This is a genomic window from Streptomyces sp. 5-10 (assembly GCF_014712245.1).
In the GTDB taxonomy this organism is placed as follows: domain Bacteria; phylum Actinomycetota; class Actinomycetes; order Streptomycetales; family Streptomycetaceae; genus Streptomyces; species Streptomyces violaceusniger.
The window spans coordinates 1-55,923 of the sequence record NZ_JACVYG010000033.1 but is presented as its reverse complement, the minus strand read 5'-3'; the positions used below and the strand labels follow the sequence as shown (position 1 = coordinate 55,923).

Below are 55,923 nucleotides of genomic sequence, written 5' to 3'. Positions count from 1 at the left end.
TGGGTTCCGCCTTCTCTTTTGCCGGACAGGACTGTTGTCATGGGTTCACAGAAGAAGCGACCGGTCAGGTTGACACCGCAGGATCGCGAGGAGCTGGTCCGGGTGACCACGACGGGCGTTCGTGGGGCCTCGATGATCATGCGGGCCCGGGTGCTGCTTGCACTGGACACCTCGGTGGGTGAGGTGGATTCCAAGGAGGTAATCGCGGCCCGGCTCGGCGTTTCCGGTGAGACGTTACGGCTGGTCGCCAAGCGTTTCGCCGAGACCGGTGGCGATGTGCACGCCACGATCGCGCGGAAGAAGCGCGACCTGCCACCGGTGCCCTCGCCGGTGACCGGCGAGGTCGAAGCCAGGCTGATCGCGATGGCGTGCTCACAGCCGCCCCAGGGCCGTACCCGGTGGTCGCTGCGGCTGCTGGAGAAGCACGTCGCGCCGGCCGAGGACATCCCCGATCTGGACCACTCCACCATCGGGCGGGTCTTAAAAAAACGGAACTGCGCCCTCACCTGAGAAAGTGCTGGACCATCCCGCCACGAGCGAACGCGGAGTTCGCGGCCCGGATGGAAGACGTGCCGGCCGTCTATGCCCGGCCCTACGACCCGGCACGTCCGGTGGTGTGCATGGACGAGAAGCCCTACCAGCTCCTCGATCATGTCCGCGACCCGCCCCCGGCCCGCCCCGGTCACGACGCCCGCCAGGACAGCGAGTACATCCGCCGCGGCACGTGCTCGATCTTCGTGTGGACCGAACCCCTGCGCGGGTGGCGCCGTGTTCAGGCACTGTCCCAGCGGACCCGGACCGACTGGGCCGGCCAGGTCAAGCAAGTGGACGACCACTCCGGCCATGGTCTTCAGCGAGACCCTGGACGTCCTGGCGGGCAACCGCCTCGCTGTGGCGATGCACGCGGGATTCGAAGATCCCACGAACATCGCCCTCATGACGTTCGCCGACCCTGCGGGGGCCACCTTCTACACGGACTGGCACGAAGCAGCCCTGGCCGTGGTCGCGCGGCTGCGCTTCGCCCAGGGACGCCGTCCCCACGACCCGCGGCTGCTGGGACTCGTGAAGCGCTTGTCCGCTGAGAGTGCATATTTTCGACAGCTCTGGGACACCTACGAGGTGCGGGGGCGGACCTACGAGGCGAAGCGTTTCCAACACCCCGTCGTCGGAGCTCTGGAACTGACCTACCAGGCCTTTGACGTCCGGGGCTCCGACGGTCAGCAGCTCGTGGTCTACCGCGCTGAGCGCGGCAGTCCTACCGAGGGCTCGCTCAGCCTGCTGGCCAGCCTCTCGGCGCCGTACGCCGCGGCGGGCGAATAGCGCACATTGTCCGTTTCGTGACCGATGCTTCGCGCAGGGTCACCACCTACCGCGGGAGGCCTCGACGTCGCCGCCGCGGACGCCCTCCATCAAAACGCCACACTCAACTCCTCCCGCCTCTCCGACGCCCTCGTCGACCTCCGCAGCCTGGCTCACCTCGCATCACGGGCGACGAGCAGTCCGCGACTTCCTCCAGCTGAGCCTAGGAAACCCAGCGCGGGCCGCCCCTGCTCAGCGCGGCGGACGGTGGGCGGGCAGGGGCTCGCGAGGCAAGAAGTGGTCACCGCGCTCGTGGCCCGGACCGTCGAGCACCTGTGGGGACGGTCCTGGGCCACTGCGCAGACCGACGAACCACGCCAGGCCTGGGCTGTGTCTCCTGTGCTCGGGCTGCTGCGTGGGTTGGCTCTCAGGTATCGAGGGTGGTGCGGGTCGCGCCTTCGAGCCGGGCCCGGCGCAGGGCGAGGAGGTCGTCGCGCAGCGCCGCGTCGAGGGCCACGTCGACGACGGTGAGTGCGAGGCTTTGGCGCCGTCGAGTACGGCGGCGTCGGCCTCCGGGGGGCCGCGGCGGCAGTGAAGTCGGCGTGGTGCGGCACGGCCTCGTCGCCGAGGACGGACACCAGCGTGTGGATGGCGGGAAGCACCTGCGAGACGTTGCCCATGTCCGTGGAGGCACCGCCCAGCACCCGGTCGGGGTCGAGCGTACGGCCCAGCCCGCAGAGGTTGCGGTTCCAGATCTCGGCGATGCCGGTGTGCGATGCCAGGGGGGCGTACGGGTGCTCGGTACGCCGGTGCGACCAGGGGCAGCCTGTGGCGACGGCACCGGCCTCGAAACAGGCGAGGACCCGGCGGCGCAGTTCACGCCACTCGTGAAGGTCGTAGGCGCGGACCTCGACCTGGACGACGGCCCGCTCCGGGATGATGTTGGTGGCCCGGCAGGTGTTGGAGGCGCGGAAGGTCGCTACAGCCTCATTGCCAGCGTCCCGGCCGCCGGCGCCCTGCGCCCGCTTCGCGACCCCGACGGGCCAGAGCTGGACGAGGACGACGGCAGCGAGGAATGACCGCCCGAGGCCCTGCGGTGGCGGAGCGGACCCACACACGCGTCCTCACGGGCGGACCGTGAGGCCGTCCAGGGTGAGGTCGAGCAGGCGCTCCGCTTGCTGTCGGTGTTCAGCACCCGCCGAGGTGAGGGCGATGCCTTCCAGGGCAGCGCCGATGTCGGTGGGCTGGATATCAGTGCGGATCGCCCCGGCGGCCGTGCAAGCATCCATGAGTGAGGTAATGGCGGCCTGGATCATTTCCCGGCTGTGACCATAAGGATTGCCTCCCGTCGCGGCGATGGCGCGCAGGGCGTCAATCATGCCGTACTTGGCGGTGACGTAGTCCAGGAACAGGCGTGTCCACGCGCGCAGGGCCTCTGCTGGCGGCTTCTGCGCAAGGAGAGCGGGAGCGGCATCGCACAGGCGGGCCACCTCGTTGCGGTAGACCGCCTCGATCAGGGCCTCGCGGGTGGGGAAGTTGCGGTACAGGGTCGCACTGCCCACGCCTGCTTCCTTGGCGATGCGTTCCAGGTGCGCATCCAGCCCCTCCGTCGTGAAGATGCGTGCAGCGGCCGTGAGGATCTTCTCCCTATTCCGCCGTGCGTCAGCCCGCAGCGGCCGAAGCGTTCCGTCAGTCATCAGTGCTCACCATCCCCTCCTCGAAGCCCTCCGAACTTGCTAACCGGATGCGCCCCCAGTTACGGTGGAGCCAACTGGGGGCACCTCCGGTTTCACTGTAGGTCACCGCACTGACCTGTGCACACCCCAAGAAAGGAAGCTGATCATGTCGGGCATCCAGGGCAAAGTGATCGCGATCACAGGTGCCAGCAGCGGCATCGGAGAGGCGACCGCGGCCTACCTCGCCGAAAAGGGCGCCCAGCTCGTGCTCGGAGCCCGGCGCGAGGACCGACTGAACGCCGTCGTGGACGGCATCACGGCGAAGGGCGGCACCGCCACCGGCGTCATCGTCGACGTCACCCGCCGCGAAGACCTCCAACGCCTGACGGACACGGCCCTCAACCAGTACGGCCGGCTCGACGTCCTCGTCTCCAACGCAGGCACGATGGCCGTCTCGCCGTTTGACGACCTGCGCCAGGATGACTGGGACGCCATGGTCGCCACCCACATCACCGGCCTGCTCAACGGCATCGGGGCGGCTCTGCCCATCTTCCGCCAGCAGCGCATCGGCCACTTCGTCAACCTCGCCTCCACTGCGGCCTACGTCGTCATCCCTCCCCAGGCGGTCTACGCGGCCACCAAAACGGCGGTGAAGGTGCTCACCGAGGGCCTACGCCAGGAATCGGGACCCGACCTGCGCGTCACACTCGTCTCCCCCGGCTTCACCAACACCGAAGGCGTCGGCAAAGGAGCCAGCCCTGAAGCCGCGGCCGCGATGATCCAGCAGCGGGACGAGATCGCCATGCCGCCCTCGGCCGTCGCCTCCGCCATCGGCTACGCCATCGAACAACCCGACGGCGTCGATATCAGCGAGATTGTCGTCCGCCCCACCGTGCAAGCCTGATAGCGGCGAGTCGGGCTACTCGAAACCGCCCCCTGTCGGCAAACGAATGGCACCCTCAAGTGATCAACGCACCACCCACGGATGATCATGTGGTCGTGGAGGCACAGGTGCGTGACTACGGGTTTTCGCCAGCTCAGCAGGATGAGATCTGGAGACGCTGGCGTGAGGGGCAGTCGTTCAGCTTGATCGGGCGGGCGCTCGGGGCGCCGATGCAGCACGCCCGTCGCTTCCTGTACCAGAGCGGTGGCGTCCGCCTCACCCCGCAGCAGCGACCACCACGGCACGTGACCGGTGGCGAGCGCGAGGAGATATCCCGCGGTATCGCCGCCGGAGAATCTGCCCGGCAGTTGGCCAGGCGGCTGGGCCGATCACCTTCGACCGTCTCCCGCGAGATCGCCCGCAACGGCGGCCGGGACCGGTACCGTGCCGCGTCCGCCGATGCGACCGCCTACGCGCGTGGGCGTCGGCCCAAGCCGGCCAAGCTCGCCCAACGGCCCGCTCTGCGTGCGCTGGTGGAGGCCAAGCTGGCTCTGTGCCGGCCTCCGGAGCAGATCGCGGGCTGGCTGCGGCGCCAGTTCCCCGGCGATGCCTCCCTGCAGGTCTCACAGGAGGCGATCCATCTCTCGCTCTTCGACCCGCGCCGGCGTCAGGCGATCGACCGCAGCCTCGCCCAGCGGCTGCGGACCGCGCGGCCCGTGCGCCGCCCGAAGCTCGCCCGTCGGCCCACCGGGCGGGGCGTCATCCGCGGCATGGTGTCCATCACCGCCCGCCCCGCCGAGGTCGAGGACCGCAAGATCCCCGGCCCTTGGGAGGGAGGAGGCACACCCCATGATGGGCACCCGGCCTTCGGCCGTCGCCACACTCGTCGAGCGCACCAGCCGCTACACGGCCATCGTTGCGCTGCCGGACGGCATCAAGGCCGAGCAGGTCACTCCGCACCTCGCCAGGAGCCTCCTCGGCATCCCGCCCCAGCTACGACGAACGCTCACCTGGGACCGGGGCCGGGAGGGCCGAGCACCAGGCCATCACCGCCGAGACCGGGATGCCGGTCTACCTCTGCAAGCCGCGCAGCCCGTGGCAGCGCGGCACCAACGAGAACACCAACCGACTGCTGCGGCAGTACCTCCCGACTTGTATTGGGGGTAGCGGTGTTCGTGATCGGGTTGGCCGCCCGTAACGTGCCGCAGGACGCCGGGCAGGCTGACTCGAGTACCTCCTGCCGCCCGCAAGGGCTGGCTCTCTTTGGGTGTGTCGACCTGCCCGGTATCCGTTCGCGGCTTGACTCAACAGAGGCATGAGCATCGGCCACCCCACGTTTCTCGAAGTCGGGATGTCAGCTGCGGATTCCACCGACCCGACGTCCGAGAAGAGGACCGCCGATGATGCTGATCGGCATCGATCCGCACAAGTCGACCCACACTGCCACGGCCGTCGATCCCGGAACCAACCGTGATCAGGCATCGATCCGCATCGACGGGTCTTTGCAGGAGTACCAGCGCATGCTGGACTGGGTCCGCCAGTGGCCCCAGCGGCGATGGGCCGTCGAGAACGCCAGGGGCCTGGGACACCACCTGACGTCATGGCTGCTCGCTCGGGGAGAACAGGTCGTCGACGTCCCGCCCAGCGCCACGGCCCGTGTCCGTCAGCTCTCCCGCGCCCCCAGCACGCGACAGCCATGCTCCAACTCACAGCCTGAGAACACATCGCAGCTGGTCAACGTAGCGAGTAGGCTATCCTCTTACGCATTCAAACCTTGCGCATCCAGTGAAGGGCCATCAGGTGATTCTGATAATTGGCGCAACTGGGACGATTGGTAGCCTTCTGGCCCGCCGTCTCGCCGAAGGCGAAGTACCCTTTCGTGCTCTGGTGCGCCGAAAGGATGTGCCGATTGAAGGCGCTGAGACAGTCGTCGCCGATCTGGACGAGCCCAATAGCTTGCGGGGCGTTTTCGCCGGCATCGACCAGGTCTTCCTGAACACTGCCGGCACCAGCACCGACGAGGGACCTGTCATCGCTCAGCAGAAAGCCGCCATTGACGCGGCGGTGGCGGCCGGTGCGGAACACATCATCAAGGTGTCGGCACAGGGCACGGCCCCCGACTTGCCGATTCCGTTCGGAATGCACGCCAGCATCGAGAGGTATCTTACAGCCTCGGGACTCGCCGCTACAGTTTTGCGGCCAAGTAGTTTCATGCAGAACCTCGTCGGAGGAATTACAACCTTCACCGAAGAAGGTGAAATCTACGACACCTATTGCGGAGGGGCAGCCGCCTACGTTGATGCACGCGACATCGCCGATTGCGCCTACGCGGTGCTCACCGGCCGCGTGCCCCGGGGCGGCGTGCACACCCTCACCGGCCCTCAGGCGTTGACCGCAGCAGAGGTTGCGGCAGCCCTCTCCACAGCCCTGGACCGGCAGGTCGGAACGGTGCAGCCTACGTACAAGGAACTGGAGGAAATGTATCAGCAACTCGGGCTTGCGCAGCGATTCGCCCAACAGCTCACTGCCATGGCGAAGATCATCGCCGCAGGCGGTATTGCTGACGTCACCACCGCGGTCCGTGACCTCACCGGGAAGGCGCCTCGATCGCTAGAGACCTTCATCACCGATCATCGCGAAGCTCTGGAGAAAATCATACCCATCCGGCATCCCTGAGCCTGGATCCATCGCGCGATAGTCGGCTTGTGGAGGATGACATGTGAAGAGGTGCCTGCTGGCCCGGGGTTGATGGGAACTCCTACGCCCTCATCAGGGATCGCGTCTCTCGTTGTTGAAGCGGGCGAACCACACGCAGCGCCGCACACGCAGTAATGGCTCTGGTCCACTTCTTGGATGCCGTTGGTGATCTTCGCTCGGTGGTCAGTTCCAGGCGGCGGCGAGGGGTCGTTGGAAGTGGCTGTCGGGGCGGTTGCGGGTAGGCGTGGTTGTGCCCGGTGGGAAGCAGCTGCTGAGCCGGACAAGATTTGTGCCAGCAGCGGTGAGGACGTGCTGGACGTGTGTCTTCGCGGCGCCGCGGTAGCGGCAGTTGCGTAGGCCATGGGCGTGGACGGTCTCGGAGACGGTGGCCTCACATCCCGCGCGCATCGCGTAGCGGCGTTGCCATGCCTGGGTCTTCTGCTCGGCCCGGGCACGGGTCTGGATCTCCTGAACAGGCTGTGGCAGCAGGGTGATGTGACGGCCCTTGCCCTCCACGTTCCCGGTGCATTTGAGCCGGTCGGCGCACTCGCGGCAGGCTTTGCGGGGGAAGAGCACGGAGAAGCGGGCGTTGCCATCGGTGTGCGTGGGTTTCCAAGGCGGGCTGGTCACCCCATGCGGACAGGTCAGGGTCCGGTTCTCCCAGTCGACGCGGAAGTCGTGCTTGGTGAAGCCGGGATGCCCGCGATCGCCCCCGGGGATCGAGACGGACCGGGCCGACCAAGGTGATGCCCCAGTGCTGCGCGGCGTGATGGATGACGTCCGGGGTGACATAGCCGGAGTCGACCAGGTGCTCGTGGGGATGGAACCCGTCGTGCACCAGGGCGGCGTGGATGGTGTCGAGGGCGTCGATGTCCTGCTCTGGAGCGGGCTGGGTGGTCACCTGCACGATGACGCGCGGCATGTCTGCGTCGCAGGTCTCAGTCTGGTGGTCGCGGTAACCGATCCAGGACCGCTCGCCGGAAGTGGTGACCTTGCGGGAGTAGCGGGCCTCGACGTCATGCGGGGTGACGATCTCCATGCCGGCCCAGGGCACCCGGGCGGTCGCCGGGTCTGGGCGCCCGACTGCCTTGGCCGTGCCGGTGTTGCGGCGCGGGGTGTTCCGCCGGGACTGGCGGTCGCTGGTGTTCTTCGGCCCGCGCCAGCCGAGCCGGCCGTTCTCGTCCACCCAGTACTGCTGGACCCAGACCTGGCGGAGCGCCTGCACGCTTTTCAAGTGCCGTGCCCCGGGCGGCGCGTCGTCGCGGTAGACGGACCGGAGGATGTGCATGCCGTCCTCGCCGACCTCGAGTCACGTAGGCGACCCGTTCGTCCCCGCCCCGCGGAATCCGGTCGTAGCGCAACGGCCGCCCGTAGCGGTCACCCCACTCCGGCGTGATGATCTGGGACAACCACTCCTCCGCGTGCACAGCGAGGTCTTCCAGCGCCAACCGCAGGGTCTCGCCGACGAGTTCACCCCGATTGAGCTGCCTCACGGCCGCCAGGACATGTGTGGAGTCCGTCCGCAGCCGTCCCCAGCGCCGAACCAGTCCCGCTGCCGCAAGCCGCTCCACCATCACGGCCAGCAGACGGTCCGCCCGGTCCCCGACGGCCATCCGGTCACGGAACTCGCTCAGCACCGAGTAGTCGAAACCCGGATCATCAAGATCCATTCCGAGGCAATACTTCCAGTCCAGGCGGCACCGGACCGCTTCGGCTGCCCGCCGGTCACTGAGGTTCTCCGCATACTGCAGCACCGACACCAGCGCCAGCCGGGCCGGCGACAAGCCCTTACGGCCATCGGCCGGAAGCCAGTCCGCGAAGTCCTCGTCCACGAACAACTCGTCCAGCCGGTCCCGCACCCACATCGCCACTGTGCCCCGCGGATTGCTCGCCCGGGCCATCCGGACGGTCAACGGCGGAATCGCCTGCCCCGACACAGAACCCATCGCCACCGCGGCCACCTCCCGACCGCCGAACCGCCCCGCTCCCGCCAGCCGAGCACGCCCACACCCGAACCCGCCAGAAAACACGACGAGTTCACCCCACCGAGCGAAGATCACCAACGGCATCCTTCTTGTGGTCGCGTACGCAGTGTGACTGTTGATCTCGGTGTGATGAGGCGTGAGGTCGCCCGAAAATCGCCCTGCGGGAATGGGACGTGGCCTCACCATCGACACCGCCGAACGCTCAGCCCTGGAAGCCATGCTCGACACCTGCACCTGAGGAACCTCCCCGGCGCGCTGAGCCCTCGGCGCGCCGGTAGCACACCACCAAGTGGACCAGGCCGACGCTTCGGCGGGATCCATGCCCCTGGGCGGGCGGTGCGAAGTAGGTTCATCGTTCCGGGCTCGGGCTGGGAGGGGACAAAGTGGAGTTGACGCGTTTTCCTGATCTTGGGGATCTTGGGCCGTTGAGCGAGGTGGAGTGGCAGACGCTGCGGTCGTTGAACCGAGCGTGTGGGGATCTGCAGCAGGAGTGGGCGGCGGTCCGGGTCCAGTACGGCCGTGCCATGACGCGGGTGGAGGTGGCCGAGGGCTACACGGAGGACAGCGAGTTTCGGTACCACGCGGAGGCCATGGACGCAGTATGCGAACCCGCTGCCCATTACGAGCGGCGGATCAGCGAGATCACCTGGCGGTACGCAAGCGCGAGCGTGGTGCTCGGTATCACCGTCCTGGACCGGCTCGTCTCTGGTCGGCCGCCACTGAACCCGAGTGTGGTGAAGCGGCTCGCGTCCATCGAGCCCACCCTCGGCCAGATGCAGGAGGCGTTCTCCATTCCCTCGAGCTGGCTGCGTGCGGCCCGCGACACCAAGGAGCAGCAGTACGCCGAAGAGCAGCGTGAACTGCTGCTGGCGACCTTGAAGGGGGCCCACTACAACGTCACTCTGACCGTGGTCTCCGAGGAGGACATGGACCCGCTCTGGGAAAGCCTGTTGGAGCCCGTCCTGCGCCTGGCCGAGTCGTTACCATACGACATCTCCTGCTCGCTTTCACACCTGGGTACCCGTCAGCACGCCGGTTTGTGGTCCGACGTGCCGGTGGGCCATCGGCCAGGCGCAGGACGACAGGTCACCGGACTCCGGACCGTCCTGGACTGCCCTGCATCCGCCACTGCGGTGCGTCAGGGCCCGGACACTGGCGACGGTCTGGCTTGGCTCCTCCATCTGTGCCCCACTCACACCGAGGCGCTTACCTCGTGGCCCGGTGCATGCACAGACACCGCTGGGCTCAGACTGGAATGCGGAAGAGTCATCGAATACCGCACCACCGAACAGCTGCTGCAATCCCACGCCGACCTGTGGCTTACCGGATTGACGGGCCTGCGGCCGGAAATCCCCGAGAGGACCTGGGCTGACCTCCTCGAGCAGGCCCACCAGGTATTGAGCAGCCGGCTCGATGACCATGACACCGATGTGGACAGTCCACTGGCGAGCGTGGAGATGATGGTAGACATCGCACACCGGTATGCCGCCGAAGGCGATCTCCAGCAGGCCACCGTCGCCCTCGGCTACGCCGAAAGCCTCGCCCTCCGGTTTGACGCCTGAGCCGGGGGGCTTCGGCGCTTCCAGCGCCGTTGGCGTTCATCGCTCGTGTGCCGAGCGCGAGCCGGAGGCCAGGCCGGTGGATACGGTGCGACCACTGCAGGTGTCGATGGCTCGTTTGGGGCCATTCACGCGGCGGCCGGGCCGGCCTCCTTGCCGGGGTCCGCGTCCTGCTCCGTGGAGGCCGGTGGGGTGCCGGTGTTCTCCGGGTCGCCCCCGGTCGCGGTGCCGCTCTCGGCTGCCAGGGTGTTCGGGGCGGGGGCGGAGCGGTCGTCGAGGCGGCGCTCTGCCTTCCGCTATCCGCGATCGCGGCAGTTCGGTGCGGAACAGCTCCGGTCGCACCGCACGCGTCTACGAGAAGCGCAACTACTCCGGCCGGTGGGTGTGCGTCACCAAGAGCGGCGGATCGACCACGATCTACGCGGCTACAATCTCAACGATCAGACTTGCTATTTGCGTATCAACCGCAACGACTGCGGCTGACGGTGCTCGAGCCCCATGGGGCCTCGCCCAGGACCTAGCCCCGGCGGGTACGGCTCGGGCTGTCGGCGGCGGGTGAATCGTGTCCCACTTTGGTCGGGTGAAAAGTGACCCAGTTTGGGATGGTTCAGTCGTTGTCGGTTCGGTCGGTGGGGACGCGTCCGAGTTCGCGTCCGCGCATGCGGTAGGAGTTTCCTTTGAGGGAGTGGACCTCGGCGTGGTGGACGAGGCGGTCGATCATGGCGGCGGCCACGGTCTCGTCTCCGAAGACCTTTCCCCAGCGATCTGGGGCTGGCACTTGTTCCCTCACAAGAGTTGTTGCTGCCACCTGGCCGTATCCCGTTCCTGGGGTCCTCGTTGGTTCTCGCGGCGGCCCTGTTTTCCAGGTGCTGCCTTGAGGGTTGAGGTGCGAGGAAGGGTGCCGGTGGCCGAGGCGAGATTCCAGGTCATCGCGGGCGGGGCTGTTCCGGAAGAGCCTCTGGCGATGGACCCGTGGCAGTTCCAGGCCGTGTGTGTTGAGGCGTTCGTCGCCTCGTGGCGAGCCCGCGGGTTCAGTCCGGTGACCATCGACAACGACGTCGGCCTGTTGGAGCGGACTCTGGTGGCGTTGGGGCGGCCCGCGTGGGAGGTGACGCCGGGGGACATCGACCGTGTGGTCGGCGACCTGGCGGTGAAGGGCCGGGCGACCTCGACACGGTGCGAGTATGTGCAGATCTTCAAGGGGTTCCACCGGTTTCTGCAGGCCCGTAAGTCGGCTGAGATCGAGGCGGCGTTCGGCGTCCGGCTGGTCTGCCCGGTCGATGAGTTCAATGCCTCCCGGCATGACGGCGACGACTCTCCCGCCCTGGTGCCGCCGCCGACACCGGAGCGGGTGGCTGAGTTCTTCGACTTCATGAAGCAGCGGATCGCGACCGCGAGGAAGTACGGGCCCGCCGCCCGGGACTATGCGATGTTCCGGACCCTGTATCACGCCGGGCTTCGCTCGGAGGAGGCATCGCTGCTGGAGAGGGCGGATGTGCACTTCAGCCGCGGCCCGTTCGGCAAGCTCCACGTCCGTTTCGGCAAAGGGGCTCACACCTCTGGGCCGCGGCCGCGCTGGGTGCCCATGCTCGACGGCCTGGACCTGGTGCTGCGGCAGCGAAGGTGACAGGCCCGTCCTGCGGCAAAGGCCGTGTGCTCCAGCCGGACACCGGCCGGTGCATCACCTGCTCGCGCGTCTGCGGACAGTGCGGCCATCCCGTCCGCTCGCCCCAGAACCGCCTGTGCCGGGAATGCCGCCGCCGCGGCGACCGGCTCGCAGTCAGTCCCCAATGCGGCAAGTTGGGCTATCTCCGTGAGACGACCGGGTGGTGCGGCCATTGCTCCCGGCCCCGGCCGGGCAAGCAGCCGCCGCGAGTCTGCCGAGAATGCGGGGCCCTTCGCCGGCATGCCGGTCTGGGGCTCTGCTCGGCCTGTTGGCAGAAGCACCCCGACCGCCCCTTCGTCCGCGGCGAACGTCTCCGCGAGCGACTCACCGACCCGCCCGCGTGGCTCGACGACTTCGTCACGCATGTTGCCGCCCGCAACTGCGTCGCCCGGGCTTGCGGGTTCATCGCCCGCCTGGACCGGCTTCTGCATGACGGCCAGCCTCATTCGCCCCAGGCTCTTCTGGAGCGGTCGCGCAGGGCCGGGCGGTCGATGGGCTCCTTCGCCCGCGCGCTTGAGGACTTCTTCACCCAGCGCGGCCTGGCCCTGCCCACCGACCAGGCCGAACGGCTCGCAGCCGGGCGGCGCAAGCGCCGCGTCGACGCTGTCCCCGAGCCTCTCAGGCCGGCCGTCATCGCCTTCGATGCCGCCCGGATGCGATCCCAGGACCGGGCCCGACGCGCCGGCACCCGGCCCCGCAGCGACCACACCCTGGAGACGGCTCTGGCCATCATGCGCGACCTGGCCGACTTCCTTGTGAACCAGCGCGGCAAGGACGACTGGGCGCTGGTGGACGTGCACGACGTCGAGGCATTCCTGGCCACCTTGCCCAAGGGCCGCAAGCGGCGGCTGACCGTGCTGCGGCAGTTCTTCCGCTTCGCCCGCGCGCAGCACATCGTGCTGGTCGACCCGACTCGCACCCTGACCGCGAAGGAGCCCAGCGGCTTCCGCGGCCGGACTCTCACCCTGGGTCAGCAGCGGGCCATTTTCCGGCGCTGGACCACCGACCAGCGCGTTCACCCGCACGAAGCCCTGACGGGCATGCTCGCCTTGCTGCACGGCGCCTGCAGTTCGGAAGTCCGCATGCTCCGGATCGAGGACATCGACGAAGCGGCACAGACCGTCGGGCTCGGCAGACGACCCCATCCCGTCCCACTGGACCCCGCCTCCTGGACCGTGCTGGAACGGTGCCTGGCCCATCGCGAGGCATGGCCGACGACCAACCCTCACGTGATAGTCACCAAAGGAACAAAGACCGGGCGAAGCCCGGCCTCCGCTGCCTATCTTTCCCACGTCCTCGACGATTGCGGATACCCGCCCCGGATGATCCGCAGCACCCGTCTCGTGGACCTCGTGAACACCATGGATCCCAAGCTCGTCGCGGCGGCCTTCGGCATGAACGCCCAGGGCGTGCTGGCCTATCTCGCCGACCGTATCGATCCCGGGCGCCTGCCGAACCCGTGAAGTTTCGGCAGCACCTTGCACGAGTTCGCCGGAACATGTGCGCCTTGCCGAAGGATTCGTTGGAGGCGATGGCGACGCTGTTCTTCTCCTCGCGCTCGGTCAGTACCTGGAAGAGCAGTTCGGCGGTTCGTGCCGGTCGAGTTCCATGGGGCTACACGTCGGTATCCGACCTCGGCTGGTTGGAGACACTCCCGAGTCTGCGATCTGTACTCCTCACTGACGATCAGCCCATCGCCCCTGAGGACTTACGACCGCTCGTGCCCGCGCATGTGGAAGTCGCGTATGCCCCCTGAATAGCGACTGCTGCCGAACCCTCGACCTGAGGCCGACGACAGCAGGACCGACCCGCGGTACTGTCCAGTGCGGCCACGGCCGGTCCGGCACACAAGCGAGCCCTGATCCTGATCGTCATACCGGGCTGGGGGAGCCGGGGCGTCGGATGTCGGCGTACAGGCGGGGCCCGTACTCCCGGCTCCGCGACCCGCCGTACTGGCCGGACGCCGGAGGTCGCCCACAGCTCATCCAGCCGGGACATCACCGCTGCCGCGGTTTCTTCATCCCGGGCCGTGATGTCCAGGACCACCAAGCCGGGCTCGGACACGTGCGCCTCGTCGATACTGTCCATGCCTGATGCGACACCGCTGGAGTCGGCCCGGTTCGCCAGCGGCATGCACGCCACTCGTATGAGCGACCTGTGCCGGGGCGAGAGCCTACGAGCCGGACGGCTCGGCCGCGAGGTCCCTCGCGGCCGCAGTGTGGCAGGAGACCGAGCTGCTGCTGTGGAAGCCGCCGACGGCGTGGTTCAGCGTCAACGCCTTCTTCATCCCCGACGGGGCGGGGGCGCCGGCTGAGGAACTGGTACGTGAACTTCGAGCGCCCCACCGTCCGGACCGGCGACGGGTTCGACACCTTCGACCTCACCGTGGACGTGGTCGTCGCCCCCGACCTGACCAGCTGGCAGTGGAAGGACGAAGACGAGTACGCGCACGTGCGGCGGCTCGGCATCGTCACCGACACCGAGCACCAGGCCGTGGACGCCGCTCGCGACCAGGCTCTCGCGATGCTCGAGGAACGCTCCGGCCCGTTCGCCGACGCCGCCGCTTGGTCGGCCTGGCGGTGGAACCCAACCTGGCCCGCCCCGCAACTTCCGCGCCCCACGACGGCTCCGCAGAGGGTCGCACCGACAGACGGCTGAACCGTCGGCTGGACGATTGCCTCCAGCGTAGGGCCGAAGGTGTGACCGGAGGTGGGAGCCCCCGCTGTTCCGTGGCGAGCGAAGCGCTGCTGCTTGGCCAGTGCGGATCGAGGAAACTCTGGTCGTCCGGTGACCGGGATGGCAGGCTCTGCCTCCACGAGGGGAGTGCCGCGATGACCGAGATGCCGGAGACGGAACGCGAGGAATGCGCCGACTGCTTCGCCCAGCCGGACCCCGACAACACCCGCGTCACGTACGCGATGAAAGACGGTGGGATTCACGAAATCTGGCACACGCCGGACTGTCCAGAGCTTACGATCATGCGGATCAACTTTGAGGAAGGGCACAAGCAAGTCCTAGAACAGGACGCCTGGGCCAAGGGCGTCTTCCCCGCCGCGCACGAGCGGCTCAAGCAGACCGCCGCTGCCATGTCCGGTGACACCGCTGCTCAGCCGTTTGTCGCCGCTTTGACCGAGCTGGTCCAGGCGCAGGCGGACAACCTCGTCGGCTTCGTCGCTCTGCACCGCTGGGCAGAGATCCTCGAACGACACTTCCCGCCGGACCTCCCCGACCCCGGCCGCACCTCCGAATAGCTGCACGATGGGGCACACAGCACCGGCTCCGGAGCTTCTGCGGAAGTCCGCGCCCGCGTGAGCTCGGGCGCAGGGCCAGGTCCTGGGGTTTCCCTGGACAAGTCCGCGTGTCGGTGGCGGCTGGAACGCTGGAGGGATGAACGGCGATGAGCACTTGCTGCGTGGCCGGGGCTACGGCTGTGACCACGACGACCCCGACCCGGGGCCGCTCCCGCACCAGACCTACGCCGCGCTCATAGGCGGGCCGCTGGATGGGTTGCTGCTGGACATCACCGGTTGGCGGCCCGGGGAAGTCGATGGTGGCGCCGCCCTGCCCACCGAGCTCGGTCAATTTCCCGGCGGGCGGTCGCTGTATGACCCGCGCCCTGGCGAGCCTCGCACACCGGGCCCAGGTGTGATCTGCCGCTTCTACTACTCTGGCGACACGCCCTGACCGACGCCCCGACTACGGCAGGTCAGCGGTCGGTTGGTCTGCCTGAACCTCCGGCTACGGCCTGCCATCCTTGGGTGGTGCTACTCGCTGATCACGAACATCGCATCACATTGCGTCCGCTGCGCTATCAGTTCCCGGTGGTCAGCGGAGACCAGTATGACGACAATTGGCTGGTCACCGGGGGTGAGGTGACCACGCCCGAGGGCAGTTGGTCCTTCGCTGACCCCTGCCTCCTGACCGATGAGGCACGCCAGATCTCGCCGTGGCTGCGCGCCGTCGGTGGAGCAACGTTGGCGTGCACACAGCCGGACCTGCACTTCCTGGAGCCCATTCTGTCCTTCAGCCACACTGGCTCGGGCCTCATGCGGGTCCATCTCTCTCAGGAGGCGGCGCCCCCGTGGCTGGATGGCGATGAGCGCTTGGACGAGTACGTCATCGAGATCAAGGCCACCGTTGCGGGCCTGCGCCAGGCGGCGGACGAATGGGATCGTTGCCTGGCCCCGTTCCCACCGCGCTGAGGATGCTCTATGCCCTATCACCTGCGCTTCTTCTTCGAGGCCGGCGTTCCGCACACCCCTTTGTGGCCAGACGACATCGACAGTCTTCACGGTTCCCCCTGCGAGCTGGAACGACTGCCTATCAGCACGGCCACGCGGGAGGAGCTGGCAAGACTGTGCGAGTGGTACCAGTCGTCCATCGACTGGGAGTACCCATCGGGCCCGTCGCCGTTCACCGAGGAGCAATGGGCCCTGTTCAGGCAGCAGGCGGACGCAGCACTGGAGGCGCTACGCCGCGAACTGGGTAGCGGCTGGATAGTGGAGGACCGTCGCGACGCTGGTGACATTGAGTGGTGTGCATCGTGAAGTCGCAGGCCACGGGTCTGGTGTGAATGGCGAGTTGGGTGCTCGCGCCGGTCGGCGGCCGATGACCATGGCGTAGATCATTGGGCGCATCCGGTTCCGCCCGGGTCAAGCTGGCCGATTCCTGGTCGCCGAGGGGGTGGTCGACGACATCAGCCACGAGGGCCTTCGGGCTCTGCTCCGTGAGGAGGGCGTGTCGTTTCGACGTATAAGACGGTGTCCTATGTGGTGAGGTCGTGGTTGGGCTCACCTGGGTGCGGGATTGCGAAGTTTGGCTCTGTTCCTACGCCCGAGACCGCGGAGCTGTCGCCCCCTCCATCAACGGTGCGTCCACAGGGCGCTCTGAGAGGAAGACACACCTGGTTGAGGGGCCAACGCTCAGCCGTCGCGCCGCGAGAAGCGATGGCTGGCCAGACATCGCGGAAGCCCGAAGAGCGTGGGGGCGGGTCGTTCTCGAATCTGGTGACAGTCCGCAGGACGGGTGGCGGGACGGGTCACGGCAGTAACTGCGCGGCGGATCGTTCGGTCCCCTTCCCAGCGCGGTGGGAGAGATCTGTTTCGGAGGGTGCTGGTTCGTTTTATGCTGTCGCTCGCTCGAAGGTGAGCGGGCCCCGACGCGGGTGGCCGGGGGCGGGAAAGGGTTGTGACCGCCCGGAGACACCGCTGCGTGGAGGCAGTTGACGATGCGTCGTGGGTGGCAGACCCAACAAGGGGGAAAGTCGGCATGTCCCAACCGGGCTCTGGTCGACCCGAAGTCCGGCCGATGAGTGGCCGACAGGAAGCAAAGTGGCTGGCAACTCCGCCGACGCAGCGGGCACTTGGGCCCGGTGATCCTGCCGAGATCGGGCCGTATCGGCTGGAGGGCGTTCTTGGCGCGGGTGGGATGGGCCGGGTCTTTCTGGGACGTACCCCTGCGGGGAGCGCGGTGGCGGTCAAGGTCGTGCACCGCGAGTACGCGGGCGATGTGTCCTTCCGTAAGCGGTTCGAGCAGGAAGTGGCCGCGGCCCGGCGGGTTCAGGGCCTGTATACGGTGCCGGTGGTCGATGCGGATCTGTCGGCTGATGAGCCGTGGCTGGCCACGGCGTACCTTCCCGGGCCGTCCTTGCAGCATGCGGTGGCCGAGGAGGGGCCGTTGCCGGTCGAGGCGGTGCTGGGGCTGGTTGCCAGGGTGGCGGAGGCTTTGCAGTCCATCCACGCGGCCGATGTGATTCACCGCGATCTGAAGCCGTCGAACATCATCCTCACCGCGGACGGGCCGAAGGTCATCGATTTCGGTATCGCCCGTGCCGCGGATGTCACGTCGGTGACCGGCACCGGGATGCGTACCGGAACACCAGCGTATATGGCACCGGAATACATCAGGGGGCAGGACGTCACCGAAGCGGGCGACGTGTTCGCGCTCGGGGTCGTCGCCCACTTCGCCGCCACCGGGCAACTGGCCTTCGGCGGCGCCGGTCATCACAGCGTTACCTACCGCATCCTGGAGCAGGCTCCCGACCTGGACGGCTGCCCCGAGCCCGTACGGACCATCGCCGCCGGCTGCCTGGAGAAGGACCCCGACCAGCGGCCGACCCCGGCCGAAGTCATCGCGCAGTGCCGCCGGACCTCCACCAGTGGCATCGCCGCCGCCGACACACTCACCGCCGCCTCCTCCTCGGCGCCTGAACCCGCGTCAGTGCCCGGCCCGCCCGCCGCACCTGGTCCACTGGTCGCACCGGGCTCGCCCGACGCCGCCACATCGCCGGCCCCGTCGCCGGCAGCGGCGCTGCCGACCATGCGCGACGCGGCATGGGCCGCCGCCCCCACAACTCCCGCGGCCCCACCCGGCCCAGGCACGCCGCCAGACTCTCCGAGCCCGAATCCCGATACCGCACCCGCCTCGCGAGGACCCCTGCTGATGGCCGGACTCGGGGTCGGCGCTCTTATCGTCGTCAGCGTCCTGCTGGCCCTCTACCTGCCGTCCGCCCCCAACCGCGGCGGTCCCTATCCCTCGGTCAAGCCCGAGGCTTCCCTCGTCGGCGGGTCATCCAGCTCGTTCACCGATGTGGCGTTCAGCCCGGACGGTAAGACACTCGCCACCAGCGCCAACGACGGCACGGTGCGGCTGTGGAACGTCGCCAGCCGCAAGCCGAGTGCCACCCTCACCCCACGCGAGAAGTCCCCCGACGAGGTGGTCACCATCGACAGCGTGGCGTTCAGCCCCGACGGCAAGCTCCTGGCCACAGGGCGCGACGGCGAGGTGGGGCTGTGGGACGTCGCCAAGCGCCGTCAGGTCCACGTCTTCAACGAATCCGGTGTCATCAACAGCGTGGCGTTCAGCCCCGACGGCAAGCTCCTCGCCACAGGGGGTGAGCTCGGCGATGTGAAGCTGTGGGACGCCGACAGCCGCAAGGACAAGGAAGTCGCTGTCCTCGACCACAAGACGGACAACATTGACGCGGTGGCGTTCAGCCCGGATGGCAAGACACTCGCCTCGGCGGGCCACAACACCAACGACAGCCCCGATGGCACGGCGGTGCTATGGGACGTGCACAGCCGCAAACCACGCGCCACCCTCAAGCCCGGCGGATCACTCTCCACCGTGGCGTTCAGCCCGGACAGCAAGACACTCGCCACCTCCGGCGTTGCGGAAAAGGTGAGGCTGTGGAGTGTGGCAAACGGCCGCCAGAGAGCTTCTTTTGACAACTCCTCCGCCGGATCGTCGGGTGGTGAGGACATGGCGTTCAGCCCGGACGGCAAGACACTCGCCACCCCTTCCTACGACGGGGTGTGGCTGTGGGACGTGGCCGGTCGCGAACCGCGCGCCCGTCTGTCGAGCAAGACGGACACGGACAAGACGAACGGCGCGGAAGACGTGGCCTTCAGCCCACGCGGAGGGCTCATTGCAGGTACCGGCGCCGAGCGCCCGGTGCAGCTGTGGAAAACCCCCTGAGAGGACGTTAAGTCCGATCTTCCTCGGTTCGTGATCGCTCGATCGGGGGACTGATCGCCGCCGAGAACGCCTGTTGGACATGTCCATGATGAGATGCGGGACATGGAGAGAGTGCCGTACCCAAGCGACTTATCGGACGAGCAGTGGGCGTTGATCGAGCCGATGATCACGGCCTGGAAGCAGGAGAGGGTGGCACGGTCGGCGACCGGGGATCCCGGGGCCCTGTGATCTGCGGGAGGTCGTGAACGCGATCTTCTATCAGAACCGGACGGGATGCCAGTGGCGCTACCTCCCTCATGATCTGCCGTCCTGGTCGGCGGTGTTCTACTACTTCGGCCTGTGGCGCGAGGACGGGCTCGACCAGCGGATCTCCGAACTCCTGCGCTGCCAGCTACGGGAGAGAGCGCGGCGATTAGAGGACCCGTCCGTCGTGATCATCGACACCCAGTCCGTCCGCGCGGCCGCGGGTGTCCCGAAGACCACGACGGGACTGGACGCCAACAAGAAGGTCTCGGGCCGCAAGCGGGGACTGGCCGTCGACGTTCTGGGGCTGGTCATCGGCGTGGTGGTGCTGGCCGCCTCCGCCCACGACAACGCCGCCGGCACCGCCATGCTCGACCAGGCCGCCGAGAAATGCGGGATGCGTCTGGAGAAGGGCCCTGGTGGACCAGGGCTTCAAGGATGAGGTCCTCATCCACGGCGCCCTGCTGGACATCGATGTTGAGGTCGTGCGCCGCAACCCCGAAGACCGGGGCAAAGGCTTCGTCCCGCAACCGAAGCGGTGGATCGTGGAGCAGGTCAACGGCACGTTGATGCTGCACCGCCGCCTGGCCCGTGAGTACGACCACCGGCCGGACACCTCCGCTTCGCGCGTTTACTGGGCCTCCATCGCGAACATGGCCCGCCGCCTCACCACACCGAGTCCGGCCTGGCGCGACACTCTCAGGCTGGCCGCGTGAACATCACCGAGCTCCTGGCAGACCTTCAGGTCCAGCACGACGAGACCGCAGCACGGGCCGGTGAACTACGCGACCAGATTGAGCAGTTGACCGCCGCCCTGGCTGAGACCGAAACGCGACTCGCGGACCTGGCCACCACCCGGAAGGTCATCACCGAACGCGTCCCGCCCGGGACCGAGCCCGATCAGCCCGAGACGAACACCGCCTACCAGGCCATCGTGAACGCCTTCAACCAGCACCCCGACCAGGAGTTCCGAGCCCGCGAGCTGCACGAACTCCTCGGCATGCCCACCGACGAGGCATCCGTCAACGTCACCCGCGCCCGCCTCGGACGCCTCACCCGCCAAGGCTTCCTCACCCAGCCCGGACGAGGCCGCTACCAGAAACGGACTTAACGTCCTCTCAGTCCGCCCCCAGGATCAGGACACCATGCTGGAACGCGTACGCATCGAGCAGGCCACGGACGAGTGGAAAGACCGCTACGCAGCCCGCGCAGGCGTGGAAGGCACCATCCACCAGGCCGTCTCGACCACGGGAGCCCGCCGGACACGCTATGTGTGCCTGGCCAAAACACACCTCGCGCACGTTCTCACCGCAGCAGCAATCAACCTGATCCTTCTGGATGCCTGGTGGAACGACACCCCACTCGCCCGCACACGCACGTCACGACTGACTGCCCTCGCCCTTGCCGCATGAGCGAATTAGGCAACGGGGTCCTCGACGGCTTCTACAACCCCCGCCGCATTCAGAAACGGCTCGGCTACCTCAGCCCGATCGAGTTCGAGGAGAAGCACTACGCCGACCAGGCAGCGGCCGAACCAGTGAACCTGAAAGCACGTCAACACGCCCTGACCAGCTAATCAGCCACACCCGCACAGCGGGGGAACCTCACCTCGACACTGCCCTGCTCGGGTGGTCGGCACCTGAAGACGGCGAGTCGGCGAGGTCCGCGGCGGGTGACGACCGACGGTGTCCTCCGAGGTCGCAGGCGCTGGGTCAGCCGGAGGATGCGAAATGGGCTCGGTACGGTTCAGGCGTATCGCCGCATATGGCCTGGCCTGACGCCGCGGTGACGTGGTTTATTCCGGTTCAGCGGTAGGGCCGCTTTTTGGTGTGGAAGACGTCCTGGGATGTCACTGCGATCCAGAGTTCGGCGATGTCGCGTGAGCTTTTCAGGTTCCGGCCGGTGGCTGCCTCGATCTGGCGCAGCCGGTAGCCGAGGGTCTGTCGGTGGATGTTGAGCTCGTCCGCGGTCTTCTGCCAGCTTCTGTCATTGGCCAGGTAGGCGACCAGTGTGTGGAGAAGTGTGCTGTTGCCTTCCTTGGTGAGGGTCCCCAAGACAGCGTTCACGATCTCGGAGGCGCTGTCGCTGTCCCTGGGCAGGACGGAACCCCGGACCTGCTCGTAATGGGTGTGGGTGCCAGGCTTTCGAGGGGCGGCGGTCAGGGCCCAGACGGCTTGGTGGACGGCCTCGTCGATCTGACTCATGGTGGTGAAGGGGCGGGAGATGCCGATGAACACGCCCAGGGGTGCCGCGGCGGCAACCGCGGTGTCCACGGCGCCGCGGTTGATACAGCACACCACATGATCGGACATCCGGTGGGGGAGGTGGTTGACACCGGCCGCGTGAAGGAGGATGAGCAGGTCGTTCGGCGTGTCGGTGGCTGTCGCCAGCACGACCATCTCGTCTTCGACCAGGCCCAGCTGCCTGGCCTGCTCCGAGAGGACGGCGATGGGCATCTGGCCGCTTAGTGCCTGCGAGACCACGTGTTCGCCCCGTGCGACCGTCAGCATGAACGTCGACAGCTCGTTGTTCACGGCTGCGGTGACGGCCTGTTTGAGGTGGGCGAGGGAGAAAGCTTCCAGCATACGTGTGCCGTGCTCCTCGACCATGAGTATGGCCTGGCGGGCGGCGTTCAGCTCCCACGTCCTGAGGTGTCCGGACACCTGGTCCGGCGGCCGCTGGGTGGCTGCGGCCGTGCCCTGCACCGAGACTCAGGTACGTCAGACTCTGGAGAATCTGGCGACCGTGCTTTCCTCGTTCGGCTGCGGTCTGGACAACATCGTGAGCATGAACGTGTTCGTCTCCGACCCGGAGACGTACAAGGTGTTCCAGTCGGTGAGGCCGCAGGTCCTGACCGCGCCGTATCCCGCATCTACCGCGATCGGAGCCGGCCGTCTCCTGGCGGACGGCATGCGGATCGAGATCAACGCGATCGCCTGCACAGGCGCGCGCCGCGTGCCCGTACAGCCGACGAATGCGGTCTCGGCCGCGGCCGTGGCAGCAGGAATATCCGGACGGTAGCTGTGACGTCGATCGGCGTCATCGACGACGCCCCACAGGGCAGCTTTCACCGCAAACTGCTGATCGCATGTTGCGGCGGTCCCTTCCTTGACGGCTACATCCTGAGCCTCATCGGTGTCGCGCTCATCGGTTTCGCCGAGGACATCCCGGTCAGCCCGGTCGAGCAGGGACTGATCGGCGCAGCCGCCCTGGTCGGCATCTTCTTCGGCGCTACGGTCTTCGGCTCCCTTACGGACAAGATCGGCCGCGAGAAGATGTACGCACTCGATCTCACGGTGCTGGTCGTCGCCTGCGCGCTGTCAGCGTTCGTCACGGCTCCCTGGCAGCTGATCGTTCTGCGGGTGATTCTCGGGCTGGCCGTCGGAGCCGACTACCCCATCGCGACATCCCTGCTGACCGAGTTCACGCCCAGTAAGACTCGCGGCTGGATGATCGGCCTGTCGGGGTTTGCCTGGTCCGTGGGCGCGATGGGCGCCTTCGCCGTCGGCTACGCCGTGGTGAGCATCTCGGGCGGCTACCACCTGTGGCGGTGGCTGCTGTTCAGCGGAGCCGTCGCCGGTGTCCTGGTCGTCCTCATGCGCAGGGGCATCCCGGAGTCACCGCGCTGGCTGCTCAGCAAGGGGCGCGTGAAGGAAGCCGAAGACGTGATCCAGGCCGTCTACGGCAAGACTGTCGACCTCAGCAGCCTGGAGGACGACTCCGCCCGGGCGACTGCCGCCGTGTCGTCGCCCTGGACGAACTTGCGGGCGATCGCCCGTGGCGGCTACCTCAAGCGCACGGTGATGTGTGGCGTGCTGTATTTCGCTCAGATCACCCCTCAGTACGCCCTCTACACCTTCGGCGGCACCATCCTCGTGGCGGCCGGCATCAGCGGCGCACAGGCCGCGACGCTGGGAGAGCTGCTGATGGCGGCGCTGTTCGCGGCCGGAGTCATACCCGCACTGAAGTTGGTGGACATCTGGGGACGACGCCCGATGTCTGTCGTCCCCTTCGCCCTGATGGCGCTTCCCCTGGCAGCGCTCGGGCTGTGGGCCGGCGCCCCGGCATGGTTCGTCGTCTCGGCGTTCGCGTTCTACGCGCTGGTCTCCGGCGGCCCAAGCATCCTCGAGTGGATCTATCCCAACGAGCTGTTCCCGACCGAAATCCGGGCAACCGCAGTTGGCGCGGCCGTGGGCATCAGCCGAATCGGAGCCGCCACCGGCACCTAGAGCCGGATGCTCGGAAATCGGGCCCGTCCGGTTCGGAGGGAGGCCGAGCGGAAAAGGCCCTGTCCGGCAGGGACCTCGCCGCTCGGCCGACCCTACCCGCACCCTGCTCGACGAATGGGCCTACCACCGGCCCCACACCTCAGACAGCGAACGGCAGGCAGCATTACCCGGCTGGCTGGACTGGTACAACTACCACCGACCCCACGCCGGCATCGGCGGCCACACCCCAGCCAGCCGCGTCACCAACCTGTCCGGTCGGCACACCTAGCGCGACACGAACCGAGCTAGTAACGCCTGGACCTCGTAGACGTCGACGCCCTCGGCGAAGGTACTCTTGGTCGGTTCGGTGAAGCTGGCGGTCCAGATATGGAGGGTCGCGTCGGAGTCGAAGGGGTTCCTCGCCATGACACAGAAGTGCGAGACGCTGCGATACGGAATCGAGTGGTACTCCGACTTCCTCCCGGTGACGCCCGTCGCGTAGATGAGAATTAGCCGCAGGTCGGTGAAGAGGATGGTGTCGTGAAGCAGCCGGTGCGCGGCGTGGAGTTGCTCGCCGTCACCGAGTAGGCGCGTGTACTCCTGCCGGGCTTGAGCCGGGTCGATGGTGTGCATGGTGTCGGGCGGTGTCATCTCGTACTTCCTCAACTGTATTGATCTCGTGTCCGGGTGGGGCGTTCGCTATGGACTGACGCCCCACCCGGCTACATCGGTCCCTGGTTGATCTCGGGTACGAGAGAGTCGGAGATGGACTCCGACACCTGGTCAAGAAGCCCGCTGGCGGCGAGCTGATCGAGGCCCAGCAGACCTACAACAGGTCATCCGAGGCGTCCATGCCGTGTGCGAACGGGCCAACTTGCTGCTCGAGATCACTTTCAAGGCGCTATTCTGGGTCAAGGCCTCGATTCCACGTGACCCATCGGCTTGGACTGGGTGGCGAGTGCGGCGACGGCGTCGGGCCAGGCGGTGTCGCCCGGGTCAAGCTGAGTGCGCAGGTATGCCCACACCATGGCACGCAGGGTCGCGACGCGTTCGGGGTTTTCGTCCGGGGTCTCGATTTCGTTGGCGTCGTAGGAGGACACGCCGCCGAAGCCGTGGCTGGCGCCATACAGCCACAGCAGGTCCTTGGAGCCGGGGCTGAGGTGATAGGCGTCCGTCCTCCAGTCCTGGCGGGCGGAGAACAAGGGGGTCCAGTCGTCATCGCCGCTGATGATGAGAGCGGGCGTGGTCATCTTGTCAAACTCAGTACTGTTCAGGATCGGCCAGCGTTCGTTTGCGTACTCGGCGAGGTCCGCCCCGCGTCCGGGCGTTCCCATCATGACGCCGACCTTGATCCGCCCATCGGGTAGGTATGCCTGGGAGCTGTCGCGGGGGTCGGTGACGGTCTCGCCGCAAAGCATGCCCACGGTGTGGCCACCCATGGAGTGCCCCACCGCGGCGATGCGGTTGCGGTCGATGCGCCCGCTGAGCCCGGGGACGGCCGCTTCGATCTCGTCGAGGTGGTCAAGGATAAAGTGCATGTCGGTGACGCGGGAGCGCCAGTACAGCGGGGTCTCGAAGCTGTCTGCTTCGCGCAGGCCCAGGGTCATGGAGTCCAGGTGGGTGGGCTGGATGACGACGAAGCCGTGTGCAGCCCAGAAGTTGACCACAGGGCCGTAGCCGTGAAGCGAGGACACGAAGTTCGACGGTCCGTTGCCGTGCGACATCAGGATGACGGGCAAGGTGTCCCCAGTCGCGGGCGCGGAGACCTTCAGCTGTAGGTCGACAACCCGCTCGGGAATGTTCAGGACGAGCGGGTGATAGGTGCTGACCGGCACAGGGTCGTTGACCGGGATGCCGGCGGACTCGGTGAAGGGGCTACTCATGGGGTTCCACACCTTTCGTGGGTTGGTTCAGGAGGCCCTGCAGATCATCAAGTTGCCCTGCAGGAGTTGTTGCTGCGCGAGGTTTGTACTGGGGAGGTACGTGTGAGCCTGAAGCACGCAGAAGCATTCAATCAGCGGTTATGTACCTCTTTGACACGACATCGGCTGTGCCGCGCACGACGTGGAGCCGCATACAGGGCATGGCGCGTTCACGCGAGGGCGATCGCGTGGAGGGGCCTGGCGGCGGTTTGGTTCCCCGGAGCTCGGGGAGGTCGGGGCCGCCCTGCAAAAGCCGGCGAAGGGACTTGGGGCTTCAGGCCGCCGGGTTGTCTCGGGCTGTGATCAAAAGGTGATCGGCCGTCTCGCCACCGACGCCGCTCAAGTCGCCGGTCCAGGGGCCGTCCGGGCGCGGACAGTGTCCGGACTGTAGGACGTGACGGGAGTGGGCGGGCCTAAGGCGCCAGCGGCGTCCACGGATGCACTCATGGTGAGGGGCTCCTTCTGTGACTTAGTCCGTCGCTGGCCCCAATCGAGCGACAGCAGGCGAGCGGTCCGACGCCTCCGACCTCAGCTACCCTGAAGCGGAACGCCGCTCCTCATTATTCGGATCGGCGTTCCGCTTTGTCAAGCACCGTCGGAGGGAGGCCCGGTGTCCAACGAGAACCCGGCGGGGAAGACCCCGGCCCAAAACAAGCGGGCCGACGCGGTACGCAACCAGCAGACACTGCTTGCCGCTGCCGCCGAAGTCTTCGTCACCTCGGGCGTCGACGCGCCGATTCGCCAGATCGCGGCTGCGGCGGGTGTCGGGATGGGGACGGTCTACCGGCACTTCCCAAACCCGAGCGGACCTCGTCACTGCTGTCTACCGTCACCAGATCGAAACATGCGCCGAGGCGGGTCCGAGCCTGCTGGCCAGTGTCGTCTCTCCGTTCGATGCGCTTCGTCAGTGGACCGACCTCTTCGCCGACTTCCTGGTCACTACCGGTAGTTCGTTAAATCTGGCGGTAGAGGTCAATGCCGTGTCCGGTGGTGACCGCGTCGATCAAGGCCTGGAGCTCGGAGGGTGGGTCCCTGTCCGTCCAGGCTCGCCACCATCGGGTGAGGGTGGTGGCGGGGGTGAGCCAGGAGCGGATGGCTCGTAAGGCCTTGGGCCAACAAGGTTGTTGGGGCTGGTGGGACGGGGCCGGTCCCCCTCTCTGGCCCTTCGTCGGGGCGCGGGTCCGGCGCGGTGGTATCTAGGGGTCCTGGTGGGGTGAACCACTGGTCCCATCAGAAGGAGAAGGCGCAGTTGACCAGAATCTGGTGGCGGCGGATGGCACGGTCGGAGCGGACTTGGAAGTCGGCCCGGCCGAGTTCGTCCTTGACCTGCTTGTAGCTCTGCTCGATCCAGGGCCGCAGGCTGTAGAGGCGGACGATCTCGGCGAGGCCGGCCGGCGGGTGCGGGCCGGTGGCGGCGTGGGTGCGTCGGGGTGAGGCAGGTTGGTGGCCAGGTACCAGGTGGCCTTCTCCGGCAGGCTGGCTGGGTCGGTGGTGGCCACGACCAGTCGGCAGGGTGAGTCGGGTCCGTAGCCGCCCAGGCGGGCGTCGGCGGCCCACCAGGTCTCGGTGTTCCCGTCAAGGAAGTGACGCTCCACGGGCGTCCAGTCGCCTGGACGCCTGGCATCGCGCCAGGTCAGGGCGTGGGCTGCTTCGATGGGAGTGTGCGGCTGGTCGGCCGGAACCCAGGTGCCGCGGTGCGGCTTGAGGGCCACCACGTAGGCCAGGCCGGCCTGGCGCAGTGCGAGGTACCAGGTGTCGCTGACTTATGCAGGCGCAGTCGGCGACCACCGCGCGGCAGCCGAAGCCCGCCTCCTTCCCGCGGGCGGCGAGGGCGGCGGCCAGCTGCGGTTTGGTGCGGAAGGCCGGGTCGGAGCGGCAGCGGGCGAAGTGGTGGGCGGGGGTGTAGGGAGTGGTGTGCAGCGGGTAGTACACGCGGCCGTCGGTCCACACCGTGGTCACCGTGACGATGCCGTTGTCCGTCTTGCCCAGCCGGCCCAGTCACTGCCTGCCCACGTGTGCGGTGGCTGGGCCGTCCTTGCGGTCCCCGGAGTCGTCGATCACGATGACCCCGCCGTCGTGCGGAGCTGTCGCCGGCTGCTCGCGCAGCAGTTCAAGCCGCCGGTCGTTGACCTGCTCGGCCTCCCAGGGCGATTCGGACAGGAAGAACAGCAGCCGCTGCACCTCCGGCATCCCCGCACGGGCCACCGGTTCCGCCCCGGCCAGACAGGTGATCGTCTTGTTCCGTTCCCGTGGCGCCAGCAGTCCGGTCAGGTACTCGCGAAACCCTCGCCGCTGGGCGAGACTGAAGAAGAGGCCGTCGAACCGGGCCGCGTAGTCCTCCAACGGCCCCGGCGCAGGCGGACACGGACGGCGAGCGGTCATCTTCAGCCGCCCCCAGCAAGGCAGTTGACTCCTACCACCGGCGTACGACCAACCCGACCGGCCGTCAACCCACACCACCGCCGGATTTAACGAACTACCGCTACTGAGGTGTTCGTTAGTTCTGTGGGTGTAGGGCGCTTTGCGGTGTGAGTATCTTGGCGTGCTTTCCGAGTCTCAGTCCGTTGTTTCCGAAGTCTGCGTTCCGCCGCTGACGCGACCGCAGTTGGCCGAGGCCCGACGTATGCGGGCGGTGGAGTTGTTCGAGCAGGGACGCTCTCATGCACAGATCGCGGGAATGCTGGGGGTCAGTCCCGAGAGCGTGCGGCGATGGAAGCGTCAGTGGGAACAGGGCGGGGGCCGCGGCGCTGCGGCGGTCTCCGGCCACGGGGCGGCCGCCCAAGCTTGATGACGCCCAGGTCGAGCAGGTGCGGGCCGCGTTGGAGCAGGGTACCCAGGCGCACGGGTTCGAGGCCGATTTATGGACCTTGGAGCGGGTCGGGCTGGTGGTTGAGCGAGTAACCGGGGTGAAGCTGGCACGGGCATCGGTGTGGCGGCTGCTGACCGGGCGACTGGGGTGGAGTCTGCAGCGCCCCCAGCGCCGGGCGGTCGAGCGGGACGAGTCCGAGATCGCCCGATGGGTCACCTATGAGTGGCCACGCATCAAAAGGGGGCAGTGAAGAAACGTGCCTGGATCGTGTTCTTCGACGAGTCGGGCGTGTCGCTGCTCCCACAAGTGCGTCGCACCTACGCGCCCCGCGGCCGAACTCCCACGCTCCGGCACCGGCTGAACTGGAAACGCGCCTCGATGGCCGCCGCTCTGGGATGCCACGCCGCCGACGCCGAACGTGGTCCGCGATTGTGCTTCCATCTCAAGCCGGGCAGCTACGACACCGCCACGCTGATCGAGGTTCTGGAGCAGGTTGGAGCGTTCTATGCCGGGGAGTCGGTGGTGCTGGTGTGGGACGGGCTGTCCGCGCACTGGAGCCGGGACATGCGCGCCTGGGTAGCCGGGCAGGACTGGCTGACACTGGAGCGGCTGCCGACCTACGCGCCTGAGCTCAACCCGGTGGAACTGCTGTGGTCGGCGATCAAAACACGCGAGCTGGCCAACCTCGCCGGCGACCATCTCGCCGATGTCGCCGACACCGCCGAACGCGGCATCCACCGGGTCTCCTCCGATGAACAACTCCCGTGGTCCTTCCTCACCCACACAGGACTGACGATCCATACTCAACCACCACACAACTAACGAAAACCTCAGTAAGATGTCGGGCTCAGCCATGCCCCGACCCTATGCGTTACGCGAAGAACCGTACCCGGCGTACCCCACATGAGACTCAGGGACGGGGGCTCGGCCACCGCTGCTCTTGAACTACGGGACGAGGACAAGACGGCCGCGCAACCCGCCTTCTGCGAGGGCCCGGTGGGCCTGGGCGATTTCCTCCAGCGGGAAGGTCTGAGACACCCGCGGAGTGAGCAGGCCGGTGCCGGCGAACGCCGCTAGCTTGGCCAGGCGCTCACCATCGGTGTGCCAGGCCAGATTGGTCATCCGCACCTGACGGCGGGCCATGGGCGCGGAGTTGAGCAGCGACACAAACGCGCCGCCGTGCCGGACCGCGTCCGCCGCCCCAGCGGCCATATTGGCCGCATCGATCACACCGTCCACACCACCCGGCACGAGCGCGAGGACCATGGGTACGAGGTCCTCCTCGCGTGAGACGAACAGCTCCGCGCCTGCCTTGCGCACCAGTTCCTCGTCCCCAGCGCCCGCCTGGGCGACGACGCGCAGACTCCGCAGGCGCGCAAGCTCCAGCGTGTAGAGGCCGACACCGCCGGCCGCGCCGGTGACCAGCAGCCACTGGCCCGGCTCCAGGGCCAGTGCATCCAGCGCCTGGTCCGCGGTGGTCGCGTTCAGGCCAAGCGCGGCCAGCTGCACGAGATCAGTTCCGGCCGGGGCGGGAGCGAGTTCCCAGTCCTTGAGGAGGACGTACTCAGCCTGGGTCCCCAGTTCCCGGTCCAAACGCTCCTGGGTACCAACGACCCGGTCACCGACGGCGTACTGCGTGACGCCCTCGCCGATGGCGGCGACGGTGCCCGCCACGTCCGCACCCAAGCCATACTGATCACGCTGAGCGACAGCTCCGTACTTCACGTTCAGGCCCTCGCGCACCATGACGTCGGCGAAGTTGACCGATGCCCCGGCCACCTTGACCAGCACCTCTCCGCGGCCCGCCTCGGGGGTCGTCACCTCGACAACCTCAAGGGCCTCGGGCCCGCCGAACTTCCGCACCACTGCTGCACGCATCCGCTGCTGCCTTCCTGGTCTTGTCGGTGTCCAACTGCGCTCGTGCAGCTGGACACGGAATCACCCCTCCGACGGTGCGCGAGTGGTCGACGGTGAGCCAGGCCCGGCTTTACCTGGTCCCAGCAGGACCAGGTAAAGCACGAAGCGGAGGGCGTAGCGTGGACGGTGTGGAGACGACGATCGGCGAGTTCCTACGCCTCCGGCGCGGGCGCATCTCGCCCGAGCAGGCAGGGCTGCCGCCGAGCCACACACGTCGGCGGGTGCCGGGGCTGCGGCGGGAGGAAGTGGCGCTGCTCGCCGGGGTCAGCCCCGACTACTACGTCCGCCTGGAACAGGGCCGCACACCCCACGTGTCCGACCAAGTGCTTACTGCTGTCGCCCAGGCTCTGTCACTCTCCGACACCGAGACGGAGCACCTGCGCAACCTCGCCCGCTCTGTACGGGGCGCCACCCCGGCACGGAAGACCAGCAACGGATCCGGCGGGTCGCCGGACGAGCCGCTCGTGCGGCTGCTGCACACCATGACCGGCACCCCCGCCCTGCTCCTCGATGACCGCCTCAACATCGTCGCGGCCAACACAACCGCCGAGGCCGTCTTCGACGTGGCCGGCATGCCCGAGCCCCGCAACGCCGCCCGCCACCTCTTCCTGCATCCCGAAGCGCCGTCGCGCTACGCGAACTGGGACGCGATCGCCGCCGAGACCGTAGCTCAACTGCGGCTGCTGACCGGCCGCCGCCCCGACGACACCCGGCTCGCAGCGCTCGTCGGTGAACTCGCCATACGCAGCGAGCCCTTCCGGGTCCTGTGGGCTACTGGCGACGTACGGGAAAAGCGCCTGGGCGTCGCCCGCATCGTGCACCCCACCGTCGGCACACTCAGCTTCGACTACCACGCACTCGCCGTACCAGCCCGACCGGACCGCACCCTGCTCGCCTACCTGTCCCAGCCCGAATCCGTTGAGGCTCTGGCCATCCTGCTGAGCTGGACAGCCGAAGAGACCGCTGAAACGCACTCCCAGCTCAGCCAGCCCGGCCACTGATCATTGACGCGTCCGGATTGAGAAGTTTTCATCCTGACTTCGCAGGTCACGGGGCTGGTGTGTGCCTGCGGTGATGTACTCGCGCCGGTCGGGGGCGTGATCTTCCGTGGGAGATCGTCTGTCACCGGTGGATTTCGGTGTTCGCGAGGACGAGCAGGGCCCGCAGGAGGGTGGTTGCGTGCCGGGCGTTCATGCGGATCTTGGTGAGGAAGCGCCAGGACTTCAGGTTCGCGAAGCCGTGCTCGACGGCGGCGTGTTCGCGGTTGAGCAGGCGGTTCGCTTCCTTCTCGGCGTCGGTGAGGCGGTGGTTGCGGGTGGCCTTGCGGCCGGTGATGACCACCGGGCCGTCGGGGTCCTCGTCCAGGCCGACGAAACCGAGGTCGGCCAGGGCTCCGAGTCCTGCCGCACGCAGATGGCCGGTGATCTTGTTGTGGCGAGCGGCGGTGATCTCGCTGGACCGGCCGGGCTTGGCCGCGGAGATCCAGATCAGGTTGCCCCTCTCGTCGGTCAGCGCGAGAAACAGCAGGCCATGAACCTTGTGCTTGCCGGAGCAGTTCTTCCGGTTGTCCGCCCCGGTGCGACGGCGGCGACGGCGCCGGACCCTCCAAACAGCAGCTGCGCAAAGAGCTCGGCGACGTCCTGTGGTACACCGCCACCCTCGCCCGCCTCCTCGGCCTGGACCTCGAAGACATCGCCGCCGCCAGCCTGGAGAAGACCAAGGACCGCTCACGCGCCACCCCCGACGACGAACGCCCTCACTTCGACACCGGTTACCCGCCCCACGAGCAGCTGCCCCGGCGCACCACCGTCACCTTCACCCCCACCCCGAGGGCGGATGGCCGCACCGTCATCGTCCTCACCCGCGAAGACGGCACCCCGGCGGGCGACCCACTCACCAGCGCCAGCCACATCGAAGACGGCTACCGCTTCCACGACGCCTTCCACCTCGCCCACGCCGCCGTGCTGGGCTGGTCACCCGTCAGCCGCTTCCTGCTGGGCTGCAGACGCCGCAGCCGCCCCGGCATTGACGAAGCCGAAGACGGCGGCCGAGCCATCGCCATCGAAGAAGGCATCAGCGCCCTGGTCTTCTCCTACGCCAGCCGCCACCACTACTTCGAAGACGTCAGCCGCGTCGACCAGGAACTGCTCACCACCATCGACCACATGACCGCTCACCTGGGGGTCAGCGTGCTGCGCGCTGCCGACTGGGAGAAAGCCATCATGACGGGCTACGCGGCCTGGCGGCAGCTGCGCAAGCACGGCGGCGGCCGCCTCGAACTCGACCTGGACACACAGAGGCTGGTCTTCCTCGAGCCCTGATCCGCTACCGCCTGGAGGCTGATGGCAGATGAGACACGGCATACCAGGACGTGAGGGTGTCAGCGGGCACAGCTCGCCAGGTCCACCGTGCCGACCGCGGCCAGTTGCGCGGACCGGGCCGCGCAGAGAACTTCGTCTTCTGCCGCCACATCCCTCCCAGCGGGCGCACCGCCCGCAGGAGCCCGGGCCGCCCCGTGGCGGGGAGGTGGTCGGCGACTCGGAAGCAGATCTGCGGCGGTCCAGGAAACGGATGCACTCGGCAGCTGCCGGTTATAGGCGGTCAGGTCGCGGCGAGCCAGCAACGCGTGCAGCTCACATCGCTGACCGTCGGTCAGCTCGTCACGCAGGCTCCTCGGCATGACGTCCGTCCCAAGGGGCACCTACCCAACGCAACCGACTTCACCGGATCCGCTTAGGTCTGTTTGCGGGTGTGTGACCAGGGGGGGGTGGCGTCGCATGGTGCTGGTAGGCAGGGTCCGGCGGGTGGCCCCAGTCCAGGACGTGGAGGCCTGTGCTGTGGATGAGGCCAGCGTCGGGTTGGAGGAGCTGGATGGGGGAGTGTCCGTGTCTGCGCAGCCACCTGAGGCGGCGTTGCTGTTCGGCTTGGCTCAGTGTGTGCCAGTGGTCGTAGTGGATGCCGGGGGCAGCGTCGGGGTTCTCGCGGGCCCAGGCGCGCACGAGGGTGGTTTCGTCTGGTGCGCTGTGCAGGGTGATCAGGGCCCAGGCGGTGTCGTACGCCAGCGTCGGCCCGTGCCGGGCCATGAGCCGGCGGGTGCGCAGCTGGCGCACAGGGGCCAGGAACCAGCGTGCGGTATGGAGTTTCATGCCGGTGTGCTCCCGGGATCGTGAGGGCGGTGCCGGAGGGCGGTGGCGGTGGCCAGGCGCTGGTGGCCGAGGGCCGTGAGGGTCTGGACGAGGGCCTGGACGAAGACCTCGCGCTGCTGCGGGGTGTGCAGGGTGGTGACGAGGTCGTCGGTGAAACGCCGGATGTCACCGCGCAGGTCGTCGTCCTGCGCCTCCTGTGGAGCAGGCAGGCCCTTCAGTGCCTGGGCCAGGTTGTCGAGGTCGTTGAAGCGGTCGGGGAACTGGGCCATCCACCACACGCGGCGTAGGTCCGGGTCGGCGAGCACCCGCTGCAGCTGGGCCAGGCGATGCAGCTCCTCGCAGTGTTCGAGGTCTGCCGCCTGCTGCCGGCGGGCATGTTCCTCGGCCAGGGCGCGGTCCGCTGCCGCGACGCTCAGCTCGGCCATGCCGCTGACCTCCAGCCCGGGCATGGGCCGACCTCGTTGTGACAGACAGGAGTTGATGTCGTCGTGGGCCGCTGCGAGATCCAGAACGGAGTGTCGGCACAGGATTCCCGCGGCCTGCCGGCGCAGGTGCGCACGCGCCGGCATCGCCAGGTCGCCCTGGCCCGTGTCACCGTGCGTCCACTGCCAGCTCCCTGTGATTCGGACGGTGAAGTACACACTGCTGATGTGGCTGGCCATCCGCTCGTCGCTCAGTACGAGCGGATGAGCCGTGCTCGCGCCTGCCGCATCTGCTGCGAGCTGGGCCGGTCTGCTGCGCCGGCGCAGCAGACTCACGCCGTCACGGCGGCGCCGTCACCGCCGGACCGCGCCATGGCGCTGGGGCTCGCAGGGGAGGCCACCTCGGAGATCAGCTGGGCGAACAGCTGTGCGCGCCGGGCCCGTCCCAGCTCGGAGCTGTCGGGCGAGCCCACCAGCAGGCCGGAGGGGCCTTCCTGGCCCAGATAACCGCGCAGCACCTGCGCCGCCAGGGGCAGGACCTGGTCGTCCTGGAGCTTGGGCGAGTCCAGCCAGGCCGCCAGATGCCGATACGCCGCCTGCGCTGCCGTGGGCTCCTGCAGGGCCGCGCGCCAGCCGCGGACGAACAGCTGACCGGCCAGCACATCGGGAGCGCCGACGGCCTCGCCGGTGCACTCCTGGTTCGCGGGCAGCGGCAGGAGGATGTCGCTGGTGATGTCGGTCAGGGCCAGGAACGTGCCCGCTCCGGCCTTACGAATGGTGCTGTCGCTGGATTCGGCCCATTCCACGATCTCCGACAGCACCAGGACGCGTTGCTCGGGAGTGCTCACCAGGGTGCGCACCGCGTCGGCGACGGTGTCCCGGGCCTGGTCGTCATCGCGGGAGGCCAGCAGCCGCAGCCGGGTCAGGGCGACCCGGGGATACCGCTGGCCCAGCTCGCCCGCGCAGACCGCGGCGACCGCGGCGATCAGCTGTTCGCTGGTTGTCTTCTGCTGGGCCCAGTCGTACAGCTGCTTACGTACGGCGACGCCGGCGACCGGATGGAGCGCCATTGTCTCCAGGATGTGGATGGCAAGCTGACGGTGCGCCACGCGGTCGGTCTCGATCCAACGCCTGGCCACGGACAGCACGGTCGATCCGCCGGGCAGCAACGCCAGCGGCACCAGACAGTCGGCGATGCGCTGCAGATGACGAACGGCGATCTTGTTGGGTGCGCTGATCTGGGAGGCCCACTCCAGCAGTACGGGCCGTAGCTGAGGCCGCTGCCGCCACACATACTTCAGTGCAGCCTCGGACAGCCCACGCTGCTTCTCCTCCAGGGAGATGCCCTCGTCATCCCTGTACGAGGCGCCGATGGCGGCCAGCCGCTTGTCCAGGTCACGGCCGGACAGCGCACCGCCACACGGCAGCTCACCACCGACTTGCGTGAACAACTGGTCCGCAGCCCCCAGTACGACGGCGGCCGGAGCTCCATCCAGCAGGGCGGCCGCAATCAGCAGCGCGCGCTCCTGCAGGTCTCCCGGCGCGGAGTGCTCCTCGAACCAGGTTTCCAGGTGCTTCTGCCAGTCGGTGAACTGCTTGCCGACTGCGGACTGGTCGTCGTCCTTGGCCTCGGCGATGAGGCGTGCCAGCCGGGCGCCGTCGGATGCCGGCGCCTCGGGGGCCAGCAGGTCGTTGAGCGGATCGTGCGTCAGCCAGTCCACCCGGCCAACAGCGAGGTGGCGCAGATGAGCCTCGGCGACCAGTGCGGCCGAGGGGCGTGCGAGGTGCACGGTCGGCACGGTCGCGAGGGTCCTGGGGTTCCAGCCGTTCGGATCGGCCAGGATGACCAGAACGGCGTCGGCGGCCTGTGCCTGCTTCTGGTAGTCGGCAAGTCCGGTGTAGAAGTCCTCCGACAGATCGCGGTAGTCCGTCAGATCCAGAACGAATGCGCGCCCCTCGGTGTGTGGGATTTGCTCGGTGCGCGGCTGGTCCCAGTCCAGGACCAGCCAGCTGATCTGCTTCCTGGGCACCCCCGCCTTCCGCAGCGCATGCAGCGCGGCGGTGCGCCGTCCCGTCCCGGCCTCCCCGCACAGCACCAGGACGTTGCTCTTGCCGTAGGGGCGGCTGAGCATACTGACGGCCTGCGCCACTTGGCCGGATCCCTGCGGCCCGGGGGGATCGACGAACGCGTGTTCCGCGAGGTCCAGTTCGCCGTCGTCGACACTGGCGCTGCGCAGGTACTGCCAGCCCCGGACGTACTGGTGGTGGTGCTCTTCGTAGTCGCCGGCGACCTGCGTCACCTGTGCCTGGCCGGACGCTTCGATCTGCTGCTGCACCGCTGCGGTGCCCTCGGCGTCGGTCATGACTGCTCCTGGCTGGGGATGTAGTCGCGGCCGACCTGGATCAGCCGGGCCTTGCCGCTGGCCTTGCCCTTCTGGCGTACGGCGCCGCTGCTCTCGTTCGCGGTGGTGTCCTTTGTGCTGTGCTGAGCGGCCTGACTGGGGCGGCCGTCGGGTACGGCGCCGTTGTCCTGTGCGAGGTAGGGGGTGAGTACCGAGGGGAGCAGCCCGGGGACGAAGAGCCAGCAGATCTGCTCAAAGCCCGGCTTGCCCTCGACGCGGGCGGTGGCTCGGTGGAAGTGATGCTCCTTGAGAGTCGGCGTGCGGCCCGCGGCGACCGTGCGGCCAAAGACGGTGTCCGACACCACGGCAGCCAGCAGCTCTCCGTGGTCCACCGCGGCGGTCATGGCTCGGCGGGCCGCGTCGCTGTCGACCAGCCGGCAGGCGTCGTTGACCGCGTCCCCCCGGTGCTCCGGCGGTGCCAGGGGCCCGACATGCACGCTGGCCCGCAGCCGGATCGTCGGCGCGCTGGCCAGCCGGGTCTGTTCGCGCCGCTCGAGTGCCTGACCGAGGTGGACGAGGAGAGGGTCGATCAACCGTGCCGCGTGCCGGGCCGGCAGCACGAAGATGGCACCGTCGCCACGGTCCTTGACGGCGCCGAGCAGCGTCGCGTCGCCGATCCCGCACTGAGCGAACACCGTCGACAGCATGCTGTCCAGATCGGCCCGCGCGGGCGCCATCTTCGCCTCGGGGAGCTTGCTGTACTCCTTCATATCGACGGTCAACAGAGCATGCTCCGGCGGCACATCGGTGACGTCGGACGGGACGAGAGAGGGCATGGGCAGCAGCCTTTCCATCGTGTCGGGGAGATCCCGAGCGGGTGTGCTGCCTCATGCTGGATGCGCCCGAACCACGGCGGTGCCCAGAGCTGGGCACCGCACCGGTGCGGTCGGTCACGTCTGCGCGTGAGCGTGTGACTGGATCGATGTGATGTCGCGGATGATGAGTCCGCCAGCGGCCTCCGTGGCGAGCCATCCCTGCTCGCGCCACGGTTTCAAGGCCGTTCCCACGGCGTTGCGGGATGCGCCGATGAGCTGTGACAGCTCCAGCTGCGTCAGCCGCACGAGGCATTCGGCGCCGCCCGCCGACGCGGCCTGGAGCAGCCGTCCGAGCGCCGAGGCCAAGCGCGCGGGCACGGCCGAAGTGGCCATCTCAAGACGTACGGTCTCCGCTTCGCGTACCCGCGCGATGGCGTGACGCAGCAGCGCGGTCTGCAGATCGTGGCGGTCCACGAAGGCCAGGAAGTCAGGGGCAGGGACGATGTGCACCCGGCAGTCCTCCGCGGCGATGACCGACGCGGTGCGTGGCTGGTTGTCCAACACCGCCAGTTCGCCCAGCAGTTCACCCGAGCCGCGTACCGCCAGCAGCGTCCGTTCGCCATGCGATCCGGTGAGCGTGATCAAGGTTGATCCGGAGACCAGCAGGATGACGTGGGTGCCTGGGTCCCCCTGCCGTAACAGCACGCTCCTGGCCGGGCGCACACGGACCGGAGCCAGCTGACACAACTGCGACCAAAGATCATCACCGATGACCGAGACATGCGGCTGATACATACACCCCCCGAGTGTGGTACCCGTCACGCCACGATGTTCTCAAGCAGTGATGTATCCGCTCAACAATCCAATTCCGGCCATGCCTACGGCAGTTGCCGTTAAATCGACTGCCCACTTCACCGCACGGAACTTCCGCTGCGCCAAGCCGGCGAACAACACCAGCCGCTCCGCCTCCGCCCGCGCAGGCTGGCCAGAGTCCATCGCCGAGAACGTCGACACGAGTTCCTCGGCTCCGCTCTGTCCTGGGAGAGGACCTACGAACACCCTGAATCCACCGTGCCGTGGCAGCACAGGGCGGATCGCGGACAGGGCAACGACGAGTGCCGCACCAAGAAGAGCTGCAGCACACGCCAGCGCAGCCACCGACAGCCAACTGGACCCCGGCACAGTCGACAGCGTCGCAGCGTCCACGGCCAACAGGCCGCCAGTCACGCCGCACAGCGTCGTCGCCTTTGTGTCCGCCCGCTGCATCTCAACGAACATCTCCGCTGCCGCATCCCCAAGCCGCCGGCAACCCGTGCAGTCAGCTGGAGTGAACCCCCCACCCATGTCAGCCACGTCGTTCCTCCATTCGGGGCTTCGGTTCTGCATTTGCTCCACACCATGCAGGAATCACGTCGGGGCCTGGGCACACTGCAGTGCATCGCGCATGCCGAACCCGTCACAGTCCGGCTGCGCCGATGCGTCAGGGGCACCGAGCCGGGCCCCTCGGCGTGGGCGCCTGCCCGGCCCTTGCAGATGATCTCCACGCGGGGATGCGCGGTGAGCCACGCGGCGAGCGGTCCCCGCTTCATGTCCGGACAGGACATCGGTCGGGCGATGGCGTTTACCGTCTGTGATCGCAGTGGCGTACGACTGTCCGTGCTGGGTGGCGAAATCATCCGCAGCCCAGCACCCGTGGCGTGCTGGGCTGCGGATCTGGCAGCGACATGACCCGGCGCAGCATGGTCAGCGTCCGCCCCGTCAGTCCCCGTCGCCCTCCGGCCGTGGGCGGCGGGGACTGACGCGAATGGTGGCCTTAGCTGTGCCGTGTCTGTGGCGAGCAGCGGGCGGCACCCCAGCTCAAGGGGCCAGGGCGTCGGCGGGCAGGGACAGGCCGAGCCGGGGCCGACGTCTGGTGCCCGGCGCCGCTGGGCGCCTCGCACACGCCCTCCTCGCCGCGTCCACGGCGCTGGGGCAATCCGGCCGCATTCTGGGCGGGGCTGACGGCCGACGGCGGGGCGGATGCGGGTTGGCCGTCAGCTGGATGACAAGGGCGTTAATGCACTTGCGGTCTCCGACCCCGAGTGTGATGGCTTCATGCAGAAGGCAGTGCGATCCGCGCCCATACGGCCTTCCCGTAGCTGTCGGTCTCGCAGTAGCCCCACTGGCTGGTGAGGGCGTCCACGATGTGTAGGCCCCACCCATTTTCCGCGAGGGGGCCTGGAGCTTGGGGCAGCGGTGGGGAAGGGTCTGGGTCGGCAACGGTGCAGATCAGAGCCCCGCCGGTGCGCAATGGCGACCAGGCCAGCGGAGCCGGCGTGAGCGTGGCCACCAACACAGTCGCTGTCCCCGACCCGCCCCGGCGCGCCTTCCACACCGCGCACCAGCATCTGGACCACCTTAAGCATCCCGGGCAGCTCGAAGGACTCGTCATCGCCATCGACGACTTCGAAGACTTCGCCCGCCACGTACAGGAGCTGGTGTGGAGCGCACTGTAGACCCACAGATCCTGGCCCAGGCACTGGGCATCCACGACAACAGCATCCTGCCCACCCCCGAGGAACTGGCCACACTCATCGCCGAGGCCGAAGTCGCCGCCATCCGCGGCCGCGTCGACATAGGCGACCAGATGCTGGCCACCGCCTGGTTCCTGCACGGGATCGCCGCAGCACGCGTCGGACCGCAATACGGTCCCGTACGCCGCCGCCATGCCTTCGCTGTCAGCGCGCACCTTCTCGAGCTCGGCCTCAGTGATCCCCGCCACCAGACCAACGACACCCCTGACGCCGAAGACGGCACCGCCGGACCGGCAGAGCCGGGCTCGGTCGTACGGGCCCGCCGCCTTGCCATGGCCTTCGGCGCGCAGATCGGCTACCGCCGCTGCGAACAGGACCCCAATGCGACAGCCGTCTTCCGGCAGGTCGATGACCTGCTGGTCACCGAGACGGACCTGGCCGATCACCTGGACACGCTCGCCGTCGAAGCGGGCGTCGCCTTCCTGGGCATGCAGCGCCGCCGCGCCTCTCGGGTGCTGCGCCGATGGCGCACGCAGTTGCAAGGTATCGCGGCCCTGACCAGCGCGGAGAGCCTGCACGGGACCCTGTTCGGGCCGACTGAGGCGGTCGTCGACGCCTGCTCTGGCCTCCTGGTGTATCTCACCCGCGCCGACACGGTTGCTCTGGAACGAGCACGGGGCCGTCTGCGGAGTGTCGTCACCGGGGAGGCCGGCCGCTCGGACCGCTCCGCCCGCTGGGTCGCGGCCCATCTGCTCGAACTCGTCGAGGATCTTCAGGCGGGAAGTCTGCAAAGTCTCCTGCCGGACGGCAGCCCGCCCGCGTTGGCCCGCGCTTTCGCCCTCTCCGACCCGCCGGTGATGACACTGTGGCCGCCCCAGCGGGACCTGCTCACTACGCTCAACCCGCTCGACCCCACCACCCGGAGACTGCTGATCAGTGTCCCCACCAGCGCGGGCAAGACCCTCATGGCCCAGCTGATCATCTGCGGCCACCTGGCCGCCCACCCCGACGAACGCGTGCTGTACCTGTCCCCGCTGCGAAGCCTGGGCCGTGAGATGCGGCAGTCTCTGCGTGCCCGTCTCAGGCTGCTGGGACGCACCCTGGCTGCCGAAGAACCCGACTTTTCCGCCCCTGGCGTCTTCCTCGGGCCCACGGCCGGAGACGTGGACATCATGACGCCTGAACGCCTGATGCACGCCCTGCGACAGGACCCCACGGAGGCACTCGAAGACGTCGGGCTGATCGTGGTGGACGAAGCTCACCACATCCAGCAAGGCCGGCGCGGCTTCCTCCTCGAAGGCCTCCTCGCCTTCTGCCAGTCCCACCCCGCTCCGCCCCGCCTGGTCCTGCTGTCCGCCGCGGTCGGCAACCACGGACACCTCGCCGCCTGGCTGGACGACACTCAGCCACCGGAGAAAGTGGCGTTCACCCAGCAGTGGCGAGGCCCGCGCCGCCTCCACGGCGTCCTGGCCCCGCACGCCTTCGAAGACCGGGCCACCCGCATCGTGCTGCCTCCGCGCGCCAACCGGACCCGCAACACCGAACGCCGTGTCCCCATGGGCCTGCGTATCAGCGTGCGCCCCACCGCAGACGGCACGCTCCACCACATGACGACGGATGCCGGCGAACCGCTGGGGGAGCGCATCTGCCGGGAGAAGACACCCGGTGACATCAGCGGCAAAATGCCTGATTCCGTGACCAACCGGGCCCTGTTCGCCTACGGCGCGGCCCACTTGGCCGACGCCGGCAGCGTCCTGGTGGTCTGCGGCACCCGCAACGACGCGAAAGCCATGGCCGAGGATGTCGCCCGGCACCTCGACCCGCATCCGCCCGCCGCGCCGCTGGCAGGCTTCCTGGCACAGACCCTCGGCGAAGACCATCCCCTCGTCGCCTGCGCTCGCCACGGTGTGGCCTACCACCACGCCCGGCTTCCCACCAAGGTCCTGCACCCCGTCGAAGAAGCCCTGCGCTCAGGCCAGCTGCAAGTGATCTGCTGCACCAGCACCCTGACCGACGGCGTCAACCTCCCCGTGCGGTCGGTGGTCATCCATACGGACGTCGATGACGGCTTCACCACCCCCCCCCGCCCCGGCAAGCACCCCATGTCGCCCGCTCAACTCCTCAACGCCATAGGCCGTGCAGGCCGGGCAGGGCGCGAAAGCGAAGGCTGGGTCCTCCTCGCCCGCAACAACAACCCCAAGGCGGCGGACTTCCGCCTCCTCGCCCCCAAGGCCGACAGCCTGACCGTTCTGTCGGCCCTCGGCACCACGGAGGCCCTCGCCTCACTCGCCCAGGCCGAGGACCTCATCGCCCGCAGCGCCGACGCAATCCTGACGGTGGCAGCGAGCCAGGCCGCCGACTTCATCTCCTACGTATGGTTCATCCTCGCGAGCTACGAGAACATCCCCACTCTCACCCATCACCATCCGCTCGACGCCCTCGACCGACTCCTGGCCATGCGCCAGCTGAAACCCGAGCTCGCGGCCCGGTGGAAACAACTGAGCCACCACGTCACGAACCAGTACCTTGCGACGGACACCGAGGCGCGGCGTCGCTGGACGACGCCCGGGACCAGCATCGCCACCGCCCGCAACCTTGACATTTTCGCCGCCGTCCTTGCCCGGAGACTGCTGGAGGAGGACAGCCCACCCGCGGCCGGCCCCTCATCCCCGCAGGACACCCCGGACCCCTGGGCGCCGGAAACGGACCCATGGGACGACATCGTCGACGACGACGCCTGGGGGCCCGTCTTTGGCACCGACCAAGCCGACGAATGGCCCCTCGAATACGCCTTGGACGCCTTGGCCAGCCACGGAGTCTTCCCCTTCCTGCTCACCCAGACCGAAGGCAAAGACGCCTGGAGGTTCACGCAGAAGCCCGGAAGCAGAAGCGAGCCCGTCACCGTTGACGTCAACCAGGCCGTACGCGACTGGATCGGCGGACACTCCATCCCCAGCCTGGCCGCCGACTGGCTGCCCGGGCTGGAGCCGGAATGGGCTTTGGAACAGACCGTCAGCAACATCAGCGTGACCTTCGAGCACTACCTGGCCTGGACGCTGGGCGCGCTCATCAACCTCGTCAACGCCCGCCTGGAGGAGACCGGGGCCGGCTTCCGCCTGCCCACCGCGCTCGGCTGGCACATACGCCACGGAGTCGACACTCCCCACGCCCTGCATCTGCTCAACCGCGGCATCACCTCACGCCGCCTGGCCCACCGTATCGGCCAGGCCAGCGGCTTCTACCGCCTCAAGGATCTGCGCGACCACCTGCGCGATCTCCACATCGAACGCTGGAGAGACGACTTCGGTGCCAGCCCCTATGAGATCGGCGAACTCCTGGAGTACGTGCGCCACCGCCGGTCACTGATCAATGACCTCCTCGACCATGGCTCCTGCACGTTGCGGGTCACCCTCACCGGCCCCTCACGGTGGGCGGACGAAGTCCGCATCACCGGCGCCGACACATCCCGGCCCGTCCCCTTGATGGTCACCGACAACGGGGAGAACGCTGCCCGGATCCCGGCCGAAGCCCACAACGATGTCCTGACCATCCTCGAGAGCGGGATCGATTTCACTCTCACCCTCACGCACGACGACCTCACCTTCCACCTCACCCGCCAGACATAGAAAAAGGGGGCCGACGCGTGACCGGCGCGATCACCCTCACCCAGCCGGGAGCGCTACGCCGATCAGTCGCGCTCCAGCCGCTGGTGTCGCTGAGGTGGGGGGTAGTTGGTGTGTGGGGTGGTGTGTGAGCTGGTATGTTGGTGATGGGTTGATAACTGGGTTTGGTGGGCTGTGGCTGCTGTGGCCTGGGGCTGTGTGGGCTTCAGTGGGAATGGCCGGGGTGTTGTGGGTGGCTTCTGCGTCTAATAGCCCGGTTGTGTTTTGCCTGGTCAGGGTTGTTTTGACTGGTCAGTGGGGGTGTTGCCCTGTAGCGGTTTTCTTGACCGGTTGTGCATTGTCGTGGGGTTGGGTGCACGGGGTCAGGGGAGGGCGACGGTGCGGTTAGAGGTACGGGTCGGGTCGGCTGCGGTGGAGCTGCGGTCGTTGCAGGGCTGGTTGCGTGCGGATCCTGAGGTGCGCCGGTCGGCCACGGTTGAGGTTCAGGGGGGTGTGCCTGGGCCGGGGGAGACGGGCACGGGGCTTGATGTGCTGCAGTTGGTGACGGGGAATGGGTGGAGTGCGGCGTCGTTCGTGCTGGCGGTGGTGGCGTGGCGGCAGTCCCGGCCGCAGCGGCCGCGGGTGGAGATCCGCCGCGGGGACACGGTCGTTGTCCTCATGGACTGTTCGCAGGAGGAGATCGAGCGGGCGTTCCGGGCGCTTGACGCCGCCGACCCTGATGAGGGTGGCGGTCGGTGAGCGTGCTGCCTGATCCGGGGGCCTCGCGGGCGGTCCTGGTGGGCACGAGCCGCTATGAGCATCTCGAGCAGTTGCCGGCCGTCTCGAACAATCTGCGAGCTTTCGCTGACCTGCTGTGCGGTCCGCTGTCCCTTCAGCTTCCCGCCCGGCATGTGACCGTCGTCGAGGATCCGGTGGCCGCGCGCACCGTGGTGGGTGCGGTGAGGCAGGCGGCGGCCGAGGCCACCGATACGCTGGTGGTCTACTTCGCCGGGCACGGTCTGGTGGATGCTCAGGATCAGCTCAGTTTGGCCCTGCCGCACACCGAGTTCGGCCGTGTGGAGACCGGTCTGCCGTATGACTGGCTGCGTCAGGTTCTCCTTCTGGACTCCCAGGCGGAGCGTCATGTCGTGATCCTGGACTGCTGCTACAGCGGCCTGGCGCTGGGGAGGATGGGCGCCGGGTCGCCGCTTGCCGACCAGGCTGCGGTGGAGGGTAGCTTCCTGCTGGCGGCCGCGGCTGAGACCCGCACCGCCCTGGCGCCGGTTGGGCAGACGTATACGGCCTTCACCGGAGCGCTGCTCGACACGTTGCGCCGTGGGATACCCGGCGGTCCCGCGCTGCTCGATCTCGCGGCTGTCTACCGGCACGTGCGTCTGATGTTGGAAGCCCGGGGGCATCCCGTTCCGCAGGCCCGGGACCGCAACAGTGGCGCCCAGGTCGCGCTCGGGCGTAATCACGCGGATCTTCCCGCCGCGCCGGCCCCTGCTGCGCCCGGCGTGGATGCTGGTGGGCGGCCGTGGCCGGATCCGCGTGGGATCCGTACAGTCACGGGGTTTTTCACGGCTCTGGCGGATGTACGCGTGGTGAGCGGTCTGACTCAGCAGGCGGTCAGTGAGCGCTCGGCCGGACGCATATCGGCCGGCGCCGTCAGCCGTCTGCTTAACCGCAGCACGCTTCCCGCCACCTGGAGTACAACGGCCGCCTACCTCTTGGCCTGCGGCGTTCCCCGCGATCAGATCACGCAGTGGCAGGCCGTATGGCAGCAGCTGCGCGCGCGAGCCGCGTCAGCCCAGGCGTCGGGCCCGGCAGCTTCCGAGGGTGGCGAGCCGGAGAAGAAGAGGGCATGGCCGGGCCGTTTCTCGGTGTTCCGCCGTGAGCGGGGTTATTGACCGGATACGGCAGGGGCGGAGGAGGTTGACGGCTGGCGGGGTGTCGTGTCCGAGTCGTCGGACTCGTTGCCGAACAGGGTGTTCCACCCGGCGATGGCCACAACGGCGACCGCCAGGACAAGGCCCGTGGACGGCTTTTTCCATCGGCTCGAGGCCGTGGACGGCTTCACGTAGTGGCCGGCCCGGTAATGCCCTTTGCGGTTCTTCGCCTTTGCCACAGCTACACGTCCCCGTTCGGTGCGACTGCATTGTCGGGCAGAGTCTCGCAGCGATCGGTCCGTGCCGGTTCCTGAACGGCTGAGTACGGCTGATTCCGCACGCTGCGGGGGCGGCCCGGGCATCTCGTGCTCGGGCCTGTCAGCGCCTTCGTGTGGGGCGGGTTTGTTGTTCGGCGAGGTGGTCGAGTTGTACCGCGTCGAGGGCCGTTTTGGTGATTCTTTCGGTGCCGTCGGTGATGGCGGTGATGGCTGCTTGGCGGATGAGCCTGGTGAGGGACCCGATACGGCCAGCGGTGCGCTGGTGGAGGTAGGCGTGGTGGCGGGGGAGGGTGCCGGGGCGGTGGTGCTGGAGGTCGAGGGCGTTTTCGAGGTCGGTGATGACGTCGGTGAAGGGGTGGGTCTGGCCGTGGCGTGCGGGGAGGGGGCTGCAGGTGATGAGAGTGGCGCGTCCGGCGAGCTGGGCGCCGCGCACCCCGCTGAACAGGGGTGTGGTGGTGACGTCGATGCCGGCGTAGACGAAGGTGGCGTTGATGCGTTCGGTGAGGTCTTTCAAAAGGTCGGCTGCTTCGGCGCCGGTGGTGGTGCGGGGGTTGAGGCGGTGGATCTCGTCGATGAGGACGAGTTGGACGCCGGCGGTGTTGTAGGTGTGGCAGACGGCGTCGGTGATCTGGGCCTGGGTCATGCGGGTGGTCACGGGAATGCCGAGGTAGCGGGCGAACTCGGTGGTGAGGGTCTTGGCGGTGGCGCCGGGCGGGACGAGGACGTAGGCGACCGGGACCTGCGCCTGTCGTCGGCCGGGCGGGGCGGGGTTGCGGTGGGTGTGGGCGAGGTGGCAGGTGCGTCCGACGTGCAGGAGCGCGGTCGTTTTCCCCGCAGCCGCGGGGCCGGTGACGATCAGAGAGGGTCTGGCGGTGGTGGTCTGGTGGCGGCCGAGGATCATCAGGGTGCGCACGTGGCGGGCGAGGGCGTCGATGGCGGGGGTGCGGACGGTGACGAACGCGGAGTGGTAGGCGAGGCGTTCCTCACGGCTGCGGGGCGCTTGGCCGGGCTGGGGCGGGGCTGGTGGTGGGGTGGTGGCGAAGTGCTGCCAGCCCTGCCAGGTGGTCACCGGCCAGGACGGCATCGTCGTGTCTGCCAGGGTGGCAGTGTGTGAGCGGTCATGGCTGCTCGCTCCGGTGGCGCCTTGGATGTTCACCACTTCAGTGCCTCTGCCTGAGCGTCGTAGAGCCCGAGTCCGGTGTAGGGGACGACCGGCATGCCGGCGTCGGTTTCCTCGGCGTCTTGGTCGGGATCTTGGGGCTCGTCGGGCGTGTCGTCGAGATGGTCGAGGCTGTCGGTGTCCGCCGCGGGCACGGTGGGAGTTGGCGGTGGTTGTTCTTGCTGGTCGTGTTCTGTGCGCGGTGGCGGCAGGGGTGTTCGGGCAGGTGTGGTGCGGGTGATCAGGCGGTGTTCGGCCTTGGTGGCATGGCCGGTGCGGGCGCGGCGCATGAGCTGGTCGAGGGCGTCGGCGACGTCGGCCTCAAGGCTGTCGGGGTCGGTGTGGCCGGTGATGGTGGTGCGGATGTGCTGCCAGGTCTGTTCGTTGAACGGTCGGTGCACGTGGGCGCGGTGGATCCATGGGATCTCGGCCAGTTGTCCGTCGGGCAGGCGCAGCCAGATCTGGCGGGCGTCGTGGGGGTTGGTGTGGACCTCCCACTTCCCGCCGCGCGCGGTGACGGGGGACGGTTGCCCCCGGTAGGGGCCGAGGAGGTCGCAGTCGTAGGTGCGGTGGTTCAGACGGATGCCACGTTCGGTGATGGCCTGCCAGCGCACCGGCAGCAATTCGAGGTAGTCGTCCCTGGTCAGGGGCACGGGTACGTAGCCGGCGACCGAGATGAGTGCGGCCCACATCTGGTTCGGTGTCAGCGCGGCCCTGGGCAGGACGGGATGGCGCAGCCCTTCGTGAGGGCGGTGGTGCCAGTGGACGAGCCATTCGTCGAGCAGGTCCTGCAGTTGCGCGACGGTGAAGCACGCTTCGCGTTCGGCGTCACGGCCCCGGCGGGTGAGGTCGGAGCCGGTGTAGCCGGGCAGGTGCTGGCAGAACAGCGAATTGATCGAGCCGAAGGTGCGCTCGATGATGCCTTTGGCGGTGGGGGAGTAGGGCGGGGCGGGCTGCACGCTGATGCCGAGGCTCTCACAGGCGGCGGTGAACGTCCTGGACAGGAAGACTCTGCCCCGGTCGACGATGATCGTCTCAGGGATCACGACGGGGCGGGCGGCCGCTTGCTCGAGACGTTCGTCCAGGGTCAGCAGCCGCTTGTGGGCGGGCAGTTGGGTGTGGGTGAAGCGCAGGGCTCCGGGCCAGGTGGGGCGGGCCGGGTGAGGCACGGCCATCTCGGCCAGGAGCAGGGCCGCGTCCACGGCCTGCGTGCCGCCCGGACACAGCACAGCGGCCAGGATCGCGCGCGTCGCAACATCTACCGCGATAGTCATCTCGGGCCGACCCAGGCTCCCGTCGTCGAACAGGGCCAGGACGTCCAGGCGGGTGGTGTCGATCTGCACCTGCTCCCCGGGGCGCAGAGCAACGGTGGGGGTGTGGCCGCGACCGTCCTCAGTGATGGGTGGGGTACGGCTGGGGCGTGCGGGATGGTCGGCGGGGCCGGCGAGCTGGCGGACGAGCCGGTAGAAGGTGGCCTGCGCCGGCATGGGCACGCTGCCACCGTGACGGTCATGAAGGACCTGCGCGACCCTCGGCATCAGCGCACTGACGGTGCCCTTGGAGCGGCCCCGCTGCTTGCGCAGCACGTCTTTGACCGCGGCGACGACCCGCTCGTCGGCTCGTCCGGTGGGGCTGGGGCCGCGGGTGGTGCGGTGGTCGACGAGCCCCCACAGCCCTTGTTTGCGGTAGGCCAGGCGCATGCGCTGCACCGTCGTACGCGACACCCGGGCGAAGCCGAGCGCGGTCAGCTCCTCGGCCTTGGCCCGCTCCCGCTCGGCCAGCGTGTGCCGTTCGGGGTCGTACTGCGGCCGTACCGCCCCGCCGCTGCCCGGCCCGCCGGGCAGACCGCACTCGACTTCCCATACGTGCCGCTGCCAGGCCAGTGCCTTCTCCCGCGCCGCAGCCGGGGCAGTCTCGAACAGCCCCCACCGTGGTACTGCCTGAGGCTGCTCCACTTCCGCCTGCGCTCCCAGCACGGCGAAGCTCTTATCGGCGAAGAGATGCCCCGCCAACACCGTCTCATCGCCGCCGTCCTCGCCGGCCAGATGCACACGCTGTCCGGCCAGGGCGACGACCTGCCACCGCAATCCGCGGAAGCGGACATGCGCCCCGACCGCCACCACCGGCCGCCCGCTACTCACCCCGCCTCCCCACGCCGGGCACCAGCCTCATCGCCGCCTGCATCCGTCTCCGCGTCCTCCGCGGTTTCGCTGATGTCCCGGGTCTCCTCGTCATAGCCGTCCTCACCCTCGCCGACGTCCTCCTGAAGGCGGCTGGCCGGCACGCCTGCACCGGCATTGCGGAGGGAGCCGAGAACGACCATGGCGCGTTCGTGCAGAGGCGTATCCAGGTTGGCTGTCAACTGTCCGTGCCACAGGGCGTGGAAGACGGCGGGGAGGACCTCGATCGGGTCGCCCGTTGCTTGGGCGCCTTCCAGCAGAGGCCGCGGCCGCGCGAACGCCTCGAGCACTGCGGGCATCAGGCCGGAACGGCCGGCGTTGCGAGGGTGGCGGTAGCCGGCCAGCCATTTCAGGTTGGCGGCTAGGACGTCGTCGAGCGGTGGGAGGCGGCGGTAGGTCCAGCCGATGTCCGCGCATGCCTGCACCACCGCATCGGCGGCCTTCATCGCGCGTTCGCCGCCGGCGTCGGGGTGGCTGGGGCAGTCGGCGAGCAGGGCGGTGCCGTCGGCATGGCGGGCGAAGAGCTGCGGTACCCAGGAACGCACCTGCTCGCGGGGATTGCGCCACAGCAGACGCACCGGCCGTCCCGCCAGGGCGGTCACGGCCGGGTCACGGTCCAGCATCATCAGCTGGATGCGCATCGCGTTCGATCCGGCGGCCACATGCCGTCCGGTTGTAGCTGACCACCACAGGCCCGGCCCCCACCGCCGCCCCGGCACCGCCGGGAACGCGGACACGGGCGGCAGGTCCTCGAAGGCCACCGCCAGGGCCGCGTCCTCCCAGCGCTGCTGCACCGTCTGTCCGACGGGATCGAGGAAGACCGCCTCGAACCGTGCGCTGTGATCGGCCTTCGCCCTCTTCGCCCGGCTCCCGGGCCCGGCTGCACCCGTGTTGATCATCTGCTTCAGCCAAGCCGTATCCGCTGGCAGCTACAGTGGTTTTGGGGATTTGGACCCCGAAGGGGTAAGGCATGCGCTAACGCTTGACGCCTTCCGGCGGGGGCGCCCGGCGGTTTCAGCCGGGGTCTGCCTCGGCCGTCAGAACGTTCCTCAAGACGTCGACGGACATCCCCGCCCACTGGGCCACCTCTTCCAGGGGCACCCCGGCGTTTGCGGCCGACAGGGCGGTCCGCTTCCAGGCATTTTCGATCAGAACGGCGCTGTGGCGGAGGTTGCGCAGCAGCTGCCGGGCGACGTCGGCGGTCGGCCCGCTCTGCACCCCGCGCAGCTGGAGCAGTTGTTCCTCGGCGCTCTCGATCGTTCGGGTGATCAGCGCGCGCTGCTCGGGCGGTACCACCGCCCGCCACATCGTCCCCGAGCCCGGCGCCCGCTTCTCCTTGCCGAGCACCCGTAACTGTCCGGCCATCGTCACCGGCTGATGCTCCCGCCGCACCCACCACGGATCGTTCGCGCAACCGGCCGGACCCCCGGCTCCACGGCGCTGGCGGATGACGGCGCCCATCCAGGCGATCAGCGGACCGCCGTGATCCGCCGCCGTCAGCGGCCCCAGCCACGCGCGCCCGACGCGCTCCCCGAGCCGACGGCAGAACATCCCGTCGGCGGGCAGTGCCCGCGGCCGCCCCGCACCACTGTCCACCCACACCAGCTCCGCCATGGCCGGGTCCAGCAGCGCGTCGGCGACCGCTACTACCTCGGGGAAGATGACCGCGTCCCGCCCCACGATCCGCCACCGCTCCAGATCACCGCCGGAGTCACCGCCCGCTACCTGGTGCAGGCGCCGCGGCCAGATCGTCTCCCGCTCCCAGTCAAGGCCTGATCCCACCACCGCGCCACGATCGCATGTGCCAGAGCGAACACACGCTCCGGCTCAGCCCCGGCCCGCACCGCCCGCCGCACCACCCCCGTCCACCGCCACTGTGCCGCGATCACCTCTGGCAGGTGCCGCACGTCCAGGTGTTCGTGGGGCTGGTCGGCGTCCGCGTCCAGCAGCCACTGCCCGTGCCGCGCACACACCCGGCCCCACCGCGGCGCATACCGAACGACCTGCACGGCGGTTCCCGTACGCTGGGCCGCGCACAGCCGGCAGCCGAATGCCACCGGACCGGCGACCACGCCGCCGACCCGCCACACCGCCGTCGGCACTCCGTCCCCCTCGGCCGGCAGTGTGGCCTCCTCCCGCGCCCAGGACGGCAACGCCCGGGCCAGCACGTCTTCCTCGATACCGCACAGGCCTGCCAGGATCTGCCGCCCGGCTGCGTTCAGCAGCACTTCGGCGTCGGCCCGAGTGGCGCCGCTTTCGTGTTTGGGCTGGTGGTTGCGCCAATGCCAGTACGACCGCAGGGCCTTCGCTTCCAGCCCGTAGCGGCTCGCGATGCGGCAGATCAGTGACGAGGTCGTTTCTCCCTGCAGGGGAGCGGTACGCACGAAGCCGGGATGAGGGAGCACTCCACCACAGTGCCGTGTTTGCCGCTCCAGGCGGGCACTTTCGCAGGGGATGCTCGGTCGTAGCGCTCGGTGCCGCCCCTGCTCGCCTGCCGTTCCTCGCTGCTTGTTGAAGCGGGGTCGGGTTATCCCTTCTCGGCGGCGTTGTCAGTGGCGACGTCTACCCTGGCTGACAGTTGCCCGATGCCTCCCGAACACGGACGAAGCCTGCCCCACCAGGCGGCCGAACTCGGTGTGGAACCAGGGTTGGACACGCAAGATCGAGGAGGCACGATGCGGATCGACGAGGCGTTCGATGACTTCCAGAGAAGCGTCAACGAGGACGTGGGCCAGACCCGACTCGCACGGGACCGGCGTGATCTGTTCAAAAGGGCGCTCATCAGCGAGCCCGATGTCACCGAGGCGTTCGGCTCGGGCTCACTCCGCCGCAGCACCCAGCTCAAGCCCATCAACGACGTCGACATCATCGCCGTCTACGACGCTTCCCAGCACCCCGACTGGGGCAGTCCCGGCCTCAGCGCCGAACACGCTCTGGACCACACCCGCAGCCAGGTCAACCGGCTGCTGGGCAAGACCAACGGTAGCCACGGCAACGAAGTCCGGCTGGCACTGCCGAGGAACCACGCGGTCAAGTGCTTCCTTGACGACCCCGACGACGAGAACGCGTTCACCGTCGACGTGATGCCGGCCCTCCGGCAGGCCGACGACACCCTCCTCATACCGGAGAAGCTCGCCCAGACCTGGGTGTCCGCCGACCCCGAGCACCTGATCAACCTCGTGGCCGACCGCCAGCGAGACTGGGAGCACTTCCGCCCATTGGCCCGCGTCCTGAAGCAGTGGCGTCACGACGTTGTGGTAACAGGACGGATCAAGTCACTTGTCATCGAGGTCCTCGCTCTCGACTGCATGCCCACATCCGGTAACCGCCCCAGCGGACTGTGCACCTTTTTCACCGCCGCGGCAGCACGAGTCAACGAGGGCGTGAGGGACCCGGCCGGCCTGTGCGGTGAGATCCAGCCTGACCTTGACTACGATGGTCTGCAGACCGCGCTTGCCGAAGCCGCCGAGCTCGCCGACCGGGCCTGCGCCGCGGCCGCGGCCGGTCACACCGACCAGGCCCTGCGACTGTGGCAGGAAATCCTGGGCGACTCCTTCCCCGCCCCACCCAAGCCCGCAAGCCCCGTCACCGGAGCCCCGACCCTGATCACCGGTGCACCCGCCCTCATCACCCCTCGGCCGATCAAGGATGCGCCTCAGGGATGACGGCCACCACCGGTCCTCACAAGCCCGCGCAGCCGGCCCCCCTCACGTGGTCGGCCGCCGAGCCACGCCGCTTCGAACGAGACCAGCGCGAGATCACCGCCGCCTTCCCCGACCTCGTCTACGACGCCGAAGGCGCCGGGAGCTGGAACGGCATCCTGCCGCTGTGGCCATTCGAACGGCCACAACCCGCACATCTCACTGACTGGACAGGAACCACGGGGCTCCACGTCCTCATGGTCTACCGGCAGGCCTATCCCATGGCGCCGCCCCACATCTTCCCTCTCGACCCGGTTCCCGAGCCGGCCGAGTGGACGCAGTCGCGCTGGCATGTCAACGGCGACCGCACCCTGTGTCTCCTGCGTGCCGACTCGCTGTGGACCGGCCGGGAGTCCGTGGTCGACCTGCTCCTGAAAGCCGCGGCATGGAAAGTGGAGTACGCGCTGATGAAGCACGAGGCCATCACGCAGATGTCCGACCGCGGCATCGTCGAGGACGACCGCTTCGACCACTTCCTCACCCGCCCGCCCGCCAAGGAGCCCACCCGCAGCAGTCTGACGACTCCGCCCGACACAGCACGAGATCAGCAAGACGCCGGGAGCGGACGTTCGTGCTGATCCTCGTTCCCCATCACGCCGCAGCCACCATCCGCCAAGCCGGCCCCTGGGGCCTGATGACCCTGCGCGGTAACCACGAGGACTTGGCCGTCATCCGAGGGATCTCCACCCGCGACGGCGTGATCCTCCCCGTCGACGCCTCACCGGGCCAGAACCTGCTTGCGGCCAGCGGCGACATCAGCCTGTCCGGCTGCTGGTACCGCGCAGCCCCCATGCTCCATCTCTACTGGCGCCAACTGAGCGGCAGACTCGGCACAGGCATACCCCTGTCCGTGTTCCAAGACCACCTCACCAGCGGATACAAGAACCCTGGCCTCAATCCGTACATCGCCCTGACCTACGCACCGGATGCGAAGGAATCCTTTCCCGATCACGACGTGTCCGACATCGTCGCCTGGCGCATCGGACGCGACGGCGCGTACCCCCTCGGCTCCCTCGTCGAGCCGTCGACCACCGGCATCGGTCAGATCCAGGACCACTGGCCCGTCAGGGACCTTCAAACAGCACGCGTCATGCTCATCGGCACCGGCAGCATCGGATCCGCCGCCGCGCACGCTCTTGCCGGCTACGGCATCGGACACCTCACCCTGGTCGACCCTGACCGGCTTTCCTGGCACAACCTCGTACGCCACACCACCGGCCGCCGTCACGTCGGCCGCCCCAAAGCCACCGCCCTTGCCGAAGAACTCACCTCCCTGCGCCCCGACACCACAGTCGTCCCTCTGGTCCTCGACGTCATCGACGACGCCGACCGGATCAGACCGCTGCTCCAGGAAAGCAACCTTGTCGTTTGCACTGCCGACGGTGTCGCCGCCCGCCGTGTCACCGGGCACCTCGCCCGCCGTGCCAGCATCCCCACCGTCATGGCCTGCGTCCTGCAGGACGGCGCCCTGGGCGAGATCCTGCGGCTGAGGCCCTGGCCCCAGCACGGATGCCTCACCTGCCGGCGCCAAACGCTCGCCGAGCGCGGCAGCATCGATCCCGAACCCGCACTCGATGCCGGATACGGCACCGGCACCCGACACCGGCCGATGACCGCGGTCGGCCCCGACCTCCACCTCATCGCCCATCTCGCAGCCAAGACCGCCGTCGCCACTCTCCTCGAGCGCCACGGCCACCCCGACCAGCGCCTACCCGGCGAACACGGCCTGATCAGCCTGCGCCGACAGCCCGACTGCGCACCGCCCTTCGACCTGAGCCGAACCGGCGAGACCCGATGGCTCCCCGCCACACCACCGCGCCCCGGATGCCCCACCTGCGAACCCCCATGACCCCGCGCCCCGTCACCGCTGTACACCTCACCGAAGAGGCCGCACGTGTCATCACCGACGAGCTCCGGACCGCCGACAACAGCAGAGAGACCGGAGGCATCCTGCTGGGACACCACGTTCACGACGCGATGATCGTCCGGCACGCCGGAACTCCCGGACCCGACGCGGTTCAAACCCCCACCTACTTTCTCCGCGACCTGGCCCACGCCCAGACCCTGGCCGCCCAGGCCTACGCCCAGGACCACAGCGTCTGGATCGGCGAATGGCACACCCACCCCACCAGCCGACCCATCCCCAGCACACGCGACGCAACCACCTACCGCCAACTCCTCAACGACCCCGAACTCGCCTTCCACAGCTTCATCGCCGTCATCCTCGGCCCGCGAGCACCGCACTGGGACATGACCGCCTGGACCTGCCACAACAACACGATCGCCCAGGTCGCCGTACACGGCCCGCCGCAGCATCGGTAACGACCGGATGCCGGCACGATTCACACACAGCAGCGCCACACGCCCCTCACCCCGGAGAGCGCCCATGGAACCTCTGCCCGCACCAAGCCCCACCAGCGTCAGGATCACCGGCGACCACTACCAGTGGCTCAGCGCCTGGACCGGCTGCCTCACCCTCCTACGCGAGAACGCCATCCACACCGCCAACCCCGCCATCTCCGTCGGCGTCGAAGCCGACGACGCAGGCAACCTCGACGACGTCGTCCTGCTGCGCCGCAACCCGCCCCACACCTACACCCAGGTCAAATACACCGTCAGCAGCGCCACACCCGTCAACGAGGAGTACCTCACCAAACCCAGCCCCACGGGCGGCCCGTCGATCCTGAAGAAGATCGCCAAAACCTGGCGCACCTTCACCGCCGACGGCATCGACGCCGACCTCGCGATCGTCACCAACCGAGCCCCGGATCCCCACGACCCCCTCATCGCGGTACGGGACGCCCGCACCCAGTTGCTCCTGCCCAAGGCCGCCGACGGCACCGCACGCTCGAAGACCGGCCAGGCACGAACCCGCTGGGCTCAGAACGCCGGCCTGAGCGAGACCGAACTCCACGATCTCCTCTCCCGTCTGCGCTTCGACCTGTCCCGAGAACTGGCCCACGTATACGAGCAGCTTCAGCTCCTGATGGCCGTCTGCGGCCTACGCAACGACAGCCACGCAGTCGACGAAGGCGCCAACTGGGTCGCCCAGCAGGTCCGCGACGGCCACCGCACTCTGACCCTCGACATGGTCAAAGCAGCCGTCGACAGCCTCAACCTCAAGACAGGACCCGCCTACGCGATCCTGTCAATCGCCACCCTCAAACCCGACCCGCTCGCCGCCGAAGCCGACCACACCATCAACTGGATAGACCGGTTCGAAACCGCCTCCGAGTACACCAAACGCCGCCCGCTCGCCCCCGCCACCTGGGCACAGCTCCAGGACGACATCGAGGCGGCCCCCGCCCGCCTGCCCGGCCGCACCAATATCTCCGTGTCAGGAAGCCTCCGCCTCGCCCCCGCGTTCCTGACCGGTACGGCCTTCCGCATGGTCACCGGAGCCGACTGCGATTTCTCGGGTTGGTGTCGGTGGTGGTGAGAGTCGGTCGCGCTGGTCCAGGTGTGGGTGTTACGGGGCTGGTCAGCGGCTGTTTACGGGTGGGCAGGCCACTGTCATGAGGTGAGAGATTGATGGG

At 68.3% G+C, this 55,923-nt stretch carries 53 protein-coding genes and 10 pseudogenes; 40 read left to right on the top strand and 23 right to left on the bottom strand.

From position 1 onward, the window contains the following. The first annotated feature begins 69 nt into the window (after positions 1-69). From IEJ02_RS30345 to IEJ02_RS30335, 4 genes and pseudogenes are all read left to right on the top strand, one after another. The gene (locus IEJ02_RS30345; RefSeq protein ID WP_223864706.1) at positions 70-510 is read left to right on the top strand and encodes a helix-turn-helix domain-containing protein; all 441 of its coding nucleotides are present in this window, start codon (positions 70-72) and stop codon (positions 508-510) included. 72 nt (positions 511-582) lie between these two features. After that, positions 583-1,320 carry an MmyB family transcriptional regulator gene (locus IEJ02_RS30340; RefSeq protein ID WP_317985956.1) on the top strand — a complete coding sequence of 246 codons (738 nt, stop codon included), beginning with the start codon at positions 583-585 and terminating at the stop codon, positions 1,318-1,320. Between the two features lie 267 nt (positions 1,321-1,587). Continuing rightward, a pseudogene (locus IEJ02_RS51165) lies at positions 1,588-1,695 on the top strand (TetR/AcrR family transcriptional regulator); the annotation flags it as partial. A gap of 398 nt (positions 1,696-2,093) precedes the next feature. Then, positions 2,094-2,378: a hypothetical protein gene (locus tag IEJ02_RS30335; protein WP_191067799.1), complete on the top strand. Its 285-nt coding sequence runs from the start codon at positions 2,094-2,096 to the stop codon at positions 2,376-2,378. A 45-nt stretch (positions 2,379-2,423) separates the two neighbouring features. On the opposite strand, the gene IEJ02_RS30330 is transcribed toward IEJ02_RS30335, so the two are convergent. Next, entirely contained in the window at positions 2,424-2,996 is a 573-nt protein-coding gene (locus IEJ02_RS30330; protein ID WP_191067737.1) for a TetR/AcrR family transcriptional regulator, read from the bottom strand. A gap of 145 nt (positions 2,997-3,141) precedes the next feature. Between IEJ02_RS30330 and IEJ02_RS30325 the strand changes: the two genes are divergently transcribed. From IEJ02_RS30325 to IEJ02_RS30310, 4 genes and pseudogenes are all read left to right on the top strand, one after another. After that, the gene (locus tag IEJ02_RS30325) at positions 3,142-3,879 is read left to right on the top strand and encodes an SDR family oxidoreductase (RefSeq protein ID WP_191067736.1); all 738 of its coding nucleotides are present in this window, start codon (positions 3,142-3,144) and stop codon (positions 3,877-3,879) included. Positions 3,880-3,986: 107 nt separating this feature from the next. Further along, positions 3,987-5,008, top strand: a pseudogene (locus IEJ02_RS30320) (IS30 family transposase); the annotation flags it as partial. A 250-nt stretch (positions 5,009-5,258) separates the two neighbouring features. Next, on the top strand, positions 5,259-5,696 hold the full coding sequence (locus IEJ02_RS49050; RefSeq protein WP_317985955.1) for an IS110 family transposase: 438 nt from the start codon (positions 5,259-5,261) through the stop codon (positions 5,694-5,696). Beyond that, positions 5,659-6,534: an NmrA family NAD(P)-binding protein gene (locus IEJ02_RS30310; protein ID WP_191067735.1), complete on the top strand. Its 876-nt coding sequence runs from the start codon at positions 5,659-5,661 to the stop codon at positions 6,532-6,534. The genes IEJ02_RS49050 and IEJ02_RS30310 overlap by 38 nt, the downstream gene beginning before the upstream one ends. Before the next feature lie 204 nt (positions 6,535-6,738). Here IEJ02_RS30310 and IEJ02_RS30305 read toward each other — a convergent pair whose 3' ends face one another. Next, positions 6,739-7,347 (bottom strand): transposase, encoded by a 609-nt coding sequence (locus tag IEJ02_RS30305; protein ID WP_223864704.1) that lies wholly within the window; start codon positions 7,345-7,347, stop codon positions 6,739-6,741. A 224-nt stretch (positions 7,348-7,571) separates the two neighbouring features. Continuing rightward, positions 7,572-8,624, bottom strand: a complete 1,053-nt coding sequence (locus IEJ02_RS30300) for a transposase (protein WP_223864703.1) — start codon at positions 8,622-8,624, stop codon at positions 7,572-7,574. Between the two features lie 341 nt (positions 8,625-8,965). Between IEJ02_RS30300 and IEJ02_RS49045 the strand changes: the two genes are divergently transcribed. Further along, positions 8,966-10,102: a hypothetical protein gene (locus tag IEJ02_RS49045; protein ID WP_223864702.1), complete on the top strand. Its 1,137-nt coding sequence runs from the start codon at positions 8,966-8,968 to the stop codon at positions 10,100-10,102. After that, on the top strand, positions 10,023-10,658 hold the full coding sequence (locus IEJ02_RS30290; protein WP_317985954.1) for a peptidase inhibitor family I36 protein: 636 nt from the start codon (positions 10,023-10,025) through the stop codon (positions 10,656-10,658). Before IEJ02_RS49045 ends, IEJ02_RS30290 begins: the two co-directional genes overlap by 80 nt. 48 nt (positions 10,659-10,706) lie before the next feature. Here IEJ02_RS30290 and IEJ02_RS30285 read toward each other — a convergent pair whose 3' ends face one another. Then, positions 10,707-10,877: an ATP-binding protein gene (locus IEJ02_RS30285; RefSeq protein ID WP_275562736.1), complete on the bottom strand. Its 171-nt coding sequence runs from the start codon at positions 10,875-10,877 to the stop codon at positions 10,707-10,709. Positions 10,878-11,003: 126 nt separating this feature from the next. Between IEJ02_RS30285 and IEJ02_RS30280 the strand changes: the two genes are divergently transcribed. Then, entirely contained in the window at positions 11,004-11,726 is a 723-nt protein-coding gene (locus IEJ02_RS30280; RefSeq protein WP_223864701.1) for a tyrosine-type recombinase/integrase, read from the top strand. On the opposite strand, the gene IEJ02_RS51445 is transcribed toward IEJ02_RS30280, so the two are convergent. From IEJ02_RS51445 to IEJ02_RS49035, 3 genes and pseudogenes are all read right to left on the bottom strand, one after another. Further along, entirely contained in the window at positions 11,651-12,910 is a 1,260-nt protein-coding gene (locus IEJ02_RS51445; protein WP_498067115.1) for a hypothetical protein, read from the bottom strand. The genes IEJ02_RS30280 and IEJ02_RS51445 overlap by 76 nt on opposite strands. A 367-nt stretch (positions 12,911-13,277) precedes the next feature. Then, positions 13,278-13,375, bottom strand: a pseudogene (locus tag IEJ02_RS49040) (IS21-like element helper ATPase IstB); the annotation flags it as partial. Positions 13,376-13,451: 76 nt separating this feature from the next. After that, positions 13,452-13,853 carry a DUF6207 family protein gene (locus IEJ02_RS49035; RefSeq protein ID WP_223864699.1) on the bottom strand — a complete coding sequence of 134 codons (402 nt, stop codon included), beginning with the start codon at positions 13,851-13,853 and terminating at the stop codon, positions 13,452-13,454. A gap of 237 nt (positions 13,854-14,090) precedes the next feature. Between IEJ02_RS49035 and IEJ02_RS30270 the strand changes: the two genes are divergently transcribed. The 10 genes and pseudogenes from IEJ02_RS30270 to IEJ02_RS30225 all read left to right on the top strand — a co-directional run bounded on the left by IEJ02_RS30270 (position 14,091) and on the right by IEJ02_RS30225 (position 21,060). Continuing rightward, positions 14,091-14,423: a DUF402 domain-containing protein gene (locus IEJ02_RS30270; protein ID WP_317985953.1), complete on the top strand. Its 333-nt coding sequence runs from the start codon at positions 14,091-14,093 to the stop codon at positions 14,421-14,423. Positions 14,424-14,596: 173 nt separating this feature from the next. Beyond that, a complete protein-coding gene (locus IEJ02_RS30265) occupies positions 14,597-15,016 on the top strand; it encodes a hypothetical protein (RefSeq protein WP_191067731.1) in 420 nt (139 codons plus the stop codon). Positions 15,017-15,152: 136 nt separating this feature from the next. Then, a complete protein-coding gene (locus IEJ02_RS30260) occupies positions 15,153-15,449 on the top strand; it encodes a hypothetical protein (protein WP_191067730.1) in 297 nt (98 codons plus the stop codon). A 74-nt stretch (positions 15,450-15,523) separates the two neighbouring features. After that, positions 15,524-15,967: a WapI family immunity protein gene (locus IEJ02_RS30255; RefSeq protein ID WP_275562732.1), complete on the top strand. Its 444-nt coding sequence runs from the start codon at positions 15,524-15,526 to the stop codon at positions 15,965-15,967. 9 nt (positions 15,968-15,976) lie between these two features. After that, entirely contained in the window at positions 15,977-16,312 is a 336-nt protein-coding gene (locus tag IEJ02_RS30250) for an immunity protein CdiI family protein (RefSeq protein ID WP_191067729.1), read from the top strand. A 721-nt stretch (positions 16,313-17,033) separates the two neighbouring features. Beyond that, positions 17,034-19,241, top strand: a complete 2,208-nt coding sequence (locus tag IEJ02_RS30245) for a serine/threonine-protein kinase (protein ID WP_191067728.1) — start codon at positions 17,034-17,036, stop codon at positions 19,239-19,241. Positions 19,242-19,343: 102 nt separating this feature from the next. Then, positions 19,344-20,200: pseudogene (locus IEJ02_RS50485) on the top strand (IS5 family transposase). Continuing rightward, positions 20,197-20,595: a hypothetical protein gene (locus tag IEJ02_RS30235; RefSeq protein WP_191067727.1), complete on the top strand. Its 399-nt coding sequence runs from the start codon at positions 20,197-20,199 to the stop codon at positions 20,593-20,595. Before IEJ02_RS50485 ends, IEJ02_RS30235 begins: the two are co-directional and overlap by 4 nt. Positions 20,596-20,611: 16 nt before the next feature. Beyond that, positions 20,612-20,896, top strand: a pseudogene (locus tag IEJ02_RS30230) (transposase); the annotation flags it as partial. Beyond that, positions 20,893-21,060: a hypothetical protein gene (locus IEJ02_RS30225; RefSeq protein ID WP_191067726.1), complete on the top strand. Its 168-nt coding sequence runs from the start codon at positions 20,893-20,895 to the stop codon at positions 21,058-21,060. The pseudogene IEJ02_RS30230 and the gene IEJ02_RS30225, both read left to right, overlap by 4 nt. Positions 21,061-21,289: 229 nt before the next feature. Here IEJ02_RS30225 and IEJ02_RS30220 read toward each other — a convergent pair whose 3' ends face one another. Next, entirely contained in the window at positions 21,290-22,093 is an 804-nt protein-coding gene (locus IEJ02_RS30220; RefSeq protein ID WP_191067725.1) for a PucR family transcriptional regulator, read from the bottom strand. 85 nt (positions 22,094-22,178) lie between these two features. On the opposite strand from IEJ02_RS30220, the gene IEJ02_RS30215 reads away from it, so the two are divergent. The 3 genes and pseudogenes from IEJ02_RS30215 to IEJ02_RS30205 form a co-directional block, all read left to right on the top strand. Next, positions 22,179-22,505, top strand: a complete 327-nt coding sequence (locus IEJ02_RS30215; protein WP_191067724.1) for a RidA family protein — start codon at positions 22,179-22,181, stop codon at positions 22,503-22,505. A gap of 2 nt (positions 22,506-22,507) precedes the next feature. Next, the gene (locus tag IEJ02_RS30210) at positions 22,508-23,713 is read left to right on the top strand and encodes an MFS transporter (RefSeq protein ID WP_191067723.1); all 1,206 of its coding nucleotides are present in this window, start codon (positions 22,508-22,510) and stop codon (positions 23,711-23,713) included. 97 nt (positions 23,714-23,810) lie between these two features. Continuing rightward, positions 23,811-23,981 (top strand): annotated as a pseudogene (locus IEJ02_RS30205) (integrase core domain-containing protein); the annotation flags it as partial. On the opposite strand, the gene IEJ02_RS30200 reads toward IEJ02_RS30205, so the two are convergent. Beyond that, positions 23,978-24,343, bottom strand: a complete 366-nt coding sequence (locus tag IEJ02_RS30200) for a PH domain-containing protein (protein WP_191067722.1) — start codon at positions 24,341-24,343, stop codon at positions 23,978-23,980. The pseudogene IEJ02_RS30205 and the gene IEJ02_RS30200 sit on opposite strands and share 4 nt — an antisense overlap. 80 nt (positions 24,344-24,423) lie before the next feature. Between IEJ02_RS30200 and IEJ02_RS30195 the strand changes: the two are divergent. Beyond that, a pseudogene (locus tag IEJ02_RS30195) lies at positions 24,424-24,641 on the top strand (transposase family protein); the annotation flags it as partial. On the opposite strand, the gene IEJ02_RS30190 reads toward IEJ02_RS30195, so the two are convergent. Continuing rightward, positions 24,604-25,575, bottom strand: coding sequence for an alpha/beta hydrolase family protein (locus IEJ02_RS30190; RefSeq protein ID WP_191067721.1), 972 nt, complete (start codon positions 25,573-25,575; stop codon positions 24,604-24,606). The pseudogene IEJ02_RS30195 and the gene IEJ02_RS30190 sit on opposite strands and share 38 nt — an antisense overlap. Before the next feature lie 649 nt (positions 25,576-26,224). On the opposite strand from IEJ02_RS30190, the pseudogene IEJ02_RS49020 reads away from it, so the two are divergent. Continuing rightward, positions 26,225-26,555 (top strand): annotated as a pseudogene (locus IEJ02_RS49020) (TetR/AcrR family transcriptional regulator); the annotation flags it as partial. 31 nt (positions 26,556-26,586) lie between these two features. Here the strand turns inward: IEJ02_RS49020 and IEJ02_RS51440 are convergent. Continuing rightward, positions 26,587-27,996, bottom strand: a pseudogene (locus tag IEJ02_RS51440) (IS701 family transposase). Between the two features lie 160 nt (positions 27,997-28,156). Between IEJ02_RS51440 and IEJ02_RS51160 the strand changes: the two are divergent. The 3 genes and pseudogenes from IEJ02_RS51160 to IEJ02_RS30160 form a co-directional block, all read left to right on the top strand. Next, positions 28,157-28,339: pseudogene (locus tag IEJ02_RS51160) on the top strand (helix-turn-helix domain-containing protein); the annotation flags it as partial. Further along, complete coding sequence (locus IEJ02_RS30165; RefSeq protein WP_263407995.1) at positions 28,275-28,673, top strand: winged helix-turn-helix domain-containing protein; 399 nt, start codon at positions 28,275-28,277, stop codon at positions 28,671-28,673. The pseudogene IEJ02_RS51160 and the gene IEJ02_RS30165, both read left to right, overlap by 65 nt. Beyond that, entirely contained in the window at positions 28,670-29,245 is a 576-nt protein-coding gene (locus tag IEJ02_RS30160; protein ID WP_191067718.1) for a transposase, read from the top strand. Before IEJ02_RS30165 ends, IEJ02_RS30160 begins: the two co-directional genes overlap by 4 nt. 123 nt (positions 29,246-29,368) lie before the next feature. On the opposite strand, the gene IEJ02_RS30155 is transcribed toward IEJ02_RS30160, so the two are convergent. After that, complete coding sequence (locus tag IEJ02_RS30155) at positions 29,369-30,301, bottom strand: quinone oxidoreductase family protein (RefSeq protein WP_191067717.1); 933 nt, start codon at positions 30,299-30,301, stop codon at positions 29,369-29,371. Between the two features lie 167 nt (positions 30,302-30,468). Between IEJ02_RS30155 and IEJ02_RS30150 the strand changes: the two genes are divergently transcribed. Next, the gene (locus IEJ02_RS30150; protein WP_191067716.1) at positions 30,469-31,341 is read left to right on the top strand and encodes a helix-turn-helix transcriptional regulator; all 873 of its coding nucleotides are present in this window, start codon (positions 30,469-30,471) and stop codon (positions 31,339-31,341) included. Between the two features lie 121 nt (positions 31,342-31,462). On the opposite strand, the gene IEJ02_RS50480 is transcribed toward IEJ02_RS30150, so the two are convergent. Further along, positions 31,463-32,071: a transposase family protein gene (locus IEJ02_RS50480; RefSeq protein WP_317985951.1), complete on the bottom strand. Its 609-nt coding sequence runs from the start codon at positions 32,069-32,071 to the stop codon at positions 31,463-31,465. Here IEJ02_RS50480 and IEJ02_RS30140 point away from each other — a divergent pair. Beyond that, positions 31,957-32,661 (top strand): MazG C-terminal domain-containing protein, encoded by a 705-nt coding sequence (locus IEJ02_RS30140; RefSeq protein ID WP_191067785.1) that lies wholly within the window; start codon positions 31,957-31,959, stop codon positions 32,659-32,661. The two genes, IEJ02_RS50480 and IEJ02_RS30140, sit on opposite strands and share 115 nt — an antisense overlap. An 821-nt stretch (positions 32,662-33,482) precedes the next feature. Here IEJ02_RS30140 and IEJ02_RS30135 read toward each other — a convergent pair. The 5 genes from IEJ02_RS30135 to IEJ02_RS30115 form a co-directional block, all read right to left on the bottom strand. Next, positions 33,483-34,244, bottom strand: coding sequence for a hypothetical protein (locus IEJ02_RS30135; RefSeq protein ID WP_191067715.1), 762 nt, complete (start codon positions 34,242-34,244; stop codon positions 33,483-33,485). Continuing rightward, positions 34,241-36,271 (bottom strand): hypothetical protein, encoded by a 2,031-nt coding sequence (locus IEJ02_RS30130; protein ID WP_191067714.1) that lies wholly within the window; start codon positions 36,269-36,271, stop codon positions 34,241-34,243. The genes IEJ02_RS30135 and IEJ02_RS30130 overlap by 4 nt, the downstream gene beginning before the upstream one ends. After that, entirely contained in the window at positions 36,268-37,086 is an 819-nt protein-coding gene (locus IEJ02_RS30125) for a hypothetical protein (RefSeq protein WP_191067713.1), read from the bottom strand. Before IEJ02_RS30125 ends, IEJ02_RS30130 begins: the two co-directional genes overlap by 4 nt. Before the next feature lie 114 nt (positions 37,087-37,200). Then, on the bottom strand, positions 37,201-37,860 hold the full coding sequence (locus IEJ02_RS30120) for a Crp/Fnr family transcriptional regulator (protein ID WP_191067712.1): 660 nt from the start codon (positions 37,858-37,860) through the stop codon (positions 37,201-37,203). A gap of 39 nt (positions 37,861-37,899) precedes the next feature. Beyond that, positions 37,900-38,343, bottom strand: coding sequence for a Pycsar system effector family protein (locus IEJ02_RS30115; RefSeq protein ID WP_223864695.1), 444 nt, complete (start codon positions 38,341-38,343; stop codon positions 37,900-37,902). 1,043 nt (positions 38,344-39,386) lie between these two features. On the opposite strand from IEJ02_RS30115, the gene IEJ02_RS30110 reads away from it, so the two are divergent. The 4 genes from IEJ02_RS30110 to IEJ02_RS30095 all read left to right on the top strand — a co-directional run bounded on the left by IEJ02_RS30110 (position 39,387) and on the right by IEJ02_RS30095 (position 45,090). Beyond that, positions 39,387-39,560 carry a hypothetical protein gene (locus IEJ02_RS30110; protein WP_191067710.1) on the top strand — a complete coding sequence of 58 codons (174 nt, stop codon included), beginning with the start codon at positions 39,387-39,389 and terminating at the stop codon, positions 39,558-39,560. Continuing rightward, positions 39,545-43,204 carry a DEAD/DEAH box helicase gene (locus IEJ02_RS30105; protein WP_191067709.1) on the top strand — a complete coding sequence of 1,220 codons (3,660 nt, stop codon included), beginning with the start codon at positions 39,545-39,547 and terminating at the stop codon, positions 43,202-43,204. Before IEJ02_RS30110 ends, IEJ02_RS30105 begins: the two co-directional genes overlap by 16 nt. Before the next feature lie 375 nt (positions 43,205-43,579). Further along, entirely contained in the window at positions 43,580-43,939 is a 360-nt protein-coding gene (locus IEJ02_RS30100) for an effector-associated constant component EACC1 (protein WP_191067708.1), read from the top strand. Beyond that, positions 43,936-45,090, top strand: a complete 1,155-nt coding sequence (locus IEJ02_RS30095) for a caspase family protein (protein ID WP_191067707.1) — start codon at positions 43,936-43,938, stop codon at positions 45,088-45,090. Before IEJ02_RS30100 ends, IEJ02_RS30095 begins: the two co-directional genes overlap by 4 nt. Positions 45,091-45,447: 357 nt before the next feature. Here IEJ02_RS30095 and IEJ02_RS30090 read toward each other — a convergent pair whose 3' ends face one another. From IEJ02_RS30090 to IEJ02_RS49010, 5 genes are all read right to left on the bottom strand, one after another. Further along, positions 45,448-46,431 carry a TniB family NTP-binding protein gene (locus tag IEJ02_RS30090; protein WP_223864694.1) on the bottom strand — a complete coding sequence of 328 codons (984 nt, stop codon included), beginning with the start codon at positions 46,429-46,431 and terminating at the stop codon, positions 45,448-45,450. Positions 46,432-46,499: 68 nt separating this feature from the next. Next, a complete protein-coding gene (locus IEJ02_RS30085) occupies positions 46,500-48,647 on the bottom strand; it encodes a TnsB C-terminal domain-containing protein (protein ID WP_191067706.1) in 2,148 nt (715 codons plus the stop codon). After that, positions 48,644-49,585 carry a TnsA-like heteromeric transposase endonuclease subunit gene (locus tag IEJ02_RS30080; RefSeq protein WP_191067705.1) on the bottom strand — a complete coding sequence of 314 codons (942 nt, stop codon included), beginning with the start codon at positions 49,583-49,585 and terminating at the stop codon, positions 48,644-48,646. The genes IEJ02_RS30085 and IEJ02_RS30080 overlap by 4 nt, the downstream gene beginning before the upstream one ends. Before the next feature lie 115 nt (positions 49,586-49,700). Further along, positions 49,701-50,471 (bottom strand): hypothetical protein, encoded by a 771-nt coding sequence (locus IEJ02_RS49015; RefSeq protein WP_223864693.1) that lies wholly within the window; start codon positions 50,469-50,471, stop codon positions 49,701-49,703. Beyond that, complete coding sequence (locus IEJ02_RS49010; protein WP_223864692.1) at positions 50,408-51,070, bottom strand: hypothetical protein; 663 nt, start codon at positions 51,068-51,070, stop codon at positions 50,408-50,410. Before IEJ02_RS49010 ends, IEJ02_RS49015 begins: the two co-directional genes overlap by 64 nt. A 90-nt stretch (positions 51,071-51,160) precedes the next feature. Between IEJ02_RS49010 and IEJ02_RS30070 the strand changes: the two genes are divergently transcribed. The 5 genes from IEJ02_RS30070 (at position 51,161) to IEJ02_RS30055 (ending at position 55,826) form a co-directional block, all read left to right on the top strand. After that, positions 51,161-52,351, top strand: coding sequence for a hypothetical protein (locus IEJ02_RS30070; protein ID WP_317985950.1), 1,191 nt, complete (start codon positions 51,161-51,163; stop codon positions 52,349-52,351). Further along, entirely contained in the window at positions 52,348-52,965 is a 618-nt protein-coding gene (locus tag IEJ02_RS49005; protein ID WP_223864691.1) for a ubiquitin-conjugating enzyme family protein, read from the top strand. The genes IEJ02_RS30070 and IEJ02_RS49005 overlap by 4 nt, the downstream gene beginning before the upstream one ends. After that, entirely contained in the window at positions 52,959-54,236 is a 1,278-nt protein-coding gene (locus IEJ02_RS30065) for a HesA/MoeB/ThiF family protein (RefSeq protein ID WP_317985949.1), read from the top strand. The genes IEJ02_RS49005 and IEJ02_RS30065 overlap by 7 nt, the downstream gene beginning before the upstream one ends. Beyond that, positions 54,212-54,709, top strand: a complete 498-nt coding sequence (locus IEJ02_RS30060; RefSeq protein WP_223864690.1) for a Mov34/MPN/PAD-1 family protein — start codon at positions 54,212-54,214, stop codon at positions 54,707-54,709. The genes IEJ02_RS30065 and IEJ02_RS30060 overlap by 25 nt, the downstream gene beginning before the upstream one ends. 64 nt (positions 54,710-54,773) lie before the next feature. Beyond that, positions 54,774-55,826 (top strand): hypothetical protein, encoded by a 1,053-nt coding sequence (locus tag IEJ02_RS30055; protein WP_223864689.1) that lies wholly within the window; start codon positions 54,774-54,776, stop codon positions 55,824-55,826. The last annotated feature ends 97 nt before the right edge of the window (positions 55,827-55,923 follow it).

What these genes read in the sequence shown, in the direction of transcription:
- IEJ02_RS30340 (WP_317985956.1), top strand. Translation starts at nt 583, where the DNA reads ATGCCCGGCCCTACGACCCGGCACGTCCGGTGGTGTGCATGGACGAGA.
- IEJ02_RS30330 (WP_191067737.1), bottom strand. Translation starts at nt 2,996, where the DNA reads ATGACTGACGGAACGCTTCGGCCGCTGCGGGCTGACGCACGGCGGAAT.
- IEJ02_RS30325 (WP_191067736.1), top strand. Translation starts at nt 3,142, where the DNA reads ATGTCGGGCATCCAGGGCAAAGTGATCGCGATCACAGGTGCCAGCAGC.
- IEJ02_RS49050 (WP_317985955.1), top strand. Translation starts at nt 5,259, where the DNA reads ATGATGCTGATCGGCATCGATCCGCACAAGTCGACCCACACTGCCACG.
- IEJ02_RS30305 (WP_223864704.1), bottom strand. Translation starts at nt 7,347, where the DNA reads ATGTCACCCCGGACGTCATCCATCACGCCGCGCAGCACTGGGGCATCA.
- IEJ02_RS30300 (WP_223864703.1), bottom strand. Translation starts at nt 8,624, where the DNA reads ATGCCGTTGGTGATCTTCGCTCGGTGGGGTGAACTCGTCGTGTTTTCT.
- IEJ02_RS30290 (WP_317985954.1), top strand. Translation starts at nt 10,023, where the DNA reads ATGCCGCCGAAGGCGATCTCCAGCAGGCCACCGTCGCCCTCGGCTACG.
- IEJ02_RS51445 (WP_498067115.1), bottom strand. Translation starts at nt 12,910, where the DNA reads ATGGGGTCGTCTGCCGAGCCCGACGGTCTGTGCCGCTTCGTCGATGTC.
- IEJ02_RS49035 (WP_223864699.1), bottom strand. Translation starts at nt 13,853, where the DNA reads ATGGACAGTATCGACGAGGCGCACGTGTCCGAGCCCGGCTTGGTGGTC.
- IEJ02_RS30265 (WP_191067731.1), top strand. Translation starts at nt 14,597, where the DNA reads ATGACCGAGATGCCGGAGACGGAACGCGAGGAATGCGCCGACTGCTTC.
- IEJ02_RS30260 (WP_191067730.1), top strand. Translation starts at nt 15,153, where the DNA reads ATGAACGGCGATGAGCACTTGCTGCGTGGCCGGGGCTACGGCTGTGAC.
- IEJ02_RS30250 (WP_191067729.1), top strand. Translation starts at nt 15,977, where the DNA reads ATGCCCTATCACCTGCGCTTCTTCTTCGAGGCCGGCGTTCCGCACACC.
- IEJ02_RS30245 (WP_191067728.1), top strand. Translation starts at nt 17,034, where the DNA reads ATGTCCCAACCGGGCTCTGGTCGACCCGAAGTCCGGCCGATGAGTGGC.
- IEJ02_RS30225 (WP_191067726.1), top strand. Translation starts at nt 20,893, where the DNA reads ATGAGCGAATTAGGCAACGGGGTCCTCGACGGCTTCTACAACCCCCGC.
- IEJ02_RS30220 (WP_191067725.1), bottom strand. Translation starts at nt 22,093, where the DNA reads ATGGTCGAGGAGCACGGCACACGTATGCTGGAAGCTTTCTCCCTCGCC.
- IEJ02_RS30200 (WP_191067722.1), bottom strand. Translation starts at nt 24,343, where the DNA reads ATGACACCGCCCGACACCATGCACACCATCGACCCGGCTCAAGCCCGG.
- IEJ02_RS30190 (WP_191067721.1), bottom strand. Translation starts at nt 25,575, where the DNA reads ATGAGTAGCCCCTTCACCGAGTCCGCCGGCATCCCGGTCAACGACCCT.
- IEJ02_RS30165 (WP_263407995.1), top strand. Translation starts at nt 28,275, where the DNA reads ATGCACAGATCGCGGGAATGCTGGGGGTCAGTCCCGAGAGCGTGCGGC.
- IEJ02_RS30155 (WP_191067717.1), bottom strand. Translation starts at nt 30,301, where the DNA reads ATGCGTGCAGCAGTGGTGCGGAAGTTCGGCGGGCCCGAGGCCCTTGAG.
- IEJ02_RS30130 (WP_191067714.1), bottom strand. Translation starts at nt 36,271, where the DNA reads ATGACCGACGCCGAGGGCACCGCAGCGGTGCAGCAGCAGATCGAAGCG.
- IEJ02_RS30125 (WP_191067713.1), bottom strand. Translation starts at nt 37,086, where the DNA reads ATGCCCTCTCTCGTCCCGTCCGACGTCACCGATGTGCCGCCGGAGCAT.
- IEJ02_RS30120 (WP_191067712.1), bottom strand. Translation starts at nt 37,860, where the DNA reads ATGTATCAGCCGCATGTCTCGGTCATCGGTGATGATCTTTGGTCGCAG.
- IEJ02_RS30115 (WP_223864695.1), bottom strand. Translation starts at nt 38,343, where the DNA reads ATGTTCGTTGAGATGCAGCGGGCGGACACAAAGGCGACGACGCTGTGC.
- IEJ02_RS30090 (WP_223864694.1), bottom strand. Translation starts at nt 46,431, where the DNA reads ATGCCGTCCTGGCCGGTGACCACCTGGCAGGGCTGGCAGCACTTCGCC.
- IEJ02_RS30080 (WP_191067705.1), bottom strand. Translation starts at nt 49,585, where the DNA reads ATGATCAACACGGGTGCAGCCGGGCCCGGGAGCCGGGCGAAGAGGGCG.
- IEJ02_RS49005 (WP_223864691.1), top strand. Translation starts at nt 52,348, where the DNA reads ATGACGGCCACCACCGGTCCTCACAAGCCCGCGCAGCCGGCCCCCCTC.
- IEJ02_RS30060 (WP_223864690.1), top strand. Translation starts at nt 54,212, where the DNA reads ATGCCCCACCTGCGAACCCCCATGACCCCGCGCCCCGTCACCGCTGTA.
- IEJ02_RS30055 (WP_223864689.1), top strand. Translation starts at nt 54,774, where the DNA reads ATGGAACCTCTGCCCGCACCAAGCCCCACCAGCGTCAGGATCACCGGC.